This window comes from Poseidonocella sedimentorum (assembly GCF_900116005.1).
Lineage (GTDB): Bacteria > Pseudomonadota > Alphaproteobacteria > Rhodobacterales > Rhodobacteraceae > Poseidonocella > Poseidonocella sedimentorum.
This window is the reverse complement of record NZ_FOYI01000011.1, coordinates 1-56,077: the sequence shown is the minus strand read 5'-3', so window position 1 is coordinate 56,077 and position 56,077 is coordinate 1. Positions and strand designations below refer to the sequence as shown.

General features: G+C 66.5%; 54 protein-coding genes (1 of these 54 cut by a window edge). 17 read left to right on the top strand and 37 right to left on the bottom strand.

Features of this window, described 5'->3' with window-relative positions; genetic code table 11:
- The 12 genes from tilS to BM353_RS13675 all read right to left on the bottom strand — a co-directional run.
- On the bottom strand, nucleotides 1-1,232 hold the 5' portion of the coding sequence (tilS, locus tag BM353_RS13740) for a tRNA lysidine(34) synthetase TilS (protein WP_245759658.1). 16 nt of this gene lie to the left of the window's left edge; only the first 1,232 of its 1,248 coding nucleotides appear in the window; it begins with the start codon at nucleotides 1,230-1,232; the stop codon falls past the left edge of the window.
- Nucleotides 1,229-2,068 (bottom strand): tol-pal system protein YbgF, encoded by an 840-nt coding sequence (gene ybgF, locus BM353_RS13735; protein ID WP_092081848.1) that lies wholly within the window; start codon nucleotides 2,066-2,068, stop codon nucleotides 1,229-1,231. Before ybgF ends, tilS begins: the two co-directional genes overlap by 4 nt.
- Before the next feature lie 8 nt (nucleotides 2,069-2,076).
- Nucleotides 2,077-2,598: a peptidoglycan-associated lipoprotein Pal gene (pal, locus tag BM353_RS13730; RefSeq protein ID WP_092081846.1), complete on the bottom strand. Its 522-nt coding sequence runs from the start codon at nucleotides 2,596-2,598 to the stop codon at nucleotides 2,077-2,079.
- A 77-nt stretch (nucleotides 2,599-2,675) separates the two neighbouring features.
- The gene (tolB, locus tag BM353_RS13725) at nucleotides 2,676-3,989 is read right to left on the bottom strand and encodes a Tol-Pal system beta propeller repeat protein TolB (protein WP_092081844.1); all 1,314 of its coding nucleotides are present in this window, start codon (nucleotides 3,987-3,989) and stop codon (nucleotides 2,676-2,678) included.
- Nucleotides 3,989-5,125 carry an energy transducer TonB gene (locus BM353_RS16970; RefSeq protein WP_177220558.1) on the bottom strand — a complete coding sequence of 379 codons (1,137 nt, stop codon included), beginning with the start codon at nucleotides 5,123-5,125 and terminating at the stop codon, nucleotides 3,989-3,991. The genes tolB and BM353_RS16970 overlap by 1 nt, the downstream gene beginning before the upstream one ends.
- A gap of 6 nt (nucleotides 5,126-5,131) precedes the next feature.
- Nucleotides 5,132-5,611, bottom strand: a complete 480-nt coding sequence (tolR, locus tag BM353_RS13705; protein WP_092081840.1) for a protein TolR — start codon at nucleotides 5,609-5,611, stop codon at nucleotides 5,132-5,134.
- Between the two features lies 1 nt (nucleotide 5,612).
- Nucleotides 5,613-6,308, bottom strand: a complete 696-nt coding sequence (gene tolQ, locus BM353_RS13700; protein ID WP_092081838.1) for a protein TolQ — start codon at nucleotides 6,306-6,308, stop codon at nucleotides 5,613-5,615.
- Between the two features lie 122 nt (nucleotides 6,309-6,430).
- On the bottom strand, nucleotides 6,431-6,817 hold the full coding sequence (gene ybgC / locus BM353_RS13695; protein ID WP_092081836.1) for a tol-pal system-associated acyl-CoA thioesterase: 387 nt from the start codon (nucleotides 6,815-6,817) through the stop codon (nucleotides 6,431-6,433).
- A 17-nt stretch (nucleotides 6,818-6,834) separates the two neighbouring features.
- On the bottom strand, nucleotides 6,835-9,135 hold the full coding sequence (gene rnr, locus BM353_RS13690) for a ribonuclease R (protein ID WP_092081834.1): 2,301 nt from the start codon (nucleotides 9,133-9,135) through the stop codon (nucleotides 6,835-6,837).
- Between the two features lie 57 nt (nucleotides 9,136-9,192).
- Complete coding sequence (locus BM353_RS13685) at nucleotides 9,193-9,744, bottom strand: TIGR04282 family arsenosugar biosynthesis glycosyltransferase (protein WP_092081832.1); 552 nt, start codon at nucleotides 9,742-9,744, stop codon at nucleotides 9,193-9,195.
- Nucleotides 9,745-9,766: 22 nt separating this feature from the next.
- Nucleotides 9,767-10,927: a succinyl-diaminopimelate desuccinylase gene (gene dapE, locus BM353_RS13680; RefSeq protein ID WP_092081830.1), complete on the bottom strand. Its 1,161-nt coding sequence runs from the start codon at nucleotides 10,925-10,927 to the stop codon at nucleotides 9,767-9,769.
- Nucleotides 10,924-11,262 carry a hypothetical protein gene (locus BM353_RS13675; RefSeq protein WP_092081828.1) on the bottom strand — a complete coding sequence of 113 codons (339 nt, stop codon included), beginning with the start codon at nucleotides 11,260-11,262 and terminating at the stop codon, nucleotides 10,924-10,926. The genes dapE and BM353_RS13675 overlap by 4 nt, the downstream gene beginning before the upstream one ends.
- A 70-nt stretch (nucleotides 11,263-11,332) precedes the next feature.
- On the opposite strand from BM353_RS13675, the gene BM353_RS13670 reads away from it, so the two are divergent.
- Nucleotides 11,333-11,719, top strand: a complete 387-nt coding sequence (locus BM353_RS13670) for a rhodanese-like domain-containing protein (protein ID WP_092081901.1) — start codon at nucleotides 11,333-11,335, stop codon at nucleotides 11,717-11,719.
- A gap of 22 nt (nucleotides 11,720-11,741) precedes the next feature.
- Here the strand turns inward: BM353_RS13670 and BM353_RS13665 are convergent, their stop codons facing one another.
- Nucleotides 11,742-13,004, bottom strand: coding sequence for a glycerate kinase type-2 family protein (locus BM353_RS13665; protein ID WP_092081826.1), 1,263 nt, complete (start codon nucleotides 13,002-13,004; stop codon nucleotides 11,742-11,744).
- Between the two features lie 213 nt (nucleotides 13,005-13,217).
- Complete coding sequence (gene infC / locus BM353_RS13660; protein ID WP_245759657.1) at nucleotides 13,218-13,838, bottom strand: translation initiation factor IF-3; 621 nt, start codon at nucleotides 13,836-13,838, stop codon at nucleotides 13,218-13,220.
- A gap of 135 nt (nucleotides 13,839-13,973) precedes the next feature.
- Between infC and BM353_RS13655 the strand changes: the two genes are divergently transcribed.
- Nucleotides 13,974-15,005, top strand: a complete 1,032-nt coding sequence (locus BM353_RS13655) for a hypothetical protein (protein ID WP_143104172.1) — start codon at nucleotides 13,974-13,976, stop codon at nucleotides 15,003-15,005.
- Nucleotides 15,006-15,092: 87 nt separating this feature from the next.
- Here the strand turns inward: BM353_RS13655 and BM353_RS13650 are convergent, their stop codons facing one another.
- The 17 genes from BM353_RS13650 to BM353_RS13570 form a co-directional block, all read right to left on the bottom strand.
- Nucleotides 15,093-15,824: a proteasome-type protease gene (locus tag BM353_RS13650; protein ID WP_092081822.1), complete on the bottom strand. Its 732-nt coding sequence runs from the start codon at nucleotides 15,822-15,824 to the stop codon at nucleotides 15,093-15,095.
- A 93-nt stretch (nucleotides 15,825-15,917) separates the two neighbouring features.
- Nucleotides 15,918-16,748, bottom strand: a complete 831-nt coding sequence (locus tag BM353_RS13645; protein WP_092081820.1) for a transglutaminase family protein — start codon at nucleotides 16,746-16,748, stop codon at nucleotides 15,918-15,920.
- Entirely contained in the window at nucleotides 16,745-17,698 is a 954-nt protein-coding gene (locus BM353_RS13640; protein WP_092081818.1) for an alpha-E domain-containing protein, read from the bottom strand. The genes BM353_RS13645 and BM353_RS13640 overlap by 4 nt, the downstream gene beginning before the upstream one ends.
- A gap of 4 nt (nucleotides 17,699-17,702) precedes the next feature.
- Entirely contained in the window at nucleotides 17,703-19,130 is a 1,428-nt protein-coding gene (locus tag BM353_RS13635; RefSeq protein WP_092081816.1) for a circularly permuted type 2 ATP-grasp protein, read from the bottom strand.
- Between the two features lie 136 nt (nucleotides 19,131-19,266).
- Nucleotides 19,267-20,760, bottom strand: a complete 1,494-nt coding sequence (gene glpK / locus BM353_RS13630; protein WP_092081814.1) for a glycerol kinase GlpK — start codon at nucleotides 20,758-20,760, stop codon at nucleotides 19,267-19,269.
- An 86-nt stretch (nucleotides 20,761-20,846) separates the two neighbouring features.
- A complete protein-coding gene (locus BM353_RS13625; protein ID WP_092081812.1) occupies nucleotides 20,847-21,686 on the bottom strand; it encodes a metal ABC transporter permease in 840 nt (279 codons plus the stop codon).
- Entirely contained in the window at nucleotides 21,683-22,510 is an 828-nt protein-coding gene (locus BM353_RS13620; protein ID WP_092081897.1) for a metal ABC transporter permease, read from the bottom strand. Before BM353_RS13620 ends, BM353_RS13625 begins: the two co-directional genes overlap by 4 nt.
- A gap of 29 nt (nucleotides 22,511-22,539) precedes the next feature.
- Nucleotides 22,540-23,439 carry a manganese/iron ABC transporter ATP-binding protein gene (locus BM353_RS13615; protein WP_092081895.1) on the bottom strand — a complete coding sequence of 300 codons (900 nt, stop codon included), beginning with the start codon at nucleotides 23,437-23,439 and terminating at the stop codon, nucleotides 22,540-22,542.
- Nucleotides 23,440-23,449: 10 nt separating this feature from the next.
- Nucleotides 23,450-24,349, bottom strand: a complete 900-nt coding sequence (locus BM353_RS13610) for a metal ABC transporter substrate-binding protein (protein WP_143104171.1) — start codon at nucleotides 24,347-24,349, stop codon at nucleotides 23,450-23,452.
- Nucleotides 24,350-24,500: 151 nt separating this feature from the next.
- Nucleotides 24,501-25,490 carry an ABC transporter substrate-binding protein gene (locus tag BM353_RS13605; RefSeq protein WP_092081808.1) on the bottom strand — a complete coding sequence of 330 codons (990 nt, stop codon included), beginning with the start codon at nucleotides 25,488-25,490 and terminating at the stop codon, nucleotides 24,501-24,503.
- 41 nt (nucleotides 25,491-25,531) lie between these two features.
- Entirely contained in the window at nucleotides 25,532-26,353 is an 822-nt protein-coding gene (locus tag BM353_RS13600; protein ID WP_092081806.1) for an ABC transporter permease, read from the bottom strand.
- A 156-nt stretch (nucleotides 26,354-26,509) separates the two neighbouring features.
- The gene (locus BM353_RS13595) at nucleotides 26,510-27,403 is read right to left on the bottom strand and encodes an ABC transporter permease (protein WP_092081804.1); all 894 of its coding nucleotides are present in this window, start codon (nucleotides 27,401-27,403) and stop codon (nucleotides 26,510-26,512) included.
- Nucleotides 27,396-27,626, bottom strand: coding sequence for a hypothetical protein (locus BM353_RS13590; protein ID WP_092081802.1), 231 nt, complete (start codon nucleotides 27,624-27,626; stop codon nucleotides 27,396-27,398). Before BM353_RS13590 ends, BM353_RS13595 begins: the two co-directional genes overlap by 8 nt.
- A complete protein-coding gene (locus tag BM353_RS13585; RefSeq protein WP_425439422.1) occupies nucleotides 27,623-28,399 on the bottom strand; it encodes an ABC transporter ATP-binding protein in 777 nt (258 codons plus the stop codon). Before BM353_RS13585 ends, BM353_RS13590 begins: the two co-directional genes overlap by 4 nt.
- A gap of 44 nt (nucleotides 28,400-28,443) precedes the next feature.
- Complete coding sequence (hydA, locus tag BM353_RS13580; protein ID WP_092081798.1) at nucleotides 28,444-29,898, bottom strand: dihydropyrimidinase; 1,455 nt, start codon at nucleotides 29,896-29,898, stop codon at nucleotides 28,444-28,446.
- 1 nt (nucleotide 29,899) lies between these two features.
- The gene (locus tag BM353_RS13575; protein ID WP_092081796.1) at nucleotides 29,900-30,346 is read right to left on the bottom strand and encodes a hypothetical protein; all 447 of its coding nucleotides are present in this window, start codon (nucleotides 30,344-30,346) and stop codon (nucleotides 29,900-29,902) included.
- A 197-nt stretch (nucleotides 30,347-30,543) separates the two neighbouring features.
- Nucleotides 30,544-31,794 (bottom strand): Zn-dependent hydrolase, encoded by a 1,251-nt coding sequence (locus tag BM353_RS13570; RefSeq protein WP_092081893.1) that lies wholly within the window; start codon nucleotides 31,792-31,794, stop codon nucleotides 30,544-30,546.
- A 186-nt stretch (nucleotides 31,795-31,980) separates the two neighbouring features.
- Between BM353_RS13570 and BM353_RS13565 the strand changes: the two genes are divergently transcribed.
- Nucleotides 31,981-32,595 (top strand): TetR family transcriptional regulator C-terminal domain-containing protein, encoded by a 615-nt coding sequence (locus tag BM353_RS13565; protein WP_092081795.1) that lies wholly within the window; start codon nucleotides 31,981-31,983, stop codon nucleotides 32,593-32,595.
- A 145-nt stretch (nucleotides 32,596-32,740) separates the two neighbouring features.
- On the top strand, nucleotides 32,741-33,268 hold the full coding sequence (locus BM353_RS13560; RefSeq protein WP_143104170.1) for a hypothetical protein: 528 nt from the start codon (nucleotides 32,741-32,743) through the stop codon (nucleotides 33,266-33,268).
- A 44-nt stretch (nucleotides 33,269-33,312) separates the two neighbouring features.
- On the opposite strand, the gene BM353_RS13555 is transcribed toward BM353_RS13560, so the two are convergent.
- A complete protein-coding gene (locus tag BM353_RS13555; protein WP_092081792.1) occupies nucleotides 33,313-35,802 on the bottom strand; it encodes a GcvT family protein in 2,490 nt (829 codons plus the stop codon).
- Between the two features lie 158 nt (nucleotides 35,803-35,960).
- Between BM353_RS13555 and panC the strand changes: the two genes are divergently transcribed.
- The 4 genes from panC (at nucleotide 35,961) to BM353_RS13535 (ending at nucleotide 39,418) form a co-directional block, all read left to right on the top strand.
- A complete protein-coding gene (panC, locus tag BM353_RS13550; RefSeq protein WP_092081791.1) occupies nucleotides 35,961-36,815 on the top strand; it encodes a pantoate--beta-alanine ligase in 855 nt (284 codons plus the stop codon).
- 2 nt (nucleotides 36,816-36,817) lie between these two features.
- On the top strand, nucleotides 36,818-37,627 hold the full coding sequence (gene panB, locus BM353_RS13545) for a 3-methyl-2-oxobutanoate hydroxymethyltransferase (protein WP_092081789.1): 810 nt from the start codon (nucleotides 36,818-36,820) through the stop codon (nucleotides 37,625-37,627).
- 130 nt (nucleotides 37,628-37,757) lie between these two features.
- On the top strand, nucleotides 37,758-39,005 hold the full coding sequence (locus BM353_RS13540; protein ID WP_092081787.1) for a 3-deoxy-D-manno-octulosonic acid transferase: 1,248 nt from the start codon (nucleotides 37,758-37,760) through the stop codon (nucleotides 39,003-39,005).
- A complete protein-coding gene (locus tag BM353_RS13535) occupies nucleotides 39,002-39,418 on the top strand; it encodes a metallopeptidase family protein (protein ID WP_092081785.1) in 417 nt (138 codons plus the stop codon). Before BM353_RS13540 ends, BM353_RS13535 begins: the two co-directional genes overlap by 4 nt.
- 1 nt (nucleotide 39,419) lies before the next feature.
- Here BM353_RS13535 and BM353_RS13530 read toward each other — a convergent pair whose 3' ends face one another.
- On the bottom strand, nucleotides 39,420-40,550 hold the full coding sequence (locus tag BM353_RS13530; RefSeq protein ID WP_425439421.1) for an acetoin utilization protein AcuC: 1,131 nt from the start codon (nucleotides 40,548-40,550) through the stop codon (nucleotides 39,420-39,422).
- Between the two features lie 135 nt (nucleotides 40,551-40,685).
- Here BM353_RS13530 and BM353_RS13525 point away from each other — a divergent pair, with 135 nt between their 5' ends.
- From BM353_RS13525 to ptsP, 5 genes are all read left to right on the top strand, one after another.
- Nucleotides 40,686-41,165 (top strand): NUDIX hydrolase, encoded by a 480-nt coding sequence (locus tag BM353_RS13525; protein WP_092081781.1) that lies wholly within the window; start codon nucleotides 40,686-40,688, stop codon nucleotides 41,163-41,165.
- 92 nt (nucleotides 41,166-41,257) lie between these two features.
- Entirely contained in the window at nucleotides 41,258-41,683 is a 426-nt protein-coding gene (locus BM353_RS13520) for a DUF1178 family protein (protein WP_092081779.1), read from the top strand.
- Between the two features lie 9 nt (nucleotides 41,684-41,692).
- Nucleotides 41,693-42,154 carry an SgcJ/EcaC family oxidoreductase gene (locus tag BM353_RS13515; protein ID WP_092081777.1) on the top strand — a complete coding sequence of 154 codons (462 nt, stop codon included), beginning with the start codon at nucleotides 41,693-41,695 and terminating at the stop codon, nucleotides 42,152-42,154.
- 415 nt (nucleotides 42,155-42,569) lie between these two features.
- Entirely contained in the window at nucleotides 42,570-43,808 is a 1,239-nt protein-coding gene (locus BM353_RS13510) for an aspartate kinase (RefSeq protein ID WP_092081775.1), read from the top strand.
- 66 nt (nucleotides 43,809-43,874) lie between these two features.
- Entirely contained in the window at nucleotides 43,875-46,121 is a 2,247-nt protein-coding gene (ptsP, locus tag BM353_RS13505) for a phosphoenolpyruvate--protein phosphotransferase (RefSeq protein ID WP_092081773.1), read from the top strand.
- A gap of 22 nt (nucleotides 46,122-46,143) precedes the next feature.
- Here ptsP and gltX read toward each other — a convergent pair whose 3' ends face one another.
- Nucleotides 46,144-47,469, bottom strand: a complete 1,326-nt coding sequence (gltX, locus tag BM353_RS13500; protein WP_092081771.1) for a glutamate--tRNA ligase — start codon at nucleotides 47,467-47,469, stop codon at nucleotides 46,144-46,146.
- A gap of 136 nt (nucleotides 47,470-47,605) precedes the next feature.
- Between gltX and BM353_RS13495 the strand changes: the two genes are divergently transcribed.
- Together BM353_RS13495 and BM353_RS13490 are read left to right on the top strand one after the other, a co-directional pair.
- Nucleotides 47,606-47,902: a hypothetical protein gene (locus BM353_RS13495; RefSeq protein ID WP_092081769.1), complete on the top strand. Its 297-nt coding sequence runs from the start codon at nucleotides 47,606-47,608 to the stop codon at nucleotides 47,900-47,902.
- Nucleotides 47,899-49,608 (top strand): methyl-accepting chemotaxis protein, encoded by a 1,710-nt coding sequence (locus tag BM353_RS13490; protein WP_092081767.1) that lies wholly within the window; start codon nucleotides 47,899-47,901, stop codon nucleotides 49,606-49,608. The genes BM353_RS13495 and BM353_RS13490 overlap by 4 nt, the downstream gene beginning before the upstream one ends.
- Nucleotides 49,609-49,628: 20 nt before the next feature.
- Here BM353_RS13490 and BM353_RS13485 read toward each other — a convergent pair whose 3' ends face one another.
- Nucleotides 49,629-51,287 (bottom strand): NAD+ synthase, encoded by a 1,659-nt coding sequence (locus BM353_RS13485; RefSeq protein ID WP_092081765.1) that lies wholly within the window; start codon nucleotides 51,285-51,287, stop codon nucleotides 49,629-49,631.
- Between the two features lie 157 nt (nucleotides 51,288-51,444).
- Here BM353_RS13485 and BM353_RS13480 point away from each other — a divergent pair, with 157 nt between their 5' ends.
- Nucleotides 51,445-52,890: a 2-isopropylmalate synthase gene (locus BM353_RS13480; RefSeq protein ID WP_245759655.1), complete on the top strand. Its 1,446-nt coding sequence runs from the start codon at nucleotides 51,445-51,447 to the stop codon at nucleotides 52,888-52,890.
- A 68-nt stretch (nucleotides 52,891-52,958) separates the two neighbouring features.
- Here the strand turns inward: BM353_RS13480 and BM353_RS13475 are convergent, their stop codons facing one another.
- Nucleotides 52,959-53,270, bottom strand: coding sequence for an ETC complex I subunit (locus BM353_RS13475; protein ID WP_092081763.1), 312 nt, complete (start codon nucleotides 53,268-53,270; stop codon nucleotides 52,959-52,961).
- Between the two features lie 148 nt (nucleotides 53,271-53,418).
- Here BM353_RS13475 and uvrB point away from each other — a divergent pair, with 148 nt between their 5' ends.
- Nucleotides 53,419-55,614 carry an excinuclease ABC subunit UvrB gene (gene uvrB / locus BM353_RS13470; RefSeq protein ID WP_092081761.1) on the top strand — a complete coding sequence of 732 codons (2,196 nt, stop codon included), beginning with the start codon at nucleotides 53,419-53,421 and terminating at the stop codon, nucleotides 55,612-55,614.
- 135 nt (nucleotides 55,615-55,749) lie between these two features.
- On the opposite strand, the gene BM353_RS13465 is transcribed toward uvrB, so the two are convergent.
- Nucleotides 55,750-56,077 (bottom strand): IS5 family transposase (locus BM353_RS13465; RefSeq protein WP_143104169.1); only part of this gene is annotated, 328 nt, incomplete at its 5' end.

Below are 56,077 nucleotides of genomic sequence, written 5' to 3'. Positions count from 1 at the left end.
AAGGTTTTCCAGTCCGTTCCGTCAAATTTGACTTCAAAGCCGTTTGGGGCCCTCGCGAGGGGGGCGGCGACAAGGGTCTCGCCCTGCCAGAGCGCCGGTGTGGCGGCAAGGACGCTGCGCGGCAGGCCGAGCGCGCGCCAGTCCGGGATCTGCCGGAGGCCGGTCTCGCCCAGAGCGCCAAGCGCGGCCCCGGTCGGAGCGCTCCCGACCAGCCGCCAGCGGCCATCCCAAGCCGCGCCCACGGGCCCCGGGGGCGGCAGCGCGGCGGTCTCCCGCGCGAGCCACAGGGTCGGGCCGATGGTGAAGGCGACGACGCCCGCGAGCGTGCGGGTCTCCCCGTTGAGCGCGGCCTCGGCAAAACGGTGCAGCGCGTCGGCCCGGGGCGGGTAACCGGGGCCGGAGAGCCAATCGATCATACGGTGCAGCACGCGGCGGCGTAGCTCGGGGTCGAGCTCGGCCATCCCGATGACCGGCGCGCAAAGCGCGCCCGCGCGGGCCTCGACCAGACCGCTCCCCGCCTCGGCCGTCAGCCGCCGGAGGACATCGTTTTCGTCGGCGAGGATGCGCGCCACCCGGGCCAGCGCCTCCGCGTCGAGCCCGAGCGGGCCAAGCGCGGCCAGAGCCTGCCGCGCGCGGACCCGGTCGAACCGCCTGTCCTCGTTGCTCGGATCCTCGGCCCAGTCGATCCCCTCCCCGCGCAGATGCGCGCGCAGCGCCGCGCGCGAGGTGGTGAGCAGGGGCCGCAGGAACCGCGCGCCCTCGCGGTCGAAAACCGCGCGCATCGCCCGGAGCCCGTCGCTGCCAGAGGCGCGGGCGAGCCGCATCAGCAGGGTTTCGGCCTGATCGTCCTGGGTATGGGCGAGCGCCACCGCGTCCAGCCCCTCTGCGCGCGCGAGCTCGGCCAGACGGCGGTAGCGCGCCCTGCGTGCGCTGGCCTGAAGGTTGCCTGTCGCGGCCTGCCCCTCCCACCGGGCGATGCGGTGGACGATCCCGTGGCGCGCGCAATAGGCGGCAACGAGCGCCAGTTCCGCCGCAACCTCCGCGCGCAACCCGTGATCGATGCTCAGGGCGACGGGCAACGGGGCGCCGCGCGCATGTGCCGCATGCCGCGCCAGATCGAGCAGGGCCATGGAATCGCCGCCGCCCGAAACCGCGACGCCGAGCCGGGTGATGCCCTCCGTGTCCACCGAGCGCGCGACGTGATCACACAGCGCCGGGCGCGCCTCGGTCACGAGCAGCCCAGTCGCGCACGCTCCCCCGCGGCCTCGGCCGCCTCGGCGCGGTCCGGGAACCGGGTGCCGACCTCGGCAAGGGTCAGGCAGGCCTCATCCGTCTGCCCAAGAGCGCCAAGCGATTGACCGAGCCGCAGGAGGGCTTGCGGCGCCTCCGGGCTCGCCGGTTCGGTGGAAAACGCATCGAGATAGGCACGCGCCGCACCGCGATGATCCTCCAGCCGGGTCAGCGCCTCGCCCTGCCCCATGAGCGCGCGCAGGCCCAGCGGGCTGCCCGGATAGGCCTCGTTGAACCGCGCGAAACCCTCGGCGGCGGCCGCGTAGGCGCCGGCCTCAAGCGCTGCTTGCGCCTGGGTGAACTCCTTTTCCTCCCCAACGGCGAGCTCGAAACCGGCGAGGCCCGCGTCGGCCTCTGGCGTTGGCGCGGGATCGGGCGCGGGCGTCTCGACCGCACCGCCGAGGCGCGGCGTCTGGCCCAGCGTCGCCGGATCGCAAGAGGGCTCCAGCTCGCACAGCCGGTAGTCCAGATCGCCGATCCGCGTGGTGCCATCCGTCACCACCCGGTTGATCCGGAATTCGAGCTCCTCGGTCTTGCCGGTGAGCGCCTGCAGCGCGCCTTCGATCGCATCCACGCGGGCCAGAACGCCCTCTTGCGGCGCGATCCCGTCCGGCGCGGCCGTGGTGCTCAGCTCGCGCTGGAGCCGTTGGATCTCGACGTAGAGCACCGAGAGCTCCTGCCGGATGTCGGCCAATGTGGCCTCCCGCTCCTGCGCCAGCGACGCGCCGAGCGGCATCAGCCCCAGCAGGAGCCCGAAGAGTGGACCCGCGCGCCCCATCGCCGGCGTCAGCTCGTCAGCCCGCCCGCGGCGACCACGGTCACGGCGCGGCGGTTCTGGGTGTAGCAGGTCTCGTCACTGCAGACCGCGATGGGGCGCTCCTTGCCGAAGGTCAGGCTCTCCAGCCGGTGGCCCGCGATGCCGCGCGAGACGAGGTATTCGCGCACCGCGTTGGCCCGGCGGGCGCCGAGCGCGAGGTTGTAATCCCGCGTGCCCTGCTCGTCGGCGTGGCCCTCGATCACGGCGGTGAACTCGGGGTTGGAAATCAGCCATGCCGCCTGCCCGTCGAGCACGGCGCGGGCCGCGTCGTTGAGGGTCGATTGATCGACGGCAAAGAGCACGCGGTCGCCCACGGCTTGCTGGAAATAGGCCGGCGAGGACGGGTCGAGCACGCTGGTGCCGATGCCGCCGTCCGCGCCCGCGCCGAGGCCGCCCGCCCCTGCGCCGCCAGCGGCGAACCGGTCCGGGTTGGTGCAGCCCGCAGCGCCAAGGGCGGCGCAGAGCGCGAATGCTGTGATGGATTTTTTCATGGGTCTGTCCTGCTCGTTGCGGTGTTTGGTCTCAAGATATCATGGGCCGCCGCCGCCCGCAGCGGTTATTTCCGGCGCTAGTTCTGAAGCGGGGACCACGCCGGATCCGAGGCGCCGCCCGTGGTCGGGATCCGTTGCAGGTTGCGCCCGGAGATATCGACCGAATAGAGGTTTGCCTCGCCGCTCGCGCCGCGCGTTTCGCGGGTGAACATGATGACGCGGCCATTGGGCGACCATGTGGGCCCCTCGTCAAGGAACGAGGCCGTGAGCAGGCGCTCCTCGCTGCCGTCGGTGCGCATCACGCCGATGTGGAAGCGGCCGGTATTTTGCTTGGTGAAGGCGATGTAGTCTCCCCGCGGCGACCAGACCGGCGTGCCGTAGCGGCCCTGCCCGAAACTGATGCGGGTGGCCTCGCCGCCGGTGGCGGGCATGACGTAGAGCTGCTGCGAGCCGCTGCGATCGCTTTCGAACACGATCTGCGCGCCGTCCGGTGAATAGCTCGGCGCGGTCTCGATCGAGGGCGCGCTGGTGAGGCGCTGGCGCGTGCCGGTGGTGAGGTCCAGGGTGAAGAGGTCGGTGTTGCCATCCTGGGTCTGCGAGAAGATCACCGTGCGCCCGTCTGGGGCAAAGCGCGGGGCGAAACTCATGCTGCCCGCCTCGGTGTCGAGAGCCCGGGTGCTGACGCTCGCCACATCGAGCAGGTAGATGCGCGGACGGCCGGAGGAATAGCTGGTGTAGAGCACCCGGTCCCCCGAAGGCGCAAAGCGCGGCGCGAGGACGATGGCCGAGCTGTCGGTCAGGAACTGGGTATTGGCCCCGTCGTAATCCATGATCGCGAGACGCTTCTGGCGGTTGTCCTTGGGGCCGGTCTCGGAGACATAGACGACGCGGCTGTCGAAATAGCCGCCCTCGCCGGTGATCCGGCTGTAGACCACATCGGCGACCTTGTGGCCCATGCGGCGCCAGCTTTCGACCGTGCCCTGAAACTGCAGCCCGCTGCCCATTTCCTGCCCGGCGAACACGTCATGCAGCCGGAAGCGCACGATGAGCGCCGAGCCCTGCACCGCGACCTCGCCCGTCACCAGCGCCTGGGCGTTGACCGCGCGCCAGTCGGGATAGGCCACGGGGGCGTTGAAATCGCTGACCTGGCTGATGAAGGCATCCGGCCCGATGCGGCGGAAGAGCCCGGTCCCGGTCAGATCGGCGGCGACGACCTCGGTGATCTGGCGCGCCACCTCGGCGGCCTGGGGCGTTTCGGGCACGAAGGCGGGCGCCGCGAAAGGCACCGGCTCGATCACCCCTTCGGTAATCTCGATGCGCAGCGGGCCGCCTTGCGCCAGCACGGGCAGGGCAAGGCAGCAGGCCAGCAGGACGCTCAGGATTCGGATCATCACAATCTCCGCATTTTCTCGGGGTCGAATACCATCTCGATACTCTTCCAAAGATCATATTGTTGTGGGGGCAGATCGTAGCCCTCGGTGCCGCAGCGCAGGATCGCGCGGCGGGCGGTTTCGAAGGCCTGGCGCGTGGCGTCGCCGCCGCCGCCGCTGGCGCTCACCATGCGGATCGTGTCGGCGATGGGCCGGCCGTCGCGGGCGAACTCGAGCGCCACGATGACCGTGACCCCGAGCGCGTCGGACGAGAGCGAGCCGACGTTCCAGCAGGCGGAGACGGCGAGGCGCAGGCTGTCGGCCTCGGCCTGCGAGAGCGTGGCCGGGGCGTCGGGCGTCGTCCCCGCCCCGCCGAGCGCTTCGGCCAGCGCGGCCGCGACGGCGTCGTCAAAGAGCGGGGCCTCGGGCTCTGCGTCCGGTTCCGGTGCGGGCTCTGGCTCTGGTTCCGGTGTCAGCTCTGGTTCGGGCTCCGGTGTCGGCTCGGGCTCCGCCTCTGCCACGGTCTCGACCGGCGTCTCCTCCGGCTCCGGCGGCACCGGCCGCGATGGACGGGGCAGCGGGCGCGGCGAGGTGGTCGGCGCTGTCTGCGGGCGCTCCTCGGCCTCGGTCACGATCCGGGTGCTGCTCTCCTCCGGGACGGCCGCGTCGCGCGGCTCGGGCGCGGGGGCAGGCTCGGGCGCTTCAACCGGCTCGACGGCCACCTGCGGCACCGGATCGGGATCGGCGGGCGCCTCGGGACGCGGCGCGGGCTCCGGGGCGATCCGCGGCGCGGGGGCCGGCGTGCTCTCAGGCGCGGCCTCGGCGGCCGGATCGGGCAGAGCCTGCGGTTGCTCCGGCGACTGAACCGGTGCGGGCCGGGGTTGCGGTGCGGGCTGAGGCGCGGGTTCTGGCGTGGGCTCGGGTTCTGGCTCGGGTTCTGGCTCGGGGGCAGGCTCCGGCTCGGGCACGGCTTCGGGCTCGGCAGGGGCCTCCGGCGGAGCAGACAAGGCGGTCAGCGCCGCGTAATCCTCTTCGGTGACAAGCGTGGCCGACACGCTGTCAAAGGGCAGCGGATCGGCGTCAAACCCAATGCCCACCAAGAGCCACAGGATCAGCCCGACATGCGCTGCACCGGAGATGTACTGACCGGTCTTCACCGGGGCTCACCCGTCTCGCTCGTCCAGCGTCGGGCCGCCGGTGTCCGTCACCAGCCCCACGTTGGAAAATCCGCCCGCGTTGAGCGCGCCCATCACTTCCATGACATCGGCGTAGGCGATGCCCCCATCCGCGCGCAGGAAGATCCTGTCCCCCTCGCGCTCGTCCGCGATGGCGCGGAGCTTGGCGACGAGTTCGTCGCGCGCGGTTACGGTGTTCTGGATGCTCAGAGTGCCGTCCGCCTCCAGCGTCACGGTCAGCGGCTCCTCGGCATCGGTGGGCAGCGCGTTGGCCGCTGTCTTGGGCAGCTCGACCGGAACGCCCACGGTCAGGAGCGGCGCGGCCACCATGAAGATGATCAGCAGGACCAGCATGACATCGACGAAGGGCGTGACGTTGATCTCCGCCATCGGCTGGGTGCCGCGCCGCCGCCGGCGCGCGCCGCGCCGGTGCCCGCCGCTTGCCCCCTTGATGACCCCCGCGCCCATCTCAGCTGTCCAACTGGCGGCTGAGGATCGTGGCGAACTCATCGGCAAAGGCCTCGTAGCCCGCGATGATCCGGTCACTGTCGGCCGAAAGCTTGTTGTAGAAAATCACCGCCGGGATCGCCGCGAGCAGGCCCAGCCCGGTCGCCAGAAGCGCCTCGGCAATGCCGGGCGCGACGACGGCGAGATTGGTGTTTTGCTGCTCTGCGATTTCGATGAAGGCGTTCATGATGCCCCAGACCGTGCCGAAGAGCCCGATGAAAGGCGCGGTGGAGCCGATGGTCGCCAGCACCGGCAGGCCGCGTTGCAGCGTCTCGGCCTCCTTGGCGATGGCCACGTCCATGTTGCGGTCGATCCGCAGGGAGGCGCCGGGGATGAGCGCGCCGTCGTTCCGGTGCGAGCGGCCCCATTCGATCATGCCCGCGGCAAAGACCTTGTCGGGGCTGCCCTTCGGCTCGGGCCCTAGCTTTTCGAAAAGCTCGTCCAGCGGCTCGCCGGACCAGAAGGCACGATCAAACTTCGCGGCTTCGGCGCGGGCGCGGCGATAGTCGATGATCTTCTGCACGATGATCGACCAGGACCAGAAGGAGGCGAGGATCAACAGGATCATCACCAGCTTGACGGTAATCGTTGCGCGCGCAAAAAGCGCCCACATGGAGAAATCGATCTCCTGCGCGAGACCAAGGGTTTCCGCTTCCATTGCCTGCTCTTCTCCGTTCGGCCCTCTTGTCGGGGTTCGACCTGTTCAGGCGCTCTTTTACCCCAAGCGCAGCCCCAACACCAACACCATCCATAACCCCGCCGGACACGAAGAGTTGCGAATTACTGCAATTGTTGGCGGATATTCGCCGGAAGCCGGGCCGGCTGGCCCTCCGTGCTCATGCAAACGACGACAACCTCGGCCTCGAAGAGCGCCTCGCCATCGCGCAGGATCTTCTGGTGCATCACCAGCCGGGCCGGGGTCAGACGGGCAAGAGTGGTCTCGACCACGAGCTCCTCGTCGAAATGGGCCGATTTGAGGTAATCGGCCTCGATCCGCCGGACCGCGAAGACAAGCCCCTCCTCATCGCGCAGGGCCATCTGGTCGATCCCGAGGCCCCGGACCCAATCGCTCCGCGCCCGCTCGATATAGCGCAGGTAATTGGCGTAATAGACGATCCCGGCCATGTCGGTGTCTTCGTAGTAAACGCGGATCGGAAAACGGTGCATCGGTGGTCCTTTTCGTCTTACCGCCGCGTGCGCGAGACCTTGCGGTCCTTCGAGGCGGTTTTCTTCTTGGCGCGCGCGAGCTTGCGTTTCGAGGGGCCCGCGCCTTTGGATTTGCCGCCACCGCGCCGCCCGCCACCGCCGAACCCGCCGCGAAACCCGTCGCCCTTGGGCATCGTCTCGCCCTCGACACTCAGGAGCTCGAAAGCCAGCCCGCCGGTGACCGGCGCGGCTTCCTTGAGCTTGACGGTGACCCGCTGACCGAGCCGCAGGACGCGGCCGCTGTCGGCGCCCATGAGCGTGCCAGCATCGGCGTCGAAGTGGAAATACTCCCGCCCGATCGTGCTCACCGGGACCAGCCCGTCCGCCCCGGTCTCGTCAAGCTTGACGAAGAGGCCGAACTTGACCACGCCGCTGATCGTCCCCTCGAATTCCGCGCCGAGACGGTCCGACAGGAAGGCCGCGAGATAGCGATCGGTCGTGTCCCGCTCGGCCATCATCGAGCGCCGCTCGGTGCTGGATATGTGTTCCGCCGTGCGCTCCAGCCCGTCGATTTCCTGCGGCGAGAGCCCGTCGTCGCCCCAGCCATGGGCCGAGATCAGCGCCCGGTGCACGATCAGATCCGCGTAGCGCCGGATCGGCGAGGTGAAATGCGCGTAGCTCGCCAGCGAGAGCCCGAAATGGCCTAGATGCACCGGCGAATAATAGGCTTGCGTCATCGAGCGCAGGGTCGCGAGGTTGATCAGCTCGGCATTGTCGCCCCCCGCCGCATCGGCCAGCAGACGGTTGAGATGCGCGGTCTTGAGGACCTGCCCCTTGGCGAGGGTGAGGCCCGCGGCGCCGGCGGTCTCGCGCAGGCTGTCGAGCTTTTCCGGTGAGGGCTCCTCGTGGACGCGGAAGAGCAGCGGACTTTTCTTGCGGATCAGCGTCTGCGCCGCGCAGACATTGGCCGTGACCATGAACTCCTCGATGAGCCGGTGCGCGTCCAGCCGGTCGCGGAAATTCACCGAGGCGACCTTGCCGTCTTCGGTCAGCTCGATGCGCCGTTCCGGCAGGTCCAGATCGAGCGGCTGGCGGCGGTGGCGCGCCTTGGCCAACGCCTCGTAGCAGGCATAGAGCGGCTTGATCACGTCGTCGAGCAGCGGTGCGGTGCGGTCGTTCGGCGCGCCGTCGATCGCCTCCTGCACCTCCTGATAGTTCAGTGAGGCGGGCGAGCGCATGAGCCCGCGCAGGAACCGGTGCGAGAGCACCTCGCCCTCGCTGTCGATGCGGACGCGCAGGGCGATACAGGCGCGCGGCACCCCCTCGTGCAGCGAGCACAGATCGCCCGAGAGACGGTCCGGCAGCATCGGCACCACGCGGTCGGGGAAGTAGCTCGAATTGCCCCGCTTGCGCGCCTCGCGGTCCAGTTCGGTTCCGGGCCGGACGTAGTGGGCGACATCGGCGATGGCGACCCAGAGCACGTGCCCGCCCTTGTTGCCCGGCTCGCTGTCGGGCTCGGCGAAACAGGCGTCGTCATGGTCGCGCGCGTCGGCCGGGTCGATGGTCACGAGCGGCATCTCGCGCAGATCCTCGCGCCCCTTGAGGCCGGCGGGTTTGAGCCGGTCGGCCTCGGCGATGACCGCGTCGGGGAAGCTGTCGGGGATACCGTGTTCGTGGATGGCGATGAGCGAGACGGCCCGGGGCGCCGAAGGATCGCCCAGCCGGTTCACGATGCGCGCGCGCGGCAGGCCCATCCGCCCCTTGGGCCCGGCCTGTTCGGCCTCAACCAACTCGCCGTCTTTGGCCCCGCCGGTCGCCCCGGCTGCGACGGTCCAGTCCTTGTCCGAGCCCTTCTCGATCGGCTTGATCCGCCCGCCTTCGGCACCTTCGCGGAAAATCCCGAGGATCATGCGCGGGTTGGTCCCGATGCGGCGGATGAGCCGCGCTTCATAGTGGTGATCCGGGGCCTGCACCTGCGTCAGCCGCGCAAGGATCCGGTCGCCCTCGCCAAGCGCGGGGTCCGAGGCGCGCGCCACGAAGAGCACGACCGGCTCGACCCCCTCGCCCTGCCACTCCATCGGCCGCGCCAGAAGCTCGCCATCGGGCGTCTGGCCGTTGATCTGCAGGACCGACACCGGCGGCAAGCGGTCCGGGTCGCGGTAGGTCTTCTTGCGCTTTTCAAGGTGCCCCTCGTCCTCAAGCTCTCGCAACAGGCGCTTGAGATCGATCCGCGCGGCGCCCTTGATCCCGAAGGCCTTGGCAATGTCGCGTTTGGAGGTTTGGGTCGGGTTGGCGGCGATCCAGTCGAGGATCTGCTCGCGTGTCGGCATCTGGCTCATAGGCGCTCGGTACCACGGCGCGGCGGAGGCGTCATGCGCAAAACGCCCAAGGCCGCTTCAGGCGCGAAGGTCAGCCGCCGTATCCACATCGCGCAGCGTGTCGACGAGCGCCACGGAGGCATCGCCGAGCGTCGCGCGGCTGTCAGCGAGGGCGTGGGGCGAGCTCCAGCGCACCCCCTCGAAGAGCCCGGCGGGGACCGCGCGCGTGCGCTTCAACCCGACCAGCCAATAGCCGCCATCAAGCGCCGGGCCGAACACCGCGTCGCGCGCCCCGAGCGCGGCGAAAGCGCGCGCGATATGGGGCCTGTCGATCCCCGGGACATCCGCGCCGATGATGCAAACGGGCCCGGGCGGCAGGCTCCGGAAAACCCGCCCCATCCGATCGCCCAGCGAGCCATCGCCCTGTGGGATGCGGGGCAGATCGCCGGGCCACTGCGCGCTCCGACGGCCGGCGTGCGGCGCGACGGCGAGCATAAGCTCCCACCGCGGATCGCGCAGCCGGCGCAGGAGCGCCGAGCTTTGATGCCGAAACCACTGCGCCGCCTCGATCATGCCGATCTCCCGCCCCAGCCGGGTCTTGACCCGCCCCGGCCGCGGCTCCTTGAGCATCACGACAAGGCGCGGGCGGCGGTCAGGCGAAATAGCGGGCAAGGCAGCGGCTGTAGATGCGTTTCAGCGCGTGGATGTGGTCGATCTCGACGCATTCATCGACCTGATGCATCGTCCGGCCCACAAGGCCAAACTCGACCACCGGGCAGTGATCCTTGACGAAGCGCGCGTCCGAGGTGCCGCCCGAGGTGGAGAGCTCCGGCGCGCGGCCGGTCTCGGCCTCCACGGCGGCGGCGACGAGATCGGAGAGCGGGCCCGGCGGGGTCAGGAAGCTCTCGCCCGAGACCTTGACCTCGCAGGCAATCCCCACGCCGGTGTCCTCGGCGACCCGCGCCGCCTCGGCCCGCAGCCAATCCGTGAGGCTGGCGCCGCTGTGGGCGTCGTTGAAGCGGATGTTGAGCGTCGCGCGGCATTCGGCGGGGATCACATTGGTCGCCGGATTGCCCGTGTCCATCGTGACGACCGCGAGGGTCGAGGCATCGAAATGCTCCGTCCCCTGATCGAGCTCTTGGCCCGCGAAATGCGCCATCAGCTGCGCCATCGCGTGACAGGGGTTCCTGGCCCGATGCGGATAGGCCGCATGGCCCTGTACGCCGCGAAAGGTGAAATGGGCATTGAGCGACCCGCGCCGCCCGATCTTCATCATCTCGCCCATCTCGGCAGGGCAGGTCGGCTCGCCCACGAGGCAGACCGACATCGCCTCCCCCGCCTCCGCCATCCAGTCGAGGAGCGCGACGGTCCCGTCCGTCGCGTCGCCCTCCTCATCGCCGGTGATCGCCAGCAGGATCGCGCCGTCGGACGGGGTCTCTCGCACGAAATCAACCGCCGCGGCGGCAAAGGCGGCCACACCGCTTTTCATGTCGGTCGCGCCGCGTCCAAAGAGCACGCCGCCCACGACCTCCGCCCCGAAGGGCGCGTGTGTCCAGGCCGCCGCGTCACCCACGGGGACCACGTCCGTATGGCCATTGAAGCCAAAGCTGCGCGCATGGCCCTTCGCGCCCCAGCGGGCAAAGAGGTTCGCCGTCCCGGCCCGATCGACGCGGTGGCATTCGAACCCCGCGCCCTCCAGCAGCCCCTGAAGCAGCACCAGCGCGCCGCCCTCCTCCGGCGTGACCGAGGGGCAGCGGACCAGATCGGCGGTCAGGGCGACCGGATCGACGGGGCTATGCTCGGGCGCGCTCATGTCGGGAAAATCGGATCCATCTGGGCCACGATAACGGAGTTTTCGGCCAAGGCCCGCTCCATGAGTTCGGCCTCTTCCGCGCCGATCTCATGGCCCTGTGCCTCGCGTTCGGCCCGGGTCCCGTAGCCGGTCACGTCAAGCGGCGCGAGCTCGGCCTGCTTGAGGATCGCCACGGTCTCGCGCACGGCTTCGGCCTCATCCACACCGCTGGCATAGCACAGCATCGCCGCCCCGGTTGCCTCCTCTGGCAACCCGTCGCCCGCGCGCCGACCCACCTCCACCAGCAGGGTATAGACCTCCTGCCGTTTGGGTTTCTTTGCCTTGCTCTCACTCATGCCGTACCATCCCGAAAAATCGGGGCCAGAGGTGCGCCGAGCGCGGCGTGAAGTCAAGGAGAGAGCGGCGATGCGGCGGATCAAGGACATGGTGGCCGAGGCCAATGCGGAGGTGGCCCATGCCCCGGCGGGGGAGCTGATCGGGCTGCACGGGGCGGAGGACGTGACCTTCGTCGACCTGCGCGATCCGCGCGAGCTGGAGCGCGAGGGGCGTATCCCGGGCGCGTTTCACTGCCCGCGCGGGATGCTCGAATTCTGGATCGACCCCGAAAGCCCCTACGCCAAGCCCCAGTTCCAGAGCGGCCATCGCTTTGTCTTCTACTGCGCCTCGGGCTGGCGCTCGGCCCTGGCCGCCAAGACGGCGCAGGACATGGGATTGCCCCGCGTGAGCCACGTCTCGGACGGCTTCTCCGGCTGGAAAGCGGCGGGCGGGCCGGTCGCCGAGGGGCGCGGCTAGCCCCTCGGAAAGCCAAGAGCCGTCAGAGCGGAGAAATCACGAAAGCGCGGAAATCGTTGACATTGGTCAGCGTGGGCCCCGGGACGATCTGGTCGCCGAGGGTCCCGAAGAACCGGTGCGCGTCGTTGATGGCGAGCGCCGCGTCCGGATCGGCCCCCACCGCGCGCGCCTTGTCCAGCGTCTCCGGCCCGGCGATCGCACCGGCCACCTCGGCCGCCCCGTCTACGCCGTCGGTGTCGCAGGCGAGCACGTGGATGCCCGGCTGGCCACCGAGCGCCCGCGCCGCCGCCAGAACGAACTCCGCGTTGGGCCCGCCAACCCCGTCGCCGCGGCGCGTCACGGTGCATTCGCCCCCCGAAAGCAGCACGACCGGCGCATCCCCCGGTGCGAGCCCGGCCTGAATCTCCAGCGCCGCCTTGGCCTGCCCGGCGGCCAGATCGCGCGCCTCGCCCTCCAGATCATCCCCCAGAAGCCGCACCGTCGCGCCCGCCGCCTCGGCCACCCGGGCGGCGGCCTCCAGCGATTGTGAGGGCGCGGAAATCACCCGGTTCTCGACCGTCGAAAGCCGATCATCCCCCGGCGCCAGCGGCAGGGGCGCGCCATCCAGCACAGCCTCGGCGGAGGCCGGCAGCGCGATGCCATACTGCGCAACGATCCGGCGCGCGTCCTCGACCGTCCCGGCCCGACTCACGGTCGGACCAGAGGCGATCAGCGCGGGATCGTCGCCCGGCACATCGGAAATCATCAGGCTGAGCATTGTCGCGGGGTAGGCGCGCGCGGCGAGCTGCCCCCCTTTCACCCGGCTGAGATGCTGGCGCACGACGTTCATCGACCCGATCGGCGCGCCGCTGGCCAATAGCGCCGCATTGACCGCCTGTTTCTCCGCAAGCGTGACCCCCTCGGCCGGCGCACAGAGCAGCGCCGAGCCGCCGCCGGAAATCAGGCAAAGCACGAAATCATCCGGGCCAACCGTGTCGAGCAACTCGAACAGGCGCTCCGTCGCCGCAACGCCCGCCGCATCCGGGACCGGGTGCGCGGCCTCGACGATCTCGATCCCGACGCAGGGCCGGGCATAGCCATAGCGCGTCAGCACCAGCCCGTCGCAGGGGCCCCAGGCGCTCTCGACCGCTTCGGCCATCCGCGCGGAGGCCTTGCCCGCGCCGATCACGACAACCCGCCCGTCGGGTTTGGGCGGCAGCGCGGCGGGGATGGTGATCATCGGATCCGCCGCCGCAACCGCGGCATCGAACATCGCGCGCAAAAGCGCCTCGGGGGTCTGGGGCAAACGCGGCCTCCCTTTCGTGTCGGTTTCGTGCCTGTGTAAACGGTGCGCCGGCACAGTAGCGCGCGCGCGGGCGCAGGGAAAGCACCGCAGATGCCGCAGGGGGCGCGCCGCGCGTGTGACGCAAAGCGCGGTGATCAAAAAGAAAAAGCGCGAAAGGTTGCCCTTCGCGCTTTGCCTGTTCGGGATCCGGGTTTCCTCGCCCGGGGCCGCGGTTTACTTGACCGGTATCGGGCCGATCATCATGACCATCTGGCGGCCTTCCATCCTCGGCATATTCTCGATCTTGCCGATTTCCTTGACGTCTTCGGCCACCCGCTCCAGCAGGTTGCGGCCAAGGTTCTGGTGGGCCATTTCCCGGCCGCGGAACCGCAGCGTGACCTTCACCTTGTCGCCGTTCTCAAGAAACTTCATCACGTTGCGCATCTTGACGCCGTAGTCATGCACATCCGTGTTGGGCCGGAACTTGACCTCTTTGACCTCGATGGTCTTCTGTTTCTTGCGCGCTTCGCTCTCGCGTTTCTGCTGCTCGTACTTGAACTTGCCGAAGTCCATGATCTTGCAGACGGGCGGGTTGGCGTTGGGCGAGATCTCGACCAGGTCGAGCCCGACCTCTTCAGCCATTTCCATCGCTCTTGCGGGATGAACGACACCAACATTTTCCCCCTCGGCGCCGATCAGGCGAATCTCGGGGGCTCGGATCTTGTCATTTACGCGCGGTCCGGTGTCTCTTGTTGGCGGCGCGTTGTGCGGTCTGCGGGCTATGGTTCGGCTCCTTGAGCTGTTGCGGGACGTTGGGCCGGGAAAATAGTCATGCGCGCGGGCCGGTTCAAGCAACAATCAGCCGTTTGACACATTTAGACCGCGCGGGCCTTTCAGTTCCCGGCCAGTGGTGTACATCTTGCGCCATGATTGGAGCATTCGGCGCGAAGCGCCTGTCATGGCTCCGACCGGTTAACAAGGAATCACCCGATGCGTAATCTTCTCTGGATCATAGTCGCTGCCGCAGTGTTGTTGGGCGGCTACTACCTCTTCACCGGGCAGACGCCCCAGGATGTGGCCGAATCAGTCGCCGAATCGGAGATCGTGCAGGAGGCTGCCGACGGCATGGGCTCTGCCGCCGACGCGGTCGGCGAAGCCGCGACCGAGGTTGGCGATGCGGTGAGCGAGGTGGCAACGGAGGCCGTCGAAGGCGCGGCCGATCTGGTGGACGGGGCCGCCGACGCGCTGGACGGCGCGATGACCGAGACCGAGGAAGCGCTCGGCGATCTCGGCGAGGATGCGAGCAACGCCTTTGCCGACACGACGCAGAACGCCAGCGATGCGGTGAATGCCTCCGGCGAGATGGTGCAGGAAATCACCGACGACGCGATGGAGTCGGCAGATGACGCCGCCGCAGGGCTCTCCGAGGCGACGGCGGAGGCGGTCGATGGCACGACAGAGGCGATGACCGAAGCGGGCGACGCGGCTGAAGAAATGGCCGACGAGGCGACGGCAGCGGCAACCGAATCCGCCGCTGAGGCGACGGAGGCGGCGGGCGATGCCGTCGAGGGTCTGGCCGACGAGATCACCGAGGCGACCGATGCGGCCACGGAGACAGCCGACGAAGCGACGCAACGCGCGACCGAGTCCGCCGCCGAGGCAACGGAAGCGGGGGGCGATGCGATCGAAGGCGTCGCCGATGAGATCACCGAGGCGACGGAAGCGGCAACCGATACGGCCGAGACCGTGACCGAAGAGGCCATGGAAACCGACGCGGCTGTCGAGGCAGAAGCCACAGCGGACACCGAGGTGGACACGGGCGCCGAGGCCGGTGAGGCCACGCTGGACGAGGCGCTCTCTCCCGAAGGGTTCAACTTCGACACGGTCGCAGAGGCGATCCAGGACTCCGATCTTGGCGCGCTGCAAAAGACCGCGCTGACCGCCGCGCTGGACAGCGTGCGCGACGATCCCGCCAAGCTCGGCGAGATCCTGAGCCAGGTCCGCGAGGCGCTCGGCCTCTGAGCGCCCGGACACACACCCCAAAAGAGAAAGGGCCGCGCGATTGCGTGGCCCTTTTTCGTCTGGGCCAAGGCCCCTCTGTCGCAGAGCTCAGTCGAGCGGAGCGATCTCGGCAAAAGCGTTGCGCAGCGCGCCGGACCATGCCTCGCTCATCTGATCGAACCCGCTGTCGTTCTGTTCGATGCGCCGCTGATAGCTGATCCGCAAAGCGCCCTCCTCGATCACCACCATATCGAGCGGCATCCCGACCGAGAGGTTGGAGCGCAAGGTGCTGTCCATCGACAGAAGCACGGCCTTCTGCGCTTCCGCGAGCGAGGTCTGCGGCGTGATCACCCGATCGAGGATCGGCTTGCCGTATTTATGCTCGCCGATCTGGAGGAAGGGCGTGTCGGCCGTGGCCTCGATGAAATTCCCCTCCGGATAGATGAGGAACATCCGCATCGGCCCGCCCTTGCGTTGCCCGGCGAGGATCATCGAGGCCGAGGCCCCCTGCCCCATGCGGTCGAGCTTGGTCGCCACCTCGGCGGACACATCCGAGAGCATCCGCCCGACGATATCGGCCACCCCGAGCATCGTCGGCGCCTTCATGATCGACGTGGTCTGATCGCTGTCGGGGTTCTCGATCGCATCGGTGAGCCGCGCGAGCGTCGTCTGCGTGACCGAGAGGCTGCCCGCGGTCATGATCGCGATGACCCGATCCCCCGGCTCCTCAAAGGTGAACATCTTCCGGTACGTTGAAATGTTGTCGAGCCCGGCATTCGTGCGTGTATCTGACAACAGCACCATTCCGGCGTCCAACAGCAGACCCACACAATATGTCATGCTCTTTCCTCAGCATTGATAAGACTGGAGGCAGCTAGGCCGGCGCGGCGGCGAAATCAAGTGAGGGGAGCCTGCGATTTCCGGTCTGGGGCGTTATTGTTGCTGGAACTGCTCCTGCGCGGCGACGGTCACGCGCACGTTGAGGTCCTCGGAGGCCGCGCCGCTCGCGATGCCGCGGATTGGCGCCGCGTAAAGGGAATCGAGCCCCGAGCCGAGCCGGACGTAGCGCTCATCAGGGCAGCAGCCGTTGGCCGCGTCGAACCCGACCCAGCCCAGACCGCCGATGAACACCTCCGCCCAGGCATGGGAGGCCTCGTGCGGGGCGCCGTCCTCGCGGGCGTGCAGGTAGCCGGAGACGTAGCGCGCGGGGATCCCGGCGATGTGGCACAGCGCGATGAGCGTGTGGGCGTGGTCCTGGCAAACGCCCTTGCCAAGCGCGAGTGCTTCGGCGGCGGTGGTGTGGGGCTCGGTCTCGCCGAGCGCATATTCGATCGCTTCGGCGACACAGGCCGCGAGTTTGTGGGCCCGGTCGAGGGGGCCCGCCTCCTCCATGCCCTCCAGCGCCTCTTCGCAGAGCGTCCTGAGCGCCGCGTCCGGGTAGGTCTGCTGGGTGTGGCGCAGGTAGGCGGCGGGCACGGAGCGCTCCTTGAACCCCCGCAACACGCCCGAGGTATCGGCGGTCTCGACAAGACCGCTCACCGTGATTGCGAATTCCTCAACGGGTGTGCGCCAGGTGACGGTGCTGATCCGGTCGCCGGCCGCGTCACAGTAGCTCGCGCCCACCACGCCGCCATCGGTGTCGACCTTCCACGAAAGCACGTTTTGCCCCTCGAAACTTCCCGGCCAGAGGCGATGGGCCTGAATCACGCCGCGCACCGGCGCATCGAAGCGGTAGCGGGTCTCGTGTTCGATCCTGAGCTTCATGCCTCTGCCCCCCCGAGATAGGCGCTCTGGACCGCGCGGGCGAGGTCCTCGTTGGCCACCATGAACCGCATGAGAAACTCGTGCAGCCCCTCTTCGAAAATATCCTCGACCTGCCCCTCGGCCAACTCGCCCACGATCTCGCGCACCTTCTGCTGCGCCTCCGTGCTCTTGCCATAGCCGCGGGCCAGATGGTCGAGATGGTCGGCGGTCTTCATGCTGCAGGTCAGGAGCGAGCGCGGGAAAAGCTGGTTGAAGATCAGGAAATGCGCGATCTTGGCCGGGCTGAGCTCGCCATCATAGGTCCAGATGAAGGATCGGTGCGCCGACATCGCGCGCAAGAGCGTGACCCACTGGTAGTTGTCGAGCCCCGAGCCGACATAGCGCATCGACGGCAGCAGCACGTAGTATTTCACGTTGAGCAGCCGCGCGGTGTTGTCGGCGCGTTCGATGGCCATGCCGATGTTGAGGAAGTGATAGCCGTCGTTTCTCAGCTGGGCGATTTCGATCGAACCGCGGATCTCGGCGCAGACCTTCATCGTCCAGTCGATGAGATCGCTCATCGACAACTGGCTGCGCTCGGTCCGGCTCATTTCCTTGAGATCCTGAAAGGCGGTGTTGATCGCATCCCAGAGCCGCACGGTCATCGCGGTGCGCACCACCCGCGCGTTTTCCCGCACCGCCCCGATACAGGAGGCGATGGAGGAGGGGTTCGACTGGTCGAAAAAGAGGAATGTCTCGACGTTGCGCTGGCCGGTGTCGGAGTATTTTTCCGAAAACGCCTCGAAGGTGCCCATGGCCTGAAGCACGGCTTCCCATTCGTTGCGGTGCCCGCCGGTGGTGTTGGGCAACAGCGCGTTGCGCCCGCCCACTTCCATCAGCCGCGCGGCGGTTTCGGCCCGCTCCAGATAGCGGCCCAGCCAGTAGAGATGTCCTGCGGTCCTGCTCAGCATGTCGTTACTCCGCCATGACCCAAGTATCCTTGACGCCGCCGCCCTGCGATGAGTTCACCACGAGCGAGCCCTCGGTGAGCGCCACCCGCGTGAGCCCGCCGGGGACAAGCTCGATCTTCTCGCCCATGAGGCAATAGGGCCGCAGATCCACGTGCCGCGGTGCGATCCCCTCCTCGACGAAGGTCGGGCAGGTCGAGAGCGCGAGCGTCGGCTGAGCGATGTACCCCCCGGGGTTGTCCTCGATCTTGGCGCGGAAGGCCTCGATCTGGCTCTTGCTCGACTTCGGCCCCACCAGCATCCCGTAGCCGCCGGACCCGTGCACCTCCTTGACCACCAGCTCGGGCAGGTTCTCCAGCACGTATTTGCGGTCATCGGCCTTGCCGCACTGGAAGGTCGGCACGTTTTCGAGGATCGGCTCCTCGCCGAGATAAAAGCGGATCATTTCGGGCACATAGACGTAAATCGCCTTGTCATCGGCCACGCCCGCGCCGGGGGCGGAACAGATCGTCACCCCGCCGGAGAGATAGACCGACATCAGCCCCGGCACGCCGAGCATCGAGTCTGGCCGGAAGCAGAGCGGATCGATGAAGGCATCGTCCAGCCGGCGATAGATCACGTCGACCTTCTTGGGCCCTTCGGTGGTCTTCATGTAGACGAAATCGCCCTCCACGAAGAGATCCTGCCCCTCGACAAGCTCGACCCCCATCATGTCGGCGAGGAAGGTGTGCTCGTAGTAGGCGGAGTTGAAATGCCCGGGCGTGAGGACGACGACGCGGGGCTCGTGATCGCATTTCTGCGGCGCGACGGAGGCCAGAGTGGATTTCAGCGCATTGGGATAGTGATCGACCGGCGCGATGCGGTTCTTGACGAAGAGGTCGGGGAACATGCGCATCATGATTTCCCGGTTCTCCAGCATGTAGGAGACGCCGGAGGGCGTGCGGCAATTGTCCTCCAGCACGTAGAACTGGTCCGGACCGGTGCGCACGAGGTCAATCCCGACGATATGGCTGAAGACGCTTTTCGGCGGGCGGAAGCCGTGAACCGCGATCTCGAAAGCCTCGTTGCGATAGACCAGATCGGCCGGAATGCGCCCGGCCTTCACGATCTCGCCCCGGTCATAGACATCCGACAGGAACATGTTGAGCGCCTGCGCGCGCTGCTTGATGCCGCGCTCCAGCTTGCGCCATTCGCCGAAGGTGAAGACGCGCGGAAACATGTCGAACGGGATCAGCCGCTCCGGATCGCCGCCCTCGCCATAGACGGCGAAGGTGATGCCGATGCGGCGGAAGAGCGCCTCGGCCTCATGCTGTTTGATGTTGCGGATCCCGGACGGCATGGTGCGGTGCCAGTCATCGAGGCGCTTGTAGGGCGCTCGAATCCCTCCGGTGTCGCTCATTTCATCGAAATAGACTGGGGGGGTCTTTGTATTCATATGCACTCCCTTCGTGCCGAGAGAACCACCTGACGCACGCGGGTGCAATGGCCCGCACCAAATTCATTACGCGCGTTGATTCCGGCCGGGGTCAAGACGCCGATCTTCTGTGCAGGCGCAGGGCCTTGGCCATGGCTCATCCCCTGTGAGCCAAGGTTGCCTTAACGGCACTTTGCCAGCCGTCGTAGAGCCGGGTGCGCTCCGCGGCCTCCATGCTGGGGTCGAACCGGCGGGCGGCCTCCCATTGCGCGGCGAAGCCGTCCATCCCCGGATAGAGCCCCGCCCGCTGGCCCGCGAGCCATGCGGCGCCGAGCGCGGTCGTCTCCAGCACGCGGGGCCGGTCCACCGGCGCGCCGAGGATGTCGGCGAGGAACTGCATCGTCCAGTCCGAGGCGCTCATGCCGCCGTCCACCCGCAGCACCGCCTCGCCGCCCACGTCCTGCCAGTCGGCGCGCATCGCCTCCAGCAGATCGCGGGTCTGGAAGCCGACGCTGCGCAGCGCCGCGCGCGACAGCTCTTTGGGCCCGGTGCCGCGCGTGAGGCCGAACATCGCGCCGCGGCAATCAGCATCCCAATAGGGCGCCCCGAGCCCGGTGAAGGCGGGCACGAGGATCACCTCCTGCGCCGGGTCCGCGGCTTCGGCGAGCGGCTGCGTCTCGGAGGCCGAGCCGATGATCCCCAGCCCGTCACGCAGCCATTGGACCACCGCGCCGGCGATGAAGATCGACCCTTCGAGCGCATAGGTCGGCTTGCCGTCGAACTGGTAGGCGATGGTGGTCAGGAGCCGGTTGGACGAGGTCACCGGCGTCTCGCCGGTGTTGAGCAGCGCAAAACAGCCGGTCCCGTAGGTCGATTTCATCATGCCCGGCTTGAAACAGGCCTGCCCGACGGTCGCCGCCTGCTGGTCGCCGGCAACGCCGAGGATGGGCAGCGCGGCGCCGAAATGCTCCGCGTCCGTCACCCCGAAATCGGCCGAGCTGTCGAGCACCTCGGGCAGCATCGAGAGCGGGATGTCCAGTAGCGCGCAGATCTCCGCGCTCCATTCGCCCTTGCGGATGTCATAGAGCATGGTGCGCGCGGCGTTTGTGGCGTCGGTCACGTGGCGCTTGCCCCCGGTCAGATGCCAGATCAGCCAGCTGTCGACCGTGCCGAAGGCCAGATGCCCCGCCCGCGCCGCCTCGCGCGCGCCATCCACCTCGTCGAGGATCCACTTGAGCTTGGTGCCCGAGAAATAGGGATCGAGCAGCAGCCCGGTGGTATCGGCGATGAGCGACTCGTGCCCGTCCTCCTTCAGCGCGCGGCAGATTGCCGAGGTGCGCCGGTCCTGCCAGACGATGGCGCGGTGCAGCGGTTTGCCGTTGCGCCGATCCCAGACGACCGTGGTCTCGCGCTGGTTGGTGATGCCGATCCCGGCGATCTCGCCCGCGCCGACGCCTGTCTGCTCCAGCACTGCCCGGCAGGTTCGGCGCACGGTCTCCCACAGGTCCATCGCCTCATGCTCGACCCAGCCGCTGTCGGGGAAATACTGTTGAAATTCCTCCTGCGTGGAGCCCGCAATCCCCATCGCGCCGTCAAACAGGATCGCCCGGCTCGATGTCGTGCCCTGATCGATTGCCAGAATATGCCCCATGGACAGCTCTCCCCCGAATATCTTGCCGGAACGACACTGCCCACCTTCGTGCGGAAGGTCAAACGGCTCTGGCGTGGCTCAGGAGATCAGCCGCCCTCGCCCGCCGTGGCGGCGCGCGTGATCCGCATGCGGCGGATGAGGGCGAGCAGGAAAATCGCGGTGAGGATCAACACGATGGTCGGCGCCGGCGCGCTGTCGAGAAAGAAGCTGAGGTAGGTCCCGGCGAGCATCGCTGTGAGGCAGATGACGACCGAGGCCACCAGCATCTGCCCGAAGCTGCGCACGATGAGAAAGGCGATTGCGCCCGGCGCGATCAGCAGGCCGATCGCAAGGATGAGCCCCGCCGCGGAGAGCGTCGCGACGATGGTCAGCGAGAGCGCCGAGAGCAGCCCGTAATGCAGCCACCCGGTCCGCAGGCCCGAGGCGCGCGCCTGCGCCGGATCGAAGCTCTGGAGCAGCAGATCCTTCCAGAAGAGCAGGAGCCCGGCGCTGACCACGGCGGCAATCGCCCCGGCGGTCAGCAGATCCTGCGGCCCGACGCCGAGCATGTTGCCAAAGAGGATATGATCGAGATGCGCGTCGCTCTCGACGGCGACGAAGAGCACGATGCCGATCCCGAACATGCCCGAGAAGACCACGCCCATCACCGTGTCGGGTTTCACCCGGCTGTTCTGCGCCAGATAGCCGCTTGCCACCGAGCAGAACATGCCCGCGGCAAAGGCCCCGATCATCAGCGGAATGCCGAGGATGTAGGCCAGCACGATGCCGGGCAGGATCGCATGGCTCACCGCATCGCCCATCAGCGCCCAGCCCCGCACCACAAGGAAACACGACAGCAGCGCCGTCGGCACCGACACGATGAGCGAGATCAGGAAGGCGTTCTGCATGAAGCCGAACTGGAAGGGCAGCAGCGCCGCGTCGATCATCGCGCCGGCCCCCGGGCAAGAGCCTCGGCGGCGCGGGCCCGCGATGCGAGGAGCCCGTGTTTGGGCGCGAGCAGGAAGGCGGCGAGGAAGACCAGCGTCTGGAGCGTGACGATCACGCCGCCCGTCGCCCCGTCGAGGAAGTAGCTGAAATAGGCCCCGAAGAAACTCGTCGTCGCGCCGATGGCGACCGAGGTCAGGATGAGTCGCGCGAACCGGTCGCAGAGCAGATAGGCCGTCGCGCCCGGCGTGACGACCATGGCGATGACGAGAAAGGCCCCGACCGTCTGCATCGCCGCGACGATACAGGCCGACAACAGGACGAAGAACACCGCCTTGAGCCGCTCGGGGCGCAGCCCGATGGAGCGCGCGTGCGCCTCGTCGAAGAAGACGACCATGAGATCGCGCCATTTCAGCACGAGCACGGTCAGCGAGACGCCCGCGATCACCAGAAGCTGCGCCGTGTCGGCGGGCGAGATGGCGAGGATGTTGCCCATGGTGATGGCCTGCACGTCGATCGAGGTGGGGCTCACCGAAATCATGAAGAGGCCGAGCCCGAAGAAGGCGGTGAAGATCAGGCCGATGATCACGTCGATCTTGAGGCCCGAACGTTCGGAGAGAAAGAGCATCGCCCCCGCCGCGAGCCCGCCCGCGATGAAGGCGCCAAGCGCAAACGGCAACCCGAGCATGTAGGCCCCGGCCACCCCGGGCACGACCGAATGCGAGAGCGCGTCGCCGATGAGCGACCAGCCCTTGAGCATCAGATACGCCGACAGAAACGCGCAAACCCCGCCCACCAGCGCCGAGACGAGCATCGCGTTGGTCATGTAGCTGTAGGCGAAGGGCTCCAGCAGTGTCACGCGCCGCCCTCACGCGTATGGGTCCGGTCGCCGTACTGGACGAAGGGCCGCTCGTCATCGGTCAGGATCATGACCGCGCGGGCGTCCTCGTCATCGTGCAGATCGGTGCCGCCGAGGGTGAACTGCCGCAAGACCCCGCCGAAGGCCTGGGCGAGGTTCTCGGGCGTGAAGGTTGTCTCCGTCGGCCCATAGGCCAGCACCGTGCCGCGCATCAGGACCGTGCGGTCGCAGAACTCGGGCACCGAGCCGAGGTTGTGGGTCGAGACCAACATGACGCGCCCTTCATCCCGCAGATCGCGCAGCAGCGCGACGATCTGATCTTCGGTCTTGACGTCCACCCCGGTAAACGGCTCATCGAGCAGGATCACCTGCCCGTCCTGCGCCAGGGCGCGCGCGAGAAAGACACGCTTGCGCTGGCCGCCCGAGAGCTCGCCGATCTGACGCTTGCGATAATCGAGCATGTTGACGCGGTCGAGCGCCGCCTCGACCGCCTCGTGATCGGCTTTGCGGGGGCGGCGCAGAAAGCCCATGCGCCCGTAGCGGCCCATCATCACCACGTCCTCGACCAGCACCGGGAAGGCCCAGTCGACGTCCTCCGATTGCGGCACATAGGCCACGAGGTTCTCACGCAGCGCGGTCTTCACATCGCGGCCCAGCAGGGAAATATCCCCGCTGGCGACCGGGACAAACCCCATGATCGCCTTGAAAAGCGTCGATTTACCGGCGCCGTTGATGCCGACAAGAGCCGTCACGGTGCCGCGCGGGATCTCGAAACTGGCGTCGGTGAGCGCGGTGTGACCGTTGCGATAGGTGACGGTGAGGCCCCGCGCACGGATGCCGCTGCCGGGGCCACCCTCGGCGCTTTGCGTGGTCGGGTCTTCGGCTAGATCTCGCATGATGTTCTCCTCACGCGCCGCCACCCTCGAGCCCGCGCGCGATGGTCTCTGCCGTCACGCGCAGCAGATCGAGATAGGTCGGCACGGGCCCGTCCTCTTCGCTCAGCGAGTCGACGTAAAGCACGCCGCCGAACTCTGCGCCGGTTTCTCGCGCGACCTGCTCGGCGGGTTTGTTGCTCACGGTGCTTTCGCAAAAGACCACCGGGATATTGTTCTCGCGCACCCCGTCGATCACCGCCCGGACCTGTTTCGGCGTGCCGACCTGATCGGCATTCATCGGCCAGAGATAGAGCTCTTTCATGCCGAAATCCCGCGCCAGATAGCTGAACGCGCCTTCGCAGCTCACCAGCCAGCGGCGCTCTTCGGGGATCGCGGCGATGCGCGCGCGCAAGGGCTCGATCGCGGCGCGGAGCTCGGCCTTGTAGGCCTCGGCATTGGCGCGAAAGCTCTCCGCATGGGCCGGGTCCGCCGCGCTCAGCGCGGCCGCGATGTTGTCCACGTAGATCTCGGCGCTGCTCAGCCCCATCCAGGCATGAGGGTTCGGCTTGCCCTCATACGCGCCCTCGCTGATCGGGATCGGATCGATCCCCTCGCTCACCGTGACCGAAGGCACATCGCCGAGATTGCGCAGGAACTGCTCGAACCAGAGCTCGAGATTGAGCCCGTTGCGAAGCACCAGATCGGCGTCGCTCGCGCCGACGATGTCGCGCGGCGTGGGCTGATAGCCGTGGATCTCGGCGCCGGGCTTGGTGATCGAGACGACCTCCGCCGCATCGCCCGCCACATTGGCCGCGATATCGGCCAGAACGGTGAAGCTGGTGGCAACCTTGAGCTTGCCCTCCGCAACGGCCGCACCGCCCGCACATGCAAGCATCGCCATCGCCACACCCAAAAGACGCAAACTCTTCATTGGCCACACTTTCATTTCAGCTTTCACCTCTAGGTGCGACTCGTTCTCAACAAAGTCAAGGCGCGGCCCCGAGATCGGCAGGCGCAAAATGAAAAACCCGGCACCGAGATGCCGGGTTGCTCTTCACTGTGGCGGGCAAGGCCCCTTGGGCTCAGTTCAGCGCCGCATCGGTGATCTCGTGGGTCCAGGCGCCTTCGGGCTTGGAGGTGATCACCGGATCGGCCCCGGAGCTCAGCAGCACATCGACCGTGCGGTCGAAATCGGCCGGGTCAAGCGCCCCGTTGGAGCCGGCTGTGAGCTTGGCAACCTCGCTCATCATCCGCTTCTGGTGCGCCTCGGTCTGGGCGCCGGTGTCGTCGTAGTCGAGCACGATCTCGGCCGCCGCATCGGGGTTCTCCTCGGCGTATTTCCAGCCCTTCATCGAGGCCCGCACAAAGCGCGTCAGCTTGTCGACCATCTCCGGATCAGCGAGGTTTTCTTCGGTCGTGTAGAGCCCGTCCTCAAGCGTCGAGATCCCTTGATCCTCATACTTGAAGACCACCAGATCATCCTCGGTGAGCCCTGCGTCGATCACCTGCCAATACTCGTTGTAGGTCATCGTCGTGGCGCATTCGACCTGCTTTTGCAGCAGCGGATCGACGTTGAAGTTGATCTTCTGGATCGTCACGCCGCCCTCGGAGCCGTCGGTCGCGTAGCCGAGCTTGGACATCCAGGAATAGAGCGGCAGCTCGTTGCCGAAGAACCATGTCCCGAGCGTGTGGCCGGGGAAATCCTCGGGGCTCTCGATGCCGTGTTCCTTCAGGCAGGTCAGCATCAAGCCGGAGGATTTGAACGGCTGGGCAATGTTGACAATGGGCGCGCCGTTTTCGCGCGCGGCGAGTGCGGACGGCAGCCAATCGACCATCACATCCGCCGCGCCACCGAGCAGCACCTGCACCGGCGCGATATCCGGCCCGCCGGGTTTGATCGTCACGTTGAGGTCTTCGTCCTCGTAGAACCCTTCTTCGAGGGCGACGTAGTAGCCCGCGAACTGCGCCTGCGTGACCCATTTGAGCTGCAGCGTCAGATCATCTGCCGCCCATGCGGATGTGCCCATGGCTGCCAGTGCGGCGGCGCTGAGGGTTTTGGCGAAAGTCTTCATATTGGTCTCCCGTGTTGACCGGGCTCGAGGGCCCTTTTTGATTAACCGCGTTGCGAGGGGTGCCAGAAGGTCACCATGCGCTCCAGAAGCGCGACCCCGCCGTAAAACATCGAGCCCACCACCGCGGCCACGACAATCTCGGCCCAAACGAGCTCGAGTTCCAGCAAGCCGATGCTGGTTGAGATTCGAAAGCCCATCCCGAGCACCGGCGAGCCGAAAAATTCGGCAACGATCGCGCCGATGAGCGCGAGCGTGGTGGTTATCTTGAGCCCGTTGAAGATGAAGGGCATGGCCGCGGGCAGGCGCAGTTTGAAGAGCGTCTGCCAGTAGCCGGCCGAGTAGGTCTTCATCAGGTCGCGCTGCATCGCCTCGGTGGCCTTGAGCCCCTCGACCGTGTTCACCAGCATCGGGAAGAAGATCATGATGACGACCACCGCCGCCTTTGATTCCCATCCGAAGTTGAACCACATGACCATGATCGGCGCGACGCCGACGATGGGCAGGGCCGCCACGAAATTGCCGACCGGCAGGAGGCCGCGCTGGAGGAAGGGCGAGCGGTCGATGGCGATGGCCGTGAGTACCGCCGCGCCGCAGCCGATGAGGTAGCCCGAGAGCGCGCCCTTGAAGACGGTCTGAACCAGATCCGCCCAGAGAATATCCGGGCTTGCCGCCATCCGCGCGGCGATGGCGCTCGGGGCGGGCAGGATGACCGACGGGATGTTGTAGAGCCTGACGGCCATCTCCCACAGGACGAGGAGTGTGGCGCCAAACAAAACAGGCGCTGCGAGACGCGTAATGGACATGTCATAGCTGGCAATCCAAGCGTTCACCCACCACGCACCCAGCCAAACCGCAACGATCATTCCCAGTGAAGGATCGATCCACCCTGCGCTGACCACGCAAGCGATTGGCAAGAATATTCCGTCCATACGGAGAAGCATGTCCGCAGTACGACCGTACTTCAAATCACGGTAAGACATGGCAAGCTCCAGACCGCTCAAATTGCCGCAACATATTCTTCATCGCGCCATCCCCATCCGTGTGAGCGTCCGCCGCTGGATCACGCCGACGATCCCCACGAGCACCGCCGCAAGCGCCGCCGCCGCGAAGAGCGCCGCCCAGATCTGGGCCGTCTGGCCATAGTAGCTCCCGGCCAGAAGACGTGCGCCCAAGCCCCCTTGCTGGACCGGCAGCTCACCCACGATGGCGCCGACCAGAGACGCCGCGATGGCGACCTTCAGCGAGGCGAAGAAATAGGGCATCGAGGCGGGCAGCCGGAGCTTCCAGAACGCCTGCCCCCCGCTGGCGCTATAGGTCCGAAGCAAGTCAAGCTGCATCGCGTCAGGGCTGCGCAGCCCCTTCACCATGCCGACGACCACGGGGAAAAACGACAGATAGGCCGAGATGATCGCCTTGGGCAGCAGCCCTGAAATCCCGATGGAATTGAGCACGACGATGATCATCGGCGCGATGGCGAGGATCGGAATGGTCTGGCTCGCGATGGCCCAGGGCATGACACTCATGTCCATCGCCCGGTTGTAGACGATCCCGACCGCCAGCAGTACCCCGGCGCCCGTGCCGATGGCAAAGCCCAGAAGCGTCGCCGACAGCGTCAGCCAGCCGTGGTAGACAAGGCTCCGATTCGAGAGCGATCCACTCCGCACCAGCCCGCGCCGCCCTTGCGTCTCCTCGACCCAGGTGCTCTGCCAAAGTTCGACGGCCACCTGATGCGGCGCCGGCAGTTTGGGCCGATCCTGCGAGAGCGTCTGACTCACCATCTCGCCAAAGCTCAGCTCGACGCCGGCCCGCGCCGCCTGATCCTTGGACCACGCCGCATTGAGCCCCACCGCGCCCGCGTACCAGATCACGACAATCGCCGCGACGACCGTGAGGATAGGCCCGAGATTACGCATTCCGCCGTCTCCACATCACCACCGCGGCACCGGTGGCGATGAGCGCCCCGAGGCCGAACAGGCGTATCGCCAAGACCCCATCGGAGCAATTTGCCGTGTATTCCCATTCCGTTGCCGGCATTTCATGGCATCCGCGAAACCGGAAATCGCTCAAGGCGCCGTATGCGATGAGGCCCAGCAGGGCCGCGACAACGGCACTGAGGATGGCGAGAAACGCGCTCATGCCTCATGCCCCGCGCGCAGCCCCTCGCGCACCCGGTGCGCCACCTCAATGAACTCCTTGCTGTCGCGAATGTCGAGCGGCCGTTCCTTCGGCAGCGGGCTCTCGATCACATCCGTGATCCGCCCCGGACGCGGGCTCATGACGACGATCTTGGTCGAGAGGTACACCGCCTCCGGAATCGAATGGGTCACGAACCCGATGGTCTTGCCCGTCCGCGCCCAAAGCGCCAGAAGCTGCTCGTTGAGGTGATCGCGCACGATCTCGTCAAGCGCACCAAACGGCTCGTCCATCAGCAGGATATCCGCGTCAAAGGCCAGCGCCCGCGCGATCGAGGCCCGCTGCTGCATGCCGCCCGAAAGCTGCCAGGGATATTTCTTCTCGAAGCCGGCAAGATCGACCAGTTCCAGCACGCGCGCGACCCGCTCCGCCTGCGCCGCCTTGTCATAGCCCATGATCTCCAGCGGAAGGCGGATATTACCGCCGATCGTCCGCCAGGGATACAAGCCCGCCGCCTGGAACACATAGCCATAGGCCCGCGCCCGCCGCGCCTCGTCCGGGCTCATCCCGTTGACCGTCAGCGTCCCGCCCGTCGGCGTCTCCAGCGCGGCGATACAGCGCAAAAACGTCGTCTTGCCGCAGCCCGACGGCCCGATGAATGAGACGAATTCGCCCTTGCCAATCTCCAGATCCACGCCCTTCAACGCATGGACCGGCCCGTCGTTCGTCTCGAAGGTGAGGTCCACGCCCGAGGCCGCGACCACCGTCTCGCCCATCTGCGTCATCGGCTCACCCGTCACGTCTCTCAGCGCCCCCAAGCTTACACCCCGCTCGCCGGAATGCCCGACCGTTCCACCTTGCGCGGCGCGGTGAGCTCTTTCCATGTCGAGAGCGCCTTGGCGACCGGCGTGCTCGGCTCGCGCTTGACGAACTCGCCATGCCCCTCCTGCCCCTTGAACGCCCCGTCCTCGACGGCCACGCGCCCACGGGTCAGCGTATAGCGCGGCAGGCCCTTGACCTTTTTGCCTTCAAAGACGTTGTAATCGATCTCCGACTGCTGGTTCTCGGCGCTGATGACCTTCTCCTTCTCCGGATCCCACACCACGAGATCGGCATCCGCCCCGACAAGAACGGCGCCCTTCTTCGGGTAACAATTCAGGATCTTGGCGATATTGGTCGAGGTCACGGCCACGAACTCGTTCGGCGTGAGCCGCCCGGTCCCGACCCCATAGGTCCAGAGCATCGGCATCCGGTCCTCCAGCCCGCCGGTCCCGTTGGGGATCTTGGTGAAATCGCCCACGCCATAGCGCTTCTGCTCGGTCGTGAAGGCGCAGTGATCGGTGGCCACCACGGAGAGAGACCCGCTCTGGAGCCCCGCCCAAAGGCTGTCTTGATGCTGCTTGTTGCGGAACGGCGGCGACATGACGCGCCGCGCCGCGTGATCCCAATCGGGATGCGCATATTCGCTGTCATCAAGCGTCAAATGCTGGATCAGCGGCTCGCCATAGACCCGCTTGCCCTGCATCCGCGCCCGCCGAATCGCCTCATGCGCCTCCTCGCAAGACGTATGCACCACGTAAAGCGGCACCCCCGCCATGTCGGCGATCATGATCGCCCGGTTCGTGGCCTCCCCCTCGACCTGCGGCGGGCGGGAAAACGCATGCGCCTCCGGCCCGTCATTGCCCTCTTCCATCAACTTGCGCTGCAGCTCGGCCACAACATCGCCATTCTCCGCATGGACCAGCGGCAAAGCCCCCAACTCCGCGCAGCGCTTGAACGAGGCATACATCTCATCGTCATTGACCATGAGCGCGCCCTTGTAGGCCATGAAATGCTTGAACGTGTTGATCCCGCGCTCGCGCACGACGGTCTCCATCTCGTCGAACACCTGCTCGCTCCACCAGGTGATCGCCATGTGAAACGAGTAATCGCAATGCGCCCGCGTCGACTTGTTGTCCCACATCTGCAGCGCATCGAGGAGCCCCTGCTCCGGCGAAGGCAGCGCGAAATCCACAACCATCGTCGTCCCGCCTGAGAGAGCCGCCCGCGTTCCACTCTCGAAATCGTCGCTGGAATAGGTCCCCATGAACGGCATCTCCAGATGCGTATGCGGATCGATCCCGCCCGGCATCACAAAACAGCCGCTCGCATCCAGCACCTCGTCGCCCAAAAGCCCCTGACCGATCTCGACGATCTTCCCGCCTTCGACAAGAACATCCGCCTTGTAGGTCAGATCAGCGGTTACGATGGTTCCGTTTTTTATGATTGTAGACATTCTATCGCACTCCTATCGCCTTGGCGGCGTCTTGGGCAATTTCAGCGATCGGCTTGCAGGTTTCTGCGTCGCTCTCCCAAAGTGAGTTTCCGGTCCAAGCGTCCCCGCTCGAAGCGTAGCTCCTTTGATAGTTCCTCTCATAGAGATCGGTGATTTTCTGCACGTCGGCGTCAACAGACCTGCCGATCTGGGCTAGGTTCTTGGCGCTCTGGCTTTCTCGAATTGCAATGGAAACGTAGTAAAGGGCGTCTCCGTATTCCTTGTAACCATCGTACTCTTCCTGACCCATCCCGGATCCAGCCCATTGCAGGATCGACGAGTAGAATGCCGCGCACCGGGTGTACGCATAAGACGTCTCCGGGTTGCCCGACAGGATGTCATCCAGCGGCCTCAGTTCCGATTGCGCCGATCCACCCGATGCGGCAACGCACAATGATATGACAATCATCGGTCTCGAATATGCGCCTTCAAAGCTCAGCGTTTTTCTAGTTTGGCGAGTGCTGAATCGCCGAAAACTCCGCGGTAACATCCGTGCCTCCCCTGATCACTGTGCTCATCTTCCGCTCCCAGCCGACGGGGCCCCCGCCCCTCTTCTTCTCTTGTCAAATACTCCGGGGGTCCGGGGGCAGCGCCCCCGGTCCGGCGCTACTCCACAATCTCCGCCGTCTCCAGAACCGCATGCATCAACACATCCGCCCCGGCCGCAGCCCATTCTTTCGAAATCTCTTCCGCCTCATTGTGCGACAGCCCGTCCACGCAAGGGCACATCACCATCGCCGTCGGCGCCAGGTCATTGATCCAGCAGGCATCGTGCCCCGCGCCCGAAACGATATCCATGTGCGAATACCCCAGCCGCTCGGCCGCATCCCGCACCGCCGCGACGCAGCCTTCGTCAAACGCGGGCGGATCGAATTGGCCGACGATTTCGGTCTCCAGCGTGACCCCGATCTCCTCGCAGAGCCCGGGCGCCTTTGCGTGGAACTCTTCCATCATCGCATCGATCACCTCTTGAAGGTGGCTGCGGAAATCGATGGTGAAGACGACCTTGCCGGGAATGATGTTGCGCGAATTCGGGTACACGTCGATATGCCCGATGGCGCCCACCGCGTTCGGCTGATGTTTCATCGCGATCTCGTGGACCAGCTCGGTGATCCGCGCCAGACCCCTCCCCGCGTTGAGCCGCATGTGCATGGGAGTCGAGCCGGTGTGGCTTTCCTTGCCGGTGACGGTGCATTGCACCCAGCGCAGGCCCTGCCCATGAGTCACGACGCCGATATCCTTGCCCTCGGCCTCAAGGATCGGCCCTTGTTCGATGTGAAGCTCAAAGAGCGCGTGCATCTTGCGCGCGCCGACCTCTTCGTCGCCCTTCCAGCCGATCCGCTCCAGCTCATCGCCGAACCGTTTGCCCGCCGAATCGACGCGATCGTAAGCCCAGTCGAGCTCGTGTTTCCCGGCAAAGACGCCCGAGGCCAGCATCGCGGGGGCAAAGCGCGTGCCCTCCTCGTTGGTCCAGTTCACGACGACGATCGGATGCCTGGTCTTGATCCCGAGATCATTCATCGTCCGGACAAGCTCCAGCCCGCCGAGCACACCAAGGACCCCGTCGTATTTCCCGCCCGTAGGCTGGGTGTCGAGGTGCGAGCCCACGTAAACGGGAAGCGCGTCCGGGTCCGTTCCGGCCCGCGTGGCGAACATGTTGCCGATCTGGTCGAGCCCCATCTCGCAGCCCGCCGCCTCGCACCACTTCTGGAAAAGCGCCCGGCCTTCGGCATCCGCGTCGGTCAGGGTCTGGCGGTTGTTGCCCCCCGCGACACCGGGTCCGATCTTGGCCATTTCCATCAGGCTGTCCCAGAGCCGATCGGGATCGATGCGTAGATTCTCACCAGCTGCGGCCATGGTCGTCCCCTCTTTGCCGTTCCGCCGCATCGGAGCTTGCCAGCCCGCGACGCATTTTTTACCATTTGGTCAAGGCACGATTGCAACGCGTCCCGCCCCTGTCAAGGAAGCCGATTGGTTCAGCCCGGGTCTCGTGTGTCATTTGTCAACCCGACTGCCTCAAAAGGCAGCACTCCGAAGGCAGGCATGGACGACGCGACCCAACCCAAACTCAGCCGCATCCAGCAACGCAACCGCACCCGGATCACCGACGCGGCGCTGGAGATCTTTTCCCAACACGGGTTTCGCGGCGCGACGCTCGATCAGATCGCGGGAGAGGCGGGGCTCTCCAAGCCCAACCTGCTCTACTATTTCGACAGCAAGGAGGCGATCCACGTCGATGTTCTCAATCGGCTGATGGAAACCTGGCTCGCGCCGCTGGAAGCCATCGATCCGCAAGGCGAGCCGCGCGAGGAGCTTTTGCGCTACATCCGGCGCAAGCTGGAGATGGCGTTCGAGTTTCCCCGCGAGAGCCGGCTCTTTGCCAACGAGATCGTCCAGGGCGCGCCGCGCATGGGGCCGCATCTGGAGACCGGGCTGAAACCGCTCTTCGAGGAAAAGGCCGCGCTGATCCAAAGCTGGATCGACGCCGGGCGCCTGCCGCCGCTCGACCCGCGCCACCTGATCCTGTCGATCTGGGCCACGACCCAGCACTACGCCGATTTCGAAGCCCAGACCCGCGTGCTTCTGGAAGGGAGCGACGTGCAGCAAAGCGCCTGGGCCCATCTCGAAGCGCTCTACGCACGGATGCTCAGCTGCTGAAATTTTGCGCGCGCGCTCCAGGCGCGCCGCGGCAGACCGCCGGCCCCGACGATTTTATTGACCAAAGGTTAATTTCTTGAAGGGCTCACCGGCAAGGCGTTTCAGGTTTCGGTTTTTAAAAACACACCCTTTTGGAGGAGACCTCATGACCCTGCACAGGGCCGCAACGGCGATTGCCATGACCATTCTATGCGCGGGCGCGGCAGATGCCGCCACCGTTCAGCAAACCCAGACGATCCTCAATTCGCAGCAGGCCATAAGAGCCTCCAACAATCCCTTCGTCCTGACCTTCAGCGGCCTCGCGCCCGCCGCCTCTTCAGGCACACTGACCATATTCGGCCGCGGCGATCTCAACGCGGATGCCGAATATATCAATGCCTCGGTGGATGCGACAAGCTTCGGAAGGATCAGGCCGACGACAAGCGAATTTTCGGTGACATACACAATCACCCAATCCGACTTGAACGGCTTCCTGGCCGATGGCTCGCTGATTGTGACCCTGAACCTCAGCCCTGGCGTGGATCTGGTCTCGTCGACCAACAGACTGTCTGCGACTCTGGACTATGAGGACACATCCGTCGTTCCCTTGCCTGCCAGCGCGGCCTTTGCGCTGACGGGTTTGGCGGGGCTGGGTCTTGCGGGCCGGCGTCGCCGGAAACGCGCGGCGCTCTAATTCGCCGGTTGTAAGCCGCTGGCCGGGACAGGGGCAGATGCGGATCATCCGTCCACGCGAATGCGCGTGTTGGTGGGGTCATGCGGGCTGTCTTCGACGACCTCCGCATCCCAAAGCGCGTCGAACATCTTGACCTTGAGCTTCGTGCCCGGCACCGCCAGATCGGGGCGGACGTAGCCCATGCCGATGCTCTTGCCGAAGACCACCGAATAGCCGCCCGAGGTCAGCCGGCCCACCCGGGTCTCGCCATCATAGAGCGCCTCGCGGCCCCAGGGATCCGCGTCCGCAGGCCCATCAACCAGCAAGGTCACGCATTTCGCCCGCACGCCCGTCGCCTCCATTGCGGCCTTGCCGTGGAACGCCTTGGAGAGATCGACAAAGCGCGGCAGGTCGGCTTCCAGCGGCGTCGCATCCCGGCCCAACTCATTGCCGAAGGCGCGGTAGCTTTTCTCCTGCCGGAGCCAGTTCTGCGCCCGCGCGCCCACAAGCTTGAGGCCATGCGCCTCGCCCGCCTCCATGAGCTGATCAAAGAGGTGGGTCTGCATCTCGATCGGGTGGTGCAACTCCCACCCCAGCTCGCCGGTATAGGCCACGCGCACCGCGCGCACCGGCACCATGCCAAGCTCGATGTCCCGCACCGAGAGCCATGGGAAGCGCTTGTTCGACAGGGCCGTCTCCGGCTCGGCATCCTGCACCAGCGCCGCCAGCACATCGCGCGATTTCGGCCCGGCGATGGCAAAGACGCCCCACTTGGTGGTCACGTCCTCCGCATTGATCCGCCCGAACTCGGGCTCCTTGTCGGAGATCGCCTTGTAGAGAAAGTCCTGATCATAGGCCGACCAGGCGCCGGCGGAGATGAGCGTGTAGTCATCCTCGCCCGTGCGGATGATGGTGTACTCGGTCCGCACCGTGCCCGCGCGTGTGAGCGCGTAGGTCAGGTTGATCCGCCCGACCTTGGGCAGCTTGTTGCAGGTGAACCAGTCGAGGAACCCGGTCGCGCCGGGGCCGCTGATCCGGTGTTTGGTGAAGGCCGTGGCGTCGATCAGGCCCACGCCCTCGCGGATCGCTTTCGCCTCCTCGACCGCATGCGGCCACCACGCCCCGCGCCGGAAGCTCCAGGACTGTGCGTCGTCAAGCCCCTCGGGCGCGAAATAGTTGGGCCGCTCCCAGCCGTTGACCTGCCCGAACTGCGCGCCACGCGCTTTCTGGCGATCATAGGCGGGCGAGGTCCGCAGGGGCCGCGCGGCGGGGCGCTCCTCGTCGGGGTAGTGCAGCTTCAGCAGGTAGCTGTAGGTTTCCTCGTTCTTTGCGCGCGCGTATTCCGAGGTCATCCAGTCGCCGTAGCGCTTGGGATCGAGCGAGGCCATGTCGATCTCGGCCTCGCCCTCCACCATGCATTGCGCGAGGTAATAGCCCGCCCCGCCCGCCGCGGTGATCCCGAAGGAGAACCCCTCGGCGAGCCACATGTTGCGCAGGCCCGGTGCGGGGCCCAGCAGCGGGTTGCCATCGGGCGTGTAACAGATCGGGCCGTTGAAATCGTCCTTGAGCCCCACCTCCTCGGTCGAGGGGATGCGATGGATCAACTCCATGTATTCCTGTTCGATCCGCTCCAGATCGAGCGGGAAGAGATCGGCGCGGAAACTGTCCGGCACGTTGTAGCGGAACCGCGCGGGCGCCCCGTCCTCATAGGGCCCGAGGATCCAGCCGCCCCGCTCCTCACGCACGTACCAGCGCGCATCCACATCGCGCAGCACCGGGTGCTCGGGGTTGTCCTTGCGCCACGCGACCAGCGCCGGGTCGGGCTCGGTCACGATGAACTGGTGCTCCACCGGCACGGCGGGCGTCTTGATGCCCAGAAGCCGCGCGGTGCGCTGCGCGTGGTTGCCCGTCGCGGTGACGACGTGCTCGGCCTCGATCACGATCTTCTCGTCGGTGGGAACGAGGTTGCCGCCCTTCTCGGTCATCTTGGTGGCGGAGACGTTCCAATGCGACCCGGTCCATTCATACCCGTCCACCTGCCATTTCCGCTCGATCAAGACGCCGCGTTGCCGCGCGCCCTTGGCCATCGCCATGGTCACATCGGCGGGGTTTATGTAGCCATCGGTCGGGTGATAGATCGCGCCGACGAGGTCTTCGGTCCGCACCAACGGCCAGCGCGCCTTGATCTGCGTCGGGGTCATCCACTCGTAGGGCACATCGACGTTCTCGGCGGTGGCGGCGTAAAGCTGATACTCCTCCATCCGCGCCTGGCTTCGCGCCATGCGCAGGTTGCCCACCACCGAGAACCCGGGGTTCAGCCCGGTCTCTTCCTCAAGCGTCTTGTAGAACTTGATCGAGTAGTCGTGGATATGCGTGGAGGCATAGGACATGTTGAAATAGGGCAGAAGGCCCGCCGCGTGCCATGTGCTGCCGCTGGTGAGCTCGTCGCGCTCCAGCAGCATGACGTCATCCCACCCGGCCCGGGCCAGATGATAGGCGACCGAGGTCCCGACCACCCCGCCGCCCACAACGAGCGCTCTGACTTGCGTTTTCATGGCGATCTCCCAACAGGCATTCCACCTTCCTGTTTTAGCGCATGCGGCGAAATCCGCAGGCCTCTTCCGACAGGTTTGCCCATGAAACCGACCGCGCAATGGAGTTGTGGCCCCCGGCGGGGCGCAGTATCACTCAGGCGGTGAGCCGTGGAGGGGCGATGCAAATCTGTAGGACAATCGGCGAAATCCGCGGCGAGGTTGCGGCGTATCGGGCCGGTGGCGACCGGATCGCGCTCGTCCCCACGATGGGGTTCCTGCATGACGGGCACATGGCGCTGGTGGAGCGCGCGCGCGCCGAGGGCGGCCGCGTCGTGGTGTGGATCTTCGTGAACCCGACCCAGTTCGAGAACCCCGACGATCTCGATGCCTACCCGCGCGATCTGGAGCGCGATCTGGCGATGCTGCGCGACGCCGGGGTCGATGCGGTCTTCACCCCCGAGGCGCGCGAGATCTATCCCGAGGGCGCGGAGACCATCGTCGAGACGACGCGCATGGCCAACATGCTCCATGGCGAGGTTCGGCCGGGGCATTACCGCGGGGTGACGACCGTGGTCGCAAAGTTCTTCAACATCATCGCCCCCGATTGCGCGGTCTTCGGCGAGAAGGATTATCAGCAGCTCCAGATCATCCGCCGGATGGTCCGGGATCTGCACATGCCCGTAGAGATCATCGGCGTGCCCACGGTGCGCGAGGCCGACGGGCTGGCGCTCTCGTCGCGCAACGTCCGGCTGAGCCCGGCGGATCGCACCGCGGCGGCGGTCCTTTCGACCGCCCTTGACCGCGCCGAGGCGCTCGCCGCATCAGGCACGACCGTGGCCGCCCTGCGCCAGGACATCGAGGTCGTGATCGCCTCCGAGCCCCGCGCGACGCTCACCGGGCTCGACATCGTCCGCGCCGAAACCCTCGCCGACATCTCCGGCCCGCTCGACGGGCCCACCGCCATCATGCTCTCCGTCCAGTTCGGAGAGGTCCTGCTGATCGACCAGCGCGTCGTCGGCCCCGGGAAGGAGTAGCCATGTCCAGCCAGAAGAAAATCCGCCGCACCACCGTGCCCCAGATTGCCGTGCGCAAGGGCGGGGAGCCGATCGTCTCGCTCACCTCCTACCACGCCCACACCGCGGCGATCGTCGACAAATATGCCGATTTCATCCTCGTGGGCGACAGTCTCGGCATGGTCATGCACGGCATGGACAGCACCGTCGGCGTGCCGCTCGACCTGATGATCATGCATGGCCGCGCGGTGGTGCGGGGCACGCAAAAGGCGCTCATCGTCGTGGACATGCCCTTCGGCAGCTATGAGGAAAGCCCCGGCGTCGCCTTCCGCAACGCGGCCAAGGTGATGAAGGAAACCGGCTGCGGCGCGATCAAGATCGAGGGCGGCAAGCGCATGGCCGAAACGATCCGCTTCCTCACCGAACGCGGCATCCCGGTGATGGCCCATATCGGCCTCACGCCGCAATCGAGCCACGTGATGGGCGGCTTCAAGACCCAAGGCCGCGAGGAAGACAGCTGGCCCGCGCATATCGAGGATGCGGTCGCGGTGGCCGAAGCGGGGGCGTTTTCCGTGGTGGTCGAGGGGGTCGTCGAGGGGCTCGCCGATCAGATCACCGCCGCGGTGGACATCCCCACCATCGGCATCGGCGCGTCGAAGAATTGCGACGGCCAGATCCTCGTGCTCGAAGACATGCTCGGCCTCAATGAATGGACACCGAAATTCGTCAAGGTCTATGGCGATCTCGGCCCCTCCATCGAAAAGGCCGTCAGCGACTACGCCGAAGAGGTGCGCGAGCGCACCTTCCCCGGGCCGGATCAGGTCTACCGCTGAGCCCCGCCCACTCGCCGATCGCGGCGGGGAAGCCACGGTTTTTTCCCGCCTCCGGCGCGGGGGGCATTGCGCGCTTGTGTCACGCCCCCCGCTGGGCTAGGCGGGCTTTCGGGAGACCGAAGGTGTTGCTGTGCTGCTTTATCAGGTTCTGATTACGCTCGCTGCGCCCGTTCTGGTGCTTGCCCTGCTGATCCGCCGCTGGCGCGGCCGGGAGGACAGCGGCGCCCTGCGCGAGCGACTGGGCGCGGCGTCCCGCCCGACCGACCCGGGCCCGACCCTCTGGATCCACGGCGCGAGCAACGGCGAGCTCAATTCCGCCCGGGTCTTCATCGACAAGCTGCGCGCGCGCTACCCCAAGTATCGCCTCTTGATCACCTGCAACACCGTGACCGCCCGCGACATGGCCCGCGGCTGGGGTCTGCCGCAAACCCGCGCCCAGCTCGCGCCGCTCGATCTGCGGTGGGTCGCGCGGCGGCTCATCCGGGCCAATGACATCCGCGCGCTGATCATCATCGAAAACGAATTCTGGCCCAACCGCTTTCTCGCCGCAGCCGAGGCGGCCCTGCCCGTGATCGTCCTTGGCGCGCGCATCTCGCGCCGCTCGGCGGCCCGCTGGGAGAAACTCTCCGTGATCTCGCGGATCGTGCTGGAAAGCGTGCGGCTTCTCTCGGCGCAGGATGGCGACAGCCAGGACCGCTTCGTCGCGCTCGGCCTGCCCAACGCGCGCGTTGCGCCCCGGCTCAACCTCAAGGCGCTTTACGATCCGCCCGAGGTTGCCGGGCCAAACCCGCTCGCCGGGATCTGGCCGCGCGAGGCAACGTGGCTCGCCGCATCGACCCACAACGGCGAAGACGAGATCATCATCGCCGCCCATCTCGCCGCCCTTGTCGCCAAACCCGAGCTTCGCCTCATCCTCGCCCCGCGCCACCCGGACCGGGGCGACAGGATCGCGCGCCTGCTGCAGGACGCGGGTCTGCGCGTTGCCCGCCGCAGCGTCGGCGCGTCGATTGACGCCGAAACGCAGGTCCTGCTCGCCGACACCATGGGCGAGATGCCGAATTGGTACTCTGCCGCCCGCGCCTGTTTCATCGGCGGATCGCTCGCGCCGCGCGGGGGGCACACGCCCTACGAGCCCGCCGCCCATGACTGCGCCCTGCTGCACGGGCCGCACCTGGAGAACTTCGCCCGCATCTATTCGCGGCTCCAGCAGGAGGACGGCGCGCTTCTGGTGCGCGATGCGGGGGAGCTTCAGGCCGGGATCATCGCCGCGATGGAGCCCGCCCGCGCCGCCGAGCTGTGCCACAACGCGCGCCGGGCCCTCACCTCGGAACAGGATGTGGACGGGCTGTTTTCGCGGCTTGACCCGCTGCTGCGATGAGCGACGAGCTGCCCTGGCAAGAGGCCGAAGCGCCCGATCTCGACGCGATCGAGACGCTCGCGCGCGCGGCCATGAGCGGGCTCCCGGCGCAGTTTCGCGCCGCCGCCGCGCAGGTCCTGCTGCGGATTGCCGATCTGCCCGATGACGCGATGCTCGATGACCTCGGGATCGACAGCCCGTTCGAATTGACCGGGCTCTACGAGGGCGTGCCTCTGACCGAAAAGTCCTTTGACGATCCCGCCGGCCCGCCGGATACGATCTGGCTCTTCCGCCGCCCGATCCTCGATGAATGGGCTGACCGGGGCACGGTCACCCTCGGCGCGCTGGTCTCCCACGTGCTGGTGCACGAGCTGGCGCATCATTTCGGCTGGACCGACGAGGAGATCGCGCGCATCGACCGGTGGTGGGAATAGCTCAGCGCCAGGCCGCGAGCCGATCCTCAAGCGGGCGCAGCCGCGCGCGCACCACATCACTGATAGCCCCGTGGCGCGGCGCATCCCGCAGTTGGGTGATCCAGTGCGGCTCCGGCGCGCGACCGGCGCGCTTGCCGGTCCAGCGCAGATCCCGCAACACCGCCTGCGCCGGAGCGGGCAACTCTTCGGGCACCGGCAGATCGTTGAGCACGGCCCAGACCCCGGCCCAGAGCCGCCCGACCGTCCAGGGATTGTAGCCGCCCCCGCCGAGCACGAGCAGCCGATCCGTCTGCGCCTTGAGCGCGGCCACGATGCGCCAGTGGGAGGTGTTGGACAGCGAGAGCCGCGAGAGGGGATCCTCGGCCACCGCATCCGCCCCGCATTGCAGCACCACCGCCTCGGGCCGGAACCGCTCCAGCGCCGGCAGGATCAGCCGCTCGCGCACCAGCGCCATGTCGTCATCGTGAAACCCGCGGGGCACCGGCAGGTTGAAGACCTGCCCCCGGCCAGCCTCCTCCAGCGCGCCGGTGCGCGGCCAGCGATCCACCTCATGGACCGAGAGCTGCAGCACATCGGGATCATCCCGCAATGCGGCCTCGACACCATCGGGATGATGGGCGTCGATATCGATGTACGCCAATCGCCGCAGCCCCGCGCGCCGCAGGCTCAGAAGCGCGATCACCGGATCGTTGAGATAGCAAAACCCGTTGGCCCGGTCCGGCATCCCGTGATGCGTGCCGCCGCCGGGCACGTGCCAGAGACCCGGCCCCTTGCCGAGCGCATCGGCGGCGAGCATGACCGCCCCCGCCCCGGTGGCCGGGCGGCGGAAGATCTCGGGAAAGACCGGGTTGGCCACCGTACCGAGCCCGTGGCGCGCCCGCACCGCCTCCGAGACCTGCCCGTCCCGCTCTGCGGCCATCAGCGCGGCGAGATACTCCGGCGTGTGAAACAGCTCCAGCGCGGCGGGCTTGGCCCGCGGGCTGATCCGGTACTGCCCCGGCGCGAGCCAGCCCATCGCCCGCACCAGATCCATCACCGTCGACACCCGCGGCACCGCGAGAGGATGCCACGCGCCATAGCTCGACCCGCGATAGATCTCGGAGCCCACGAAACGCGGGCTCCCGCCGCTCATCTCCATGCCGCATTCCGGCGCCTCGGCCACGCAATTTTATGTCGCACTCGCTCGACATTCCACATTGGATTGTTACACTTCCTTGATCTACACGCTATATCTGTCCCCAGCGTAAGGTTACCGAGGTCCTTGTCCATGTCGTTTCACCGCACGTCCGAATTGCCGATGGCGCTCCGCCGGGGTCGCAAGCGGGAGATGCGCGTGCAGTTTGCGGCCCTGCCCTACCGGTTCGAACATGGCGAGCTGAAGTTCCTCCTGATCACCAGCCGCGAGACCCGGCGCTGGATCGTGCCCAAGGGCTGGCCCATGGACGGGATGACCCCCTCGCAGAGCGCGCTGATCGAGGCCTATGAGGAAGCCGGGGTCAACGGGACGGCCCACGAAAGCTGCATCGGCATGTTCAACTACTTCAAGCGGCTCGACAAGAAGACCAACCTCAATTGCCTCGTGATGGTGTTCCCGATCCGCGTGACGCGGCTCTCCAAGGATTGGCCCGAACGGCCCGAGCGCAAGCGCAAGTGGCTGGGCCGCGAGAAGGCCGCCAGGAAGGTCGATGACGCGGGCATGGCCCAGATCATCCGCGACTTCGATCCGGCGGTATTTCCCGCCCGCTGAGCCGCGCCCGGCCCGCTGGCGCGGCGTGATCCCGCCTTGATCCCGTTCCGACAATGGTTATGTCATAAGGGCTTCCAGCCAAGTGATGGGCCATGATTCACTACGCGTTGAAATGTCAGCACGGGCACAGCTTCGAGAGCTGGTTTCAGTCGTCCGATGCCTTCGAGACGCTGAAATCCGCGGGGCATGTGGCCTGTGCCGTGTGCGGCAGCTCGGAGGTCGAGAAATCGCTCATGGCGCCGCGCGTCGCCGCGCCCCGGTCCAAGGCGCCCGATGCGGCGCTCTCCACCCCAGCCAACCCGGCCGAGGCGGCCTTGGCAGAGATGCGCCGCAAACTCGCCGAGAGCAGTGAATATGTCGGCACGCGCTTCGCCGATGAGGCCCGCGCGATGCATGACGGCGCCGCCGAGCAGCGCGCGATCCATGGCGAAGCCCGGCTCGAAGACGCGAAACGTCTGGTCGAGGATGGCGTGCCGATCGCGCCCCTGCCCTTCGTGCCGCCGCGCAAGACCCACTGAGGCCGCGCCATGCCGCTCGCCGCCCCCGAGGAGATGCCCGATGCCTTTGCGCGGGCCTGGATGGGGCGGGATGCGCGGGCGCTGGCGGCGCTGTTCGCCGAGGATGCGGAGTTCGTGAACGTGGTCGGGCTCTGGTGGCATGATCGGGGCGCGATCGAGCGCGCGCATCACATCGGCCTCACCACCTCTTTCGCGCAAAGCACCCTGACCCCCGGCGCGATCCGCACCCGCCCGCTCGGGCCGGACGCGGCGATTGTTCAGGCGCGCTTCACCCTGACCGGCCAGACCGCGCCGGATGGCGCCCTCGCGGGCCCGCGCAAGACCGTGCTGAGCTTCGTGATGGCGCGCGCGGGCGAAGGCTGGCACTGCGTCATGGCGCAAAACACCGATGTGCAGCCCGGCGCGGAGACCTATCTCAACGACGGGCGCGCGCTGCGGCCCGAGGATTACCGCGCGTCGCGCTCCTCCTGATCCGCGCTCGAAAACTGCGCGGCCTGAGCCTGCGCGCAAAGCGCCAGCAGAGCGAAGAGGCACCGGCCCACAGGTCCGTGCGCGGCGAACGGATGTGGCGTGCCGAAGAGAGATATGTGTCGGGAAATTCCGGTGGCCCCAGCCCCGGACGGGCGTGATCTTGTGGCGAAAGTGCGGGCTGAGCGGCGCGGGATGTCACGCAGGCAAGACAGATGAGCAGAGCTGCGGGCAAGCGAAGGTTCATCCGGGGGGCCACGGGTAAGAATATCGGCCGGGAGGCGGCGAGCCCGTGGCTTGGGCGCAGTTTGCCCGGCGATCCGGCGGGCGCAATCGGCCTTGAGGGCGATGCTGCCTTGCCCTTTTGGCGCGCGGCGACTAAACCCGCGCGCGCAGCTTTCCGCAGCGGGACAAGACCATGCCCATTCTCGTGATGAAATTCGGCGGTACCTCCGTCGCCACGCTCGACCGGATCCGCCGCGCCGCCAAACGGGTCGGCGTTGAGGTGGCCAAGGGCTATGACGTCATCGTCATCGTCTCGGCCATGTCGGGCGAGACCAACAAGCTCGTGGGCTTTGTCGAGGAAACATCGCCGCTTTTCGATGCGCGCGAATACGATGCCGTCGTCTCCTCGGGCGAAAACGTCACGGCCGGGCTCATGGCGCTCACCTTGCAGGAAATGGACGTGCCCGCGCGCAGCTGGCAAGGCTGGCAGGTGCCGCTCAAGACCACCTCGGCGCATTCGGCCGCGCGGATCGTCGAGATCCCGAACGAGAACATCTTGCAGAAATTCGGCGAGGGGATGAAAGTCGCTGTCGTGGCGGGCTTTCAGGGGATCAGCGCCGAGGGCCGGATCACCACGCTGGGCCGGGGCGGCTCGGACACCACCGCCGTGGCCTTCGCCGCCGCTTTCGGGGCCGAGCGTTGCGACATTTATACGGATGTGGACGGGGTTTATACCACCGACCCGCGGATCTGCGAGAAGGCGCGCAAGCTCGACAAGATCGCCTTCGAGGAGATGCTGGAGCTCGCCTCGCTCGGGGCCAAGGTGCTCCAGACCCGCTCGGTCGAGCTCGCGATGCGCTACAAGGTGCGCCTGCGGGTGCTTTCAAGTTTCGAGGAACCATCCGACGAAGCCGGCACGCTCGTCTGCGATGAGGAGGAAATCATGGAACTCAATGTGGTATCCGGCGTCGCCTATTCGCGCGACGAAGCCAAAATGACGCTGGTGAGCGTGGCCGACCGGCCCGGCATCGCCTCGGCGATCTTCTCGCCGCTGTCGGAAGCGGGGATCCAGGTGGACATGATCGTCCAGAATATCTCCGAGGACGGCCGCACCGACATGACCTTCTCCTGCCCCACCAACCAGGTGGCGCGGGCCGAACAGGCGCTCAATGAGGCCAAGGACGCGGGCGGCATCAATTTCCATGAACTCATCGCCGACACCGGCGTCGCCAAGGTCTCGGTCGTGGGCATCGGGATGCGCAGCCACACCGGCGTTGCGGCCAAGATGTTCGAGGTCCTCGCGCGCGAGGGGGTCAACATCAAGGTCATCACAACTTCCGAGATAAAGATTTCCGTTCTGATCGACCGGAAATACATGGAACTCGCGGTGCAGGCCCTGCATGATGCCTTCGAGTTGGAAAAAGCGGCCTGATCCCGGAACCTGATCGGGGGACGCCGCGCGGGGCGGTCCGAGGACCGGGGGGCAGGCGAGAGGCAGATGGCGGATAGTCGCGAATCGGATAGCCGGAAGCTGCTTGGGCGGCTGCGCGATGTCATGGCCGATCGCACCGCGGGGCAGGAGCGGCTCGATCGCATCACCGCGCTGATCGCCGATTCCATGGGCACGGAAGTCTGCTCGATCTATCTTTTTCGCGACACCGAGACGCTTGAGCTGTGCGCCACCGAAGGGCTCAAGGCCGAGGCCGTGCACCAGACGCGGATGCGCCTCGGCGAGGGGCTCGTGGGCCGGGTTGCCGCCAATTCCAAGATCATCAACACGCCCGACGCCCCGATGGAGCGCGGGTTTCGGTACATGCCGGAGACCGGCGAGGAGATCTATTCGAGCTTCCTCGGCCTGCCGATCCAGCGGCTGGGGGAGACGCTCGGCGTGCTCGTCGTCCAGTCCAAGGCGGCGCGGGAATACTCCTCCGACGAGGTCTACGCGCTCGAAGTGGTGGCGATGGTTCTGGCCGAAATGGCCGAACTTGGCGCTTTTGTCGGCGAAGGGGCAGCCCTGCGTGCGCGTCATCAGGAGCCCGTCCTTATTCGCGGCACGGTGGGTCAGGAGGGCTCGGCCGAGGGGCATGTCTGGCTGCATGAGCCGCGCGTCGTCGTGACCAACCTCATCTCAGACGATCCGGTGGGCGAGCTGGCCCGGCTGTCCGAGGCGGTCGATACGCTCCGGGTGAGCGTCGATCAGATGCTCGAAGGCGCGCAGGACGGTGATGGCGAGCAGCTCAAGGTCCTCGAGACCTACCGTATGTTCGCCAACTCCAAGGGCTGGATGCGCCGGATGGAGGAGGACATTGCCAACGGTCTCTCCGCCGAAGCCGCCGTCGAAAAGGAGCAATCCACCGCGCGCGCGCGCATGGCCCGGGCGACGGATCCCTATTTGCGCGAGCGGCTCTACGATCTCGATGATCTCTCCAACCGTCTGCTGCGCATCCTCACCGGCCAGGGCCGCGAGACCGGGGCCGAAATCCCGGCCGATCCGGTCCTCATCGCGCGCAATATCGGGCCCGCCGAGCTTCTGGATTACGGGCGCTCGCTCAAGGCGATCGTGCTGGAGGAAGGCAGCGTCGGCAGCCACGCGGCGATCGTCGCCCGCGCGCTGGCGATTCCGCTGGTGATCCACGCCGGCCGCATCACCACAGAGGCGCTCAACGGCGATCAGATCATGGTCGACGGCGATCAGGGCGTCGTCCACCTGCGCCCCGACGAAACCGTCGCCTCCGCCTTCCGTGACAAAATGGCGATGCAGGCCGAGGCCCAGGAGCGCTATGCCTCGATCCGCGAAGTCGACTGCGTGTCCAAATGCGGCGCGCGGGTGAACCTGTTCATGAACGCCGGCCTGATGGCCGATCTTCCCTCGCTCGAAGGCTCCGGCGCCGAAGGGGTTGGCCTCTTCCGGACCGAGCTGCAATTCCTCGTCCGCAGCCAGATGCCCCGCCGTGGCGAGCTTTCGGCGCTTTATGCCCGCGTGCTCGACAGCGCCCAGGGCAAACCGGTCGTCTTTCGCACGCTCGACATCGGGTCGGACAAGGTCCTGCCCTACATGAAGAAGATCGACGAGCCCAATCCCGCGCTCGGCTGGCGCGCGATCCGGGTCGGGCTCGACAAACCCGGCGTGATGCGGATGCAGCTACAGGCGCTCATCCGCGCGGCTTGCGGGCGGGAGCTGAGCATCATGTTCCCCTTCGTGGCGCAATATGACGAGTATCGCGCCGCGCGGGCCGAGGTCGACAAGGCGCTCGCGCGCGAGGAGCGGCTGGGCCACACCCTGCCCGAAAAGCTCGAAGTGGGGGCGATGCTGGAGACACCGTCGCTCGCCTACGCGCCGATGAAATTCTTCGAGGAGGTGGATTTCATCTCCATCGGCGGCAACGATCTCAAGCAGTTTTTCTTTGCAGCCGACCGCGAAAACGAACTGGTCCGCCGCCGGTACGACACGCTCAACGTCTCGTTCCTGAGCTTCATCGAGCGCATCGTGGAGCGCTGCAACATCGCCGGCACACCGCTGAGTTTCTGCGGTGAGGATGCGGGCCGGCCGATCGAGGCGCTTTGCCTTGCGGCGATGGGCTTGCGGTCTCTGTCGATGCGCCCGGCCTCGATCGGACCGGTCAAATCCCTGCTCATGCGCAGCGATCTCGGCCAGGTCCGCAAACAGATCCACGACGCCCGCCACCGCGGCGATCAAAGCGTGCGGCCCGCGCTGATGCGCTGGCTGGCGGAAGAGGGAAGCTGAGGGCCGCAGGCGCCGGGTCGGCTCACGCCTTGGCGCGGATCACCTGAAGGAGCGGCATGAGTTGGCCCATGTCGGGCCCCGATGCGCGCCCCGTAAGCGCCTTGCGCAGCGGCATGAAGAGGCCCCGCCCCTTGCGGCCGGTTGCGGATTTGACCGCCGTGGTCCAGCTGCTCCAGCTCTGCGCGTCATAGGGCCCGTCGGGCAGCATCGCCAGCGCCTCGGCGACGAACTCCCGGTCCTCATCCTCGATCAACGGCTCGGCCCCGTCGCGGCAGAGCGCCCACCAGTCGCCAAGCTCCAGCCGCGTTTCGATATTGTCGCGCATGACGATCCAGAACCGCTCGGCCTGCGCCTCCGGCACACCAAGCGCGGCGATTTCGTCCGAAACCTCGGAGAACGGCGTCTTCTGCAGCACGTTCGCGGTCAGCGGAAAGAGATCGGCCTCGTCGAATTTCGTCGGCGCCGCGCCGAAATGGCTCAGGTCGAACCCCTCGACCAGCTCATCGATGGAGCCGAAAAGCTCGACCGGCTGGCTGGAGCCCAGCCGCGCCATCAGGCTCACCAGCGCCATCGGCTCGACCCCCCGCGCGCGCAGATCGCGCAGAGAGAGCGTCCCGAGCCGTTTCGAAAGCGCCTCGCCTTGCGGGCCGGTCAGCAGCGAGTGATGCGCGAAACTCGGGGCCGTGCCGCCGAGCGCCTCGATGATCTGGATCTGGGTCGCGGTGTTGGTCACGTGGTCGGAGCCGCGCACCACATGGGTCACGCCCATCTCGATGTCATCGACCACGGAGGCCAACGTGTAGAGCATCTGGCCATCGGCGCGGATCAGCACCGGATCGGAGACCGACGCCGCATCGATGGAAATATCCCCAAGGATCCCGTCGGCCCATTCGATGCGCTCGTGATCGAGCTTGAAGCGCCAGAACCCGTCGCCCCGCTCGGCCCGCAGCGCCGCTTTTTCCTCGTCCGAGAGCGCCAGCGCCGCGCGGTCATAGACCGGGGGCTTGCCCATGTTGAGCTGTTTCTTGCGCTTCAGGTCAAGCTCCGTCGGCGTCTCGAACCCCTCGTAGAACCGCCCGATCTCGCGCAGCTTGTCCGCCGCCGCGAGGTAGCGCTCCATCCGCTCGGACTGCCGCTCGACCCGATCCCAGGTGATCCCGAGCCACTCCAGATCCTCCTTGATCGCGTCGACATACTCTTCGCGCGAGCGCTCCTGATCGGTGTCATCAATGCGCAGGATGAACTGGCCGCCCGCCTTGCGCGCGATCAGATGGTTGAACAGCGCGGTGCGCAGGTTGCCGACATGGATGTACCCTGTGGGCGAGGGGGCAAAACGCGTGACGGTCATTCGGGATCTCCTAACTCGGCAGTGCCTTTTCACAGCGCCCCGGTTTTGTCCAGCTTTCCCCGGCGCTGGCGGCGATTAAGGGTTCGGTAAACCGCCCGCACTATCGTCTCATCAAATCGCAGTGGTGAGTCGTCTGGTGTCAAAAAGTTTCTCGGTCTTCGCACTGATCGGCGCGGTCATGCTCGGGCCGGTTCTGGCAATCGCCGCCGCGCCGCTGCCCGATACCGGGCCGGTCGTCGTCGTGACGCCCCCCTGGAAAGACGCTGAAAGCGTCATCGAAGCCGCTGGTGGCCGCGTGATCGCGCCCGCCCCTGCGGTGCTTGCTGCAGCCGGGGATGGCGATGCGGAGTTTCTCCGCAAGCTGTCCGGAGCCGGTGCCTGGGCGGTCCTTCCGGCCGCGTTCTTTGCTCAACTCTGTGGAATTACCTTATGACAGCACCAGCCTCGAAACTTGAGATCGCACAGGAGCGCGCCGCTGGCATCCTGCGCATCGCCGGGTTCGCCTTCGTCGCCCTCAACACCGGGGCCGCGCTCTTCACCGGGGTAAACGCTGTGGTCATTCTCGTGGCCTCGCTGCTCTGCGCCGTCGCGGGCCTCTCGTCGGGCCGGATCGGGGGCGCGAACGGGCGCATGGTCCTTGCCGTCTTCTTCCTCGCGCAGGTCATGGTCCTGACGTCGGCCTTCTCCGGGCACCCCTGGCAACTCGACAGCCACATGGTCTATTTCGCCGCCCTCGCGGCCCTGGTCTCCATGGCCGATATCCGCGCGATCCTCGTGGCCGCCGCCGTGGTGGTCGTGCACCACCTGAGCCTGACGGTCCTGCTTCCCGCGCTCATTTACCCGGACGGGCTGCTTCTGGGCAACATCGGCCGGACGCTGTTTCACGGCGCCGTCGTCGCCTTCGAGGTGCTCGCGCTGATCCAATCCGTCCACTCCCGCCTGAAACTCAGCGCCGAGAACGAACAGCAACTGGAGGAGGCCGGGCGCCTGACGGCCAAGGCCGAAGAGGGCATGCAGGACGCCGAGACCGCCCAGGCCGAAGCGCTGCGCGCCAAGGTCGCGGCCCAGACCGCGCTTGATGACATGACCGCGGCCCAGACCCGCGCCGAGGAAGAGCAGCGCCGGAGCCTCGAGCTTCAGGCCGCCGCTCAGGCGCAGGAGGCCGAGGAGGCCCGCCGCATGGCCCGCACCGCGGACGAACAGAAACGCGTGACCGAAGCGCTGCGCGCAGGGCTCAGCCGCCTCGCCGACGGGCATCTCGATGTGCGGATCGACGAGAGCTTCCCCGCCGAATACGAAGAGCTCCGCCACCATTTCAACAGCGCGCTCGAAGGTCTGCGCGCCACCGTTTCGGATGTGATGCGCCATACCTTCTCGGTGCAGGAGGAGGTCCAGAGTATCAGCGAGGCCGCCAATTCTCTGTCGCATCAGACCGAGATCCAGTCCCAGCACCTCGAACAGACATCGAGCGCACTGGCGCAAATCACCAGCAGCGTAAGCAGTGCCACAGGCCGCGCCAACACCGCTTGCGACAAGGTGTCCAAGACGCGCACCAATGCCCATGAGGGCGGCGATATTGTGGCCTCGGCCATCGAGGCGATGAAGGGGATCGCGGACAGCTCCGAGAAAATCTCGCGCATCACCTCGGTCATCGACGACATCTCGTTCCAGACCAACCTTCTCGCGCTCAACGCAGGTGTCGAAGCGGCGCGGGCGGGCGATGCCGGGCGGGGCTTTGCCGTGGTCGCCTCCGAAGTGCGCGAACTGGCGCAGCGCTCTTCGGACGCCGCGCGCGAAATCGGTGAGTTGATCTCGCTCAGCGCCTCTCAGGTGAGCGCGGGTGTGGAGCGGGTCGAGAAGACCGGCACCGCGCTGGAAGGCATCGTTTCGGACGTGGAAGACATCTCCAACGACATCTCCGGCATCGCCCAATCCCTCGCCGACGAGTCGGGCGGCATCGGTGAGATCAACGATCGAATCGGCCAGATCGAAGCCGCGACGCGGACAATCGTCGCCCGGTTCGAAGAGACCTCCGCCGCCAGCAGCTCGGTCAGCAACGACATGCTGAACCTGCGCTCGATCGTCTCGCAATTCAGCACCGGCGACCCCAAAGGCAGCGGACAGCGCCGAGCGGGCTGAGCCCGCCGGTTACGGCCGGCTCAGCTGTCGTCGCGCCACCGGTTGGCAATCGGATAGCGCCGATCCAGCCAGAAGGCGCGCTTGCTGAGCCGTGTGCCCGGCGCGCTCTGGAACCGCTTGTATTCGCTGATATAGAGCAAGTGCTCGACCCGCTTGACCGTCTCGCGATCATAGCCCGCCGCGACGCAATCGGCGACCGAGGCATCCGCATCCACCAGCAGCGCGAGGATCCCGTCGAGGATCGGATAGTCCGGCAGGCTGTCGCTGTCCTTCTGATCAGGCCGGAGCTCCGCCGAGGGCGGCTTGTCGATGATCGCAGTGGGGATGACCTCGCCCTCCGGCCCCTTCATCCAGCCCCGGTGATGCGCATTGCGCCAACGGCAGATCTCGAAGACGCGGGTCTTGTAGAGATCCTTGATCGGGTTGTAGCCGCCCGCCATGTCGCCATAGATCGTCGCATAGCCGACCGCGACTTCCGACTTGTTGCCGGTGGTCAGCAGCATCTCGCCGAACTTGTTGGAGAGCGCCATCAGCAGCAGCCCGCGAATGCGCGACTGGATGTTCTCTTCGGTCAGGTCGGACTCGCGCCCCTCGAACAGCGGCGCGAGCGTATCGGTCACAGCCCCGCGGATGTCCGAAATCGCCATCACGTCATAGCGGCATCCCAGCGCCTCCACCGCGGCCCGCGCATCACCGAGCGAGGCCTCCGAGGTGTATTCCGACGGCATCATCACGCAGCGCACGTTCTCCGCCCCCAGCGCATCGCAGGCGATGGCCGCCACGAGCGCGCTGTCGACCCCGCCGGAAAGCCCCAGCAGCACCTTCTGGAACCCGCATTTGCGCAGGTAATCCCGCAGCGCGAGCGTCATCGCGTGGTAATCCTGCTCCAGCGTGTCGGGATGGATCGCGATCGGCCCCGGCTCGATCCGCCAGCCGTCCGGCCCGCGCGCGAGGTCCACGTGCACGATCCCCGGCTCGAACACCGGCAGTTGCAGCGCCAGTTCCCCGCCGGGATTGAGCGCGAAGCTGCCCCCGTCGAACACCTGATCGTCCTGCCCGCCCACCATGTTGAGGTAGAAGAGCGGCAGGCCCGTCTCGATCACCCGGCTGACCATATGGCTGCGGCGCACGTCCTGCTTGTCGCGGTAGTAGGGCGAGCCGTTGGGGATGAGCAGGAACTCCGCCCCGGTTTCCTCCAGCGTTTCGGCCACATCCGGAAACCAGGCGTCCTCGCAGATCGGGCTGCCCACACGGACCCCGCCCACGCTATAGGGCCCGCCGATGGGCCCGGAGTCGTAGATCCGCACCTCGTCGAACACGGTCTCATTGGGCAGATGATGCTTGAGCACCTGCGTCATGACGCGCCCGCCCTTTAGGATCCAGTAGGCGTTGAAGAGCTCGGCCCCCTCGACATAGGGCCCGCCGATCGCCATCGCCGGCCCTTCCGCGCAGTCCGCCGCGAGGCGCTCCAGAACCTCCGCCACCTTGATCTGCACCGCCCGCTTGGCGACGAGATCCTGCGGATTGTAGCCGAGGATGAACGTCTCGGGCAGGGCCACAAGCTGCGATCCGGCCGCGCGCGCGTCTTCCCACGCCGCCCGCGCCTGGGCCGCATTGCCCTCGATATCGCCCATGACGGGGTTCAACTGCGCCAGCGTCAGCCGGAATGTGTCGGCCATGACCAATCCTCTTTTCGCGTCTTCGCCGCTCTTTACCAGACTGGCCTTCAGGAGAAAGGCCAAGTTTCAAAAGAGATTGCCGCAACGCGCCCCAAAGACTACGGTCTTCCGCGACACGACACGCCGGGGGTCCGCCCCGCTGACGACAAAGGTGAGCATGATGCGCTTTCTTTTCGCCGCCAAGGGGCTGGCCATCGCGGCCGCCACGACGCTGGTCATCGGCTCCGCCGCAACGGCCCAGGCCCAATCGGGCCGATCCCAGGTCAAGCAATATGACGATGGCGGTCTCTACGAGGGGACGTTCAACGACAACGGCCTGCAGCACGGGCGCGGAAGCTACCGGCTTCCCAACGGGTTCGAATACACCGGCGACTGGCTGGATGGCGAAATTACCGGGACGGGCGAAGCGCGCTATCCTGACGGCGCGGTCTATGTCGGCAGCTTCCTGCGGGGCAAACCCCACGGGACCGGCAAGATCACATACTCCGATGGCGGCACCTACGAGGGCACCTGGCAAGAGGGCGATATCACCGGGACGGGCCTCGCGCGCTATCCCAACGGCGCCTTCTACGAGGGGGAGTTTCGGGATGGCCAATACCACGGCGAAGGGCGGCTCGAACACGCGGACGGGCATGTGTTCGAGGGCAGCTGGGAAGACGGAATGCAGGCGGGCCAAGGGCGCATCCTCTACCCGACGGGCGAAAGCTACGACGGCGAGATCGCCGAAGGCAGCCCCGATGGCACCGGTAGGCTGACGCAGCCGGACGGGCTCCAGTACGAGGGCGAATGGGCCGCAGGACAGATCGAGGGCACCGGAACCCTGCGCTACAGCAACGGCGACACCTACACCGGGCAGTTCACCGCCGGCGAGCGCAACGGCGAGGGCACGATGACCTATGCCAACGGGGATGTCTTTGAAGGGACCTTCAAGGAAGATCGCCGCCATGGCGCGGGAACGCTCACTGGCGCGGACGGCTATCACTACACCGGCAACTGGGACGCCGGGCGCATCAACGGCCACGGCACGGTGACTTACCCCGACGGGTCGCAATACACCGGCCAGTTCAGGGACGAACAGGCCCACGGCATCGGCAAGATAAGCTACCCCGACGGCAGCACCTACGAAGGAGACTGGGTTGACGGTGTCATCGAGGGCAAGGGCCGGGCGGAATATGCCAACGGCATAAGCTACGAAGGCGATTTCGCCAACGCCAAGAGCCACGGGTTCGGCGTGCTGCGCTTTGCGAACGGGTTCGAATACGAGGGCGCCTGGGTCGAAGGCCGACGCACCGGCGAGGGCACGGCGCGGTATGAGGACGGCACGATCTACGCCGGCAGCTTCCTCAACGGCAAGCGCCACGGAATCGGTGCGATGACGGTCCCCAACGGGTTTCGCTACGACGGCGCCTGGCTGAACGGCGAGATGACCGGCACGGGAACGGCCACCTATGCCAGCGGCGATCGCTACGAAGGACAGTTCGAAAGCGGCCGGCGTCACGGCACCGGCACCTTGTATTATGCCAGCGGCGAGGTGCGGTCCGGCATCTGGCACAATGGAATTCTCCACGGCGGCGGAGCGGCAGCGCCCAACCTCACCGACTGACCGTTTTCTGATCAATCAGAAAACGTGCCGGAAAATGATTGATCATTTTCCGGGGTGCGCCCAGCCCTTCAGTGGGTCCATGGTGTCTTCCGGGTGGTCGAGAAATTGTCGCCATACCCTTGGGGGCGGATATTGGGCTTGCGCGGGTGCGGGGGTTGGATCTGCACCTCAAGCCCATGCGCCTCGGCGTAGTCCAGCGCCGCGTCCTTGGTCGGGAACCGAAGCCGCACCTGCGACGGCATATCTTTCGAAGAGGTCCAGCCCATCAGCGGGTCGATATCCCGCGCCTCCGCCGGCGCGAATTCAAGGACCCAATCTTGCGTCTTGCCCATGCCGGACTGCATGGCCGACCGAGCGGGTTGATAGATCCGTGCGCGCATGGTTCAGTCCCTGTCTTGAGCCCCCGGAGTATCGCGCGTCCATCGCCTTCGTTCAAGCGCCGAAGCCACCCTCGGCCGCCTTCTGCCCCGCCATGGCTTGAAGAAGAACAAAAACGGACCAACTCTGGGGCTCAGGAAGGAATCACCCATGCCCTATACGCATTCCGACAAATCCATGCCGATGATGAGCGCCCCGGCGCCCGAAATCGGCCAACGAGACAAGCTCGAGGGCGGCAAACCCTTCGTCATGGCCACCGAGTTCGAGCCCGCCGGGGACCAGCCCACCGCCATCGCCGAGCTCGCGACCGGCGTTCAGGAGGGCGAGCGCGATCAGGTCCTGCTCGGCGCGACCGGCACGGGCAAGACCTTTACCATGGCCAAGATCATCGAGGAGACACAGCGCCCGGCGATCATCCTCGCCCCCAACAAGACGCTCGCCGCCCAGCTTTATGGCGAGTTCAAGGGGTTCTTTCCCGACAACGCCGTCGAGTATTTCGTCTCCTATTACGACTACTACCAGCCAGAGGCCTATGTCCCCCGCTCCGACACCTTCATCGAGAAGGAAAGCCAGATCAACGAGCAGATCGACCGAATGCGCCACTCGGCCACCCGGGCGCTCCTGGAGCGCGACGACGTGATCATCGTGGCCTCCGTCTCCTGCATCTACGGCATCGGCTCGGTCGAGACCTATGGCGCCATGACGCAGGACCTGCTCGCCGGCAAGGAGTATGACCAGCGCGCGATCATCGCCGATCTCGTCGCCCAGCAGTACCGCCGCAACGACGCCGGGTTTCAGCGCGGCTCCTTCCGGGTGCGCGGCGACGTGCTGGAAATCTGGCCCGCCCACCTTGAGGACCGCGCGTGGCGGCTGTCCTTCTTCGGCGAGGAGTTGGAGGCGATCACCGAGTTCGATCCGCTCACCGGCCAGAAGACCGGCGATTTCGACCGCATCCGCGTCTATGCCAACTCCCACTACGTGACGCCGAAGCCGACGATGAAGCAGGCGGTCGTGTCGATCAAGAAGGAGCTTCGCCAGCGTCTCGACCAGCTCGTGAACGAGGGGAAACTGCTGGAGGCCCAACGGCTTGAACAGCGCACCAATTTCGACATCGAGATGCTGGAGGCCACCGGCGTCTGCAACGGGATCGAGAACTACTCGCGCTACCTGACGGGCCGCGCGCCCGGCGAGCCGCCCCCCACACTCTTCGAATTCATCCCCGACAACGCCATCGTCTTCGCCGATGAAAGCCACGTCTCGGTCCCCCAGATCGGCGCGATGTACAAGGGCGACTACCGCCGCAAGTTCACCCTCGCCGAGCACGGCTTCCGCCTGCCGTCCTGCATGGACAACCGTCCCCTCAAGTTCGAGGAATGGGACGCGATGCGCCCGCAATCGGTCTTCGTCTCCGCCACCCCGGCGGCATGGGAACTCGAACAGACCGGCGGCGTCTTCACCGAACAGGTCATCCGCCCCACCGGCCTCCTCGACCCCCTCGTCGAAATCCGCCCCGTGGAGACACAGGTGGACGACGTTCTCGACGAGATCCGCAAGGTGACGGCGCAGGGCTTCCGCACCCTCGTCACCACCCTGACCAAACGCATGGCCGAGGACCTGACCGAATACCTCCACGAGCAGGGCATCAAGATCCGCTACATGCACTCGGACATCGACACGATCGAACGCATCGAGATCCTGCGCGACCTGCGCCTCGGCGCGTTCGACGTGCTCGTGGGCATCAACCTGCTGCGCGAAGGGCTCGACATCCCCGAATGCGGTCTCGTCGCGATCCTCGATGCCGACAAGGAAGGCTTCCTGCGCTCCGAGACATCGCTGATCCAGACCATCGGCCGCGCCGCGCGCAACTCCGAAGGGCGCGTCATCATGTATGCCGACCGCATCACCGGCTCCATGGAGCGCGCCATGGCCGAAACCGACCGCCGCCGCGAAAAGCAGATCGCCTATAACGAGGCTCACGGCATCACACCGGCCACGATCCAGAAGAACGTCGAGGATATCCTCGCCGGGCTCTACAAGGGCGACACGGACATGTCCCGCGTCACCGCCAAGATCGACAATCCGCTGCACGGCGGGAACCTTGAGGCCGTCTTGGAGGGGCTCCGGGCGGACATGCGCAAGGCCGCCGAGAACCTCGAATTCGAAGAAGCCGCACGGTTGCGGGATGAGGTCAAACGGCTGGAGGCTGTGGATCTGGCAGTAGCGGACGACCCGCTCGCCCGGCAGCAAGCGGTGGAAAAGGCGAGCGACGAAGCCACGAAGGGGCGCGGACGCTCAACGGCTGGCCGGGCCGGGCAGCGGGGTGGGAATAAGAGGCGGGGGAGGTGAAGCGTCGTCGTAAGAAAAATAGTCTGCCGCGTGATCCACGCGTTTGCCAGATAATTCTGGACAACAACGCTTTACGACCGCCTGAAGATATTAAAGCTGATATTGTGAAAGAGTTCTTGAGATTAGGGTCAGGACTCATAGCCAATAAATGACGATTGCTGCGAGAGCGATGGCCGAGAGGAAGACCTTGGGGCAGCGATCATACCGGGTTGCGACGCGCCGCCAATCCTTGAGCCTGCCGAACATGATCTCAATCCTGTTGCGTCGCTTGTATCGACGCTGATCGTATTTCACGGGCGTCTTGCGTTGCTTTCGACCCGGGATGCAGGGCCTTATCCCTTTGTCTTTCAAAGCGTCTCTGAACCAGTCGGCGTCATAGCCACGGTCTCCGAGCAGCCAGTCTACATTCGGCAGGCTGCTCAGCAGTGCCCGCGCGCCGATGTAGTCGCTGACCTGACCAGCG

Excerpts from the sequence above, each read along its gene's own strand:
- ybgF (WP_092081848.1), bottom strand. The coding sequence starts at position 2,068 with ATGGGGCGCGCGGGTCCACTCTTCGGGCTCCTGCTGGGGCTGATGCCG.
- pal (WP_092081846.1), bottom strand. The coding sequence starts at position 2,598 with ATGAAAAAATCCATCACAGCATTCGCGCTCTGCGCCGCCCTTGGCGCT.
- tolB (WP_092081844.1), bottom strand. The coding sequence starts at position 3,989 with ATGATCCGAATCCTGAGCGTCCTGCTGGCCTGCTGCCTTGCCCTGCCC.
- tolR (WP_092081840.1), bottom strand. The coding sequence starts at position 5,611 with ATGGGCGCGGGGGTCATCAAGGGGGCAAGCGGCGGGCACCGGCGCGGC.
- tolQ (WP_092081838.1), bottom strand. The coding sequence starts at position 6,308 with ATGGAAGCGGAAACCCTTGGTCTCGCGCAGGAGATCGATTTCTCCATG.
- ybgC (WP_092081836.1), bottom strand. The coding sequence starts at position 6,817 with ATGCACCGTTTTCCGATCCGCGTTTACTACGAAGACACCGACATGGCC.
- rnr (WP_092081834.1), bottom strand. The coding sequence starts at position 9,135 with ATGAGCCAGATGCCGACACGCGAGCAGATCCTCGACTGGATCGCCGCC.
- BM353_RS13685 (WP_092081832.1), bottom strand. The coding sequence starts at position 9,744 with ATGCTCAAGGAGCCGCGGCCGGGGCGGGTCAAGACCCGGCTGGGGCGG.
- dapE (WP_092081830.1), bottom strand. The coding sequence starts at position 10,927 with ATGAGCGCGCCCGAGCATAGCCCCGTCGATCCGGTCGCCCTGACCGCC.
- BM353_RS13675 (WP_092081828.1), bottom strand. The coding sequence starts at position 11,262 with ATGAGTGAGAGCAAGGCAAAGAAACCCAAACGGCAGGAGGTCTATACC.
- BM353_RS13670 (WP_092081901.1), top strand. The coding sequence starts at position 11,333 with ATGCGGCGGATCAAGGACATGGTGGCCGAGGCCAATGCGGAGGTGGCC.
- BM353_RS13655 (WP_143104172.1), top strand. The coding sequence starts at position 13,974 with ATGCGTAATCTTCTCTGGATCATAGTCGCTGCCGCAGTGTTGTTGGGC.
- BM353_RS13650 (WP_092081822.1), bottom strand. The coding sequence starts at position 15,824 with ATGACATATTGTGTGGGTCTGCTGTTGGACGCCGGAATGGTGCTGTTG.
- BM353_RS13645 (WP_092081820.1), bottom strand. The coding sequence starts at position 16,748 with ATGAAGCTCAGGATCGAACACGAGACCCGCTACCGCTTCGATGCGCCG.
- BM353_RS13640 (WP_092081818.1), bottom strand. The coding sequence starts at position 17,698 with ATGCTGAGCAGGACCGCAGGACATCTCTACTGGCTGGGCCGCTATCTG.
- BM353_RS13635 (WP_092081816.1), bottom strand. The coding sequence starts at position 19,130 with ATGAATACAAAGACCCCCCCAGTCTATTTCGATGAAATGAGCGACACC.
- glpK (WP_092081814.1), bottom strand. The coding sequence starts at position 20,760 with ATGGGGCATATTCTGGCAATCGATCAGGGCACGACATCGAGCCGGGCG.
- BM353_RS13625 (WP_092081812.1), bottom strand. The coding sequence starts at position 21,686 with ATGATCGACGCGGCGCTGCTGCCCTTCCAGTTCGGCTTCATGCAGAAC.
- BM353_RS13620 (WP_092081897.1), bottom strand. The coding sequence starts at position 22,510 with ATGACCAACGCGATGCTCGTCTCGGCGCTGGTGGGCGGGGTTTGCGCG.
- BM353_RS13615 (WP_092081895.1), bottom strand. The coding sequence starts at position 23,439 with ATGCGAGATCTAGCCGAAGACCCGACCACGCAAAGCGCCGAGGGTGGC.
- BM353_RS13610 (WP_143104171.1), bottom strand. The coding sequence starts at position 24,349 with ATGAAGAGTTTGCGTCTTTTGGGTGTGGCGATGGCGATGCTTGCATGT.
- BM353_RS13605 (WP_092081808.1), bottom strand. The coding sequence starts at position 25,490 with ATGAAGACTTTCGCCAAAACCCTCAGCGCCGCCGCACTGGCAGCCATG.
- BM353_RS13600 (WP_092081806.1), bottom strand. The coding sequence starts at position 26,353 with ATGATCGTTGCGGTTTGGCTGGGTGCGTGGTGGGTGAACGCTTGGATT.
- BM353_RS13595 (WP_092081804.1), bottom strand. The coding sequence starts at position 27,403 with ATGCGTAATCTCGGGCCTATCCTCACGGTCGTCGCGGCGATTGTCGTG.
- BM353_RS13590 (WP_092081802.1), bottom strand. The coding sequence starts at position 27,626 with ATGAGCGCGTTTCTCGCCATCCTCAGTGCCGTTGTCGCGGCCCTGCTG.
- BM353_RS13585 (WP_425439422.1), bottom strand. The coding sequence starts at position 28,399 with ATGGGCGAGACGGTGGTCGCGGCCTCGGGCGTGGACCTCACCTTCGAG.
- hydA (WP_092081798.1), bottom strand. The coding sequence starts at position 29,898 with ATGTCTACAATCATAAAAAACGGAACCATCGTAACCGCTGATCTGACC.
- BM353_RS13575 (WP_092081796.1), bottom strand. The coding sequence starts at position 30,346 with ATGATTGTCATATCATTGTGCGTTGCCGCATCGGGTGGATCGGCGCAA.
- BM353_RS13570 (WP_092081893.1), bottom strand. The coding sequence starts at position 31,794 with ATGGCCGCAGCTGGTGAGAATCTACGCATCGATCCCGATCGGCTCTGG.
- BM353_RS13565 (WP_092081795.1), top strand. The coding sequence starts at position 31,981 with ATGGACGACGCGACCCAACCCAAACTCAGCCGCATCCAGCAACGCAAC.
- BM353_RS13560 (WP_143104170.1), top strand. The coding sequence starts at position 32,741 with ATGACCCTGCACAGGGCCGCAACGGCGATTGCCATGACCATTCTATGC.
- BM353_RS13555 (WP_092081792.1), bottom strand. The coding sequence starts at position 35,802 with ATGAAAACGCAAGTCAGAGCGCTCGTTGTGGGCGGCGGGGTGGTCGGG.
- panC (WP_092081791.1), top strand. The coding sequence starts at position 35,961 with ATGCAAATCTGTAGGACAATCGGCGAAATCCGCGGCGAGGTTGCGGCG.
- panB (WP_092081789.1), top strand. The coding sequence starts at position 36,818 with ATGTCCAGCCAGAAGAAAATCCGCCGCACCACCGTGCCCCAGATTGCC.
- BM353_RS13535 (WP_092081785.1), top strand. The coding sequence starts at position 39,002 with ATGAGCGACGAGCTGCCCTGGCAAGAGGCCGAAGCGCCCGATCTCGAC.
- BM353_RS13530 (WP_425439421.1), bottom strand. The coding sequence starts at position 40,550 with ATGAGCGGCGGGAGCCCGCGTTTCGTGGGCTCCGAGATCTATCGCGGG.
- BM353_RS13525 (WP_092081781.1), top strand. The coding sequence starts at position 40,686 with ATGTCGTTTCACCGCACGTCCGAATTGCCGATGGCGCTCCGCCGGGGT.
- BM353_RS13520 (WP_092081779.1), top strand. The coding sequence starts at position 41,258 with ATGATTCACTACGCGTTGAAATGTCAGCACGGGCACAGCTTCGAGAGC.
- BM353_RS13515 (WP_092081777.1), top strand. The coding sequence starts at position 41,693 with ATGCCGCTCGCCGCCCCCGAGGAGATGCCCGATGCCTTTGCGCGGGCC.
- BM353_RS13510 (WP_092081775.1), top strand. The coding sequence starts at position 42,570 with ATGCCCATTCTCGTGATGAAATTCGGCGGTACCTCCGTCGCCACGCTC.
- ptsP (WP_092081773.1), top strand. The coding sequence starts at position 43,875 with ATGGCGGATAGTCGCGAATCGGATAGCCGGAAGCTGCTTGGGCGGCTG.
- gltX (WP_092081771.1), bottom strand. The coding sequence starts at position 47,469 with ATGACCGTCACGCGTTTTGCCCCCTCGCCCACAGGGTACATCCATGTC.
- BM353_RS13490 (WP_092081767.1), top strand. The coding sequence starts at position 47,899 with ATGACAGCACCAGCCTCGAAACTTGAGATCGCACAGGAGCGCGCCGCT.
- BM353_RS13485 (WP_092081765.1), bottom strand. The coding sequence starts at position 51,287 with ATGGCCGACACATTCCGGCTGACGCTGGCGCAGTTGAACCCCGTCATG.
- BM353_RS13480 (WP_245759655.1), top strand. The coding sequence starts at position 51,445 with ATGATGCGCTTTCTTTTCGCCGCCAAGGGGCTGGCCATCGCGGCCGCC.
- BM353_RS13475 (WP_092081763.1), bottom strand. The coding sequence starts at position 53,270 with ATGCGCGCACGGATCTATCAACCCGCTCGGTCGGCCATGCAGTCCGGC.
- uvrB (WP_092081761.1), top strand. The coding sequence starts at position 53,419 with ATGCCCTATACGCATTCCGACAAATCCATGCCGATGATGAGCGCCCCG.